The sequence below is a fragment of the Clostridium sulfidigenes genome (genome assembly GCF_052067195.1).
GTDB classification, from domain to species: Bacteria; Bacillota; Clostridia; order Clostridiales; family Clostridiaceae; genus Clostridium_J; species Clostridium_J sulfidigenes.
The window spans coordinates 1-57,671 of sequence record NZ_JBQHQR010000019.1; the positions used below are offsets into that span (position 1 = coordinate 1).

At 30.0% G+C, this 57,671-nt stretch carries 57 protein-coding genes, 4 riboswitches and 2 other annotated features (1 of these 63 running past the window's edge); of the genes, 13 read left to right on the forward strand and 44 right to left on the reverse strand.

The genetic code is table 11. The features are described from left to right. Positions 1–114: 114 nt before the first annotated feature. Both ACTNBA_RS17105 and ACTNBA_RS17110 read left to right on the forward strand, forming a co-directional pair. Positions 115–537 (forward strand): hypothetical protein, encoded by a 423-nt coding sequence (locus ACTNBA_RS17105; RefSeq protein ID WP_441075507.1) that lies wholly within the window; start codon positions 115–117, stop codon positions 535–537. 305 nt (positions 538–842) lie between these two features. Continuing rightward, complete coding sequence (locus ACTNBA_RS17110) at positions 843–2,270, forward strand: alanine/glycine:cation symporter family protein (RefSeq protein ID WP_441075550.1); 1,428 nt, start codon at positions 843–845, stop codon at positions 2,268–2,270. A gap of 150 nt (positions 2,271–2,420) precedes the next feature. Here the strand turns inward: ACTNBA_RS17110 and ACTNBA_RS17115 are convergent, their stop codons facing one another. Next, the gene (locus ACTNBA_RS17115) at positions 2,421–2,987 is read right to left on the reverse strand and encodes a folate family ECF transporter S component (protein WP_150844730.1); all 567 of its coding nucleotides are present in this window, start codon (positions 2,985–2,987) and stop codon (positions 2,421–2,423) included. 57 nt (positions 2,988–3,044) lie between these two features. Beyond that, positions 3,045–3,140, reverse strand: a riboswitch (THF riboswitch). 131 nt (positions 3,141–3,271) lie between these two features. Continuing rightward, positions 3,272–3,415 (reverse strand): hypothetical protein, encoded by a 144-nt coding sequence (locus ACTNBA_RS17120; RefSeq protein WP_156964350.1) that lies wholly within the window; start codon positions 3,413–3,415, stop codon positions 3,272–3,274. A 194-nt stretch (positions 3,416–3,609) separates the two neighbouring features. Between ACTNBA_RS17120 and ACTNBA_RS17125 the strand changes: the two genes are divergently transcribed. Then, the gene (locus tag ACTNBA_RS17125; protein ID WP_441075508.1) at positions 3,610–4,536 is read left to right on the forward strand and encodes a DUF6414 family protein; all 927 of its coding nucleotides are present in this window, start codon (positions 3,610–3,612) and stop codon (positions 4,534–4,536) included. Positions 4,537–4,722: 186 nt separating this feature from the next. Here ACTNBA_RS17125 and ACTNBA_RS17130 read toward each other — a convergent pair whose 3' ends face one another. After that, the gene (locus ACTNBA_RS17130; protein ID WP_441075509.1) at positions 4,723–5,577 is read right to left on the reverse strand and encodes a DegV family protein; all 855 of its coding nucleotides are present in this window, start codon (positions 5,575–5,577) and stop codon (positions 4,723–4,725) included. Between the two features lie 119 nt (positions 5,578–5,696). Continuing rightward, the gene (gene pdxR, locus ACTNBA_RS17135) at positions 5,697–7,085 is read right to left on the reverse strand and encodes a MocR-like pyridoxine biosynthesis transcription factor PdxR (RefSeq protein WP_441075510.1); all 1,389 of its coding nucleotides are present in this window, start codon (positions 7,083–7,085) and stop codon (positions 5,697–5,699) included. A 204-nt stretch (positions 7,086–7,289) separates the two neighbouring features. On the opposite strand from pdxR, the gene ACTNBA_RS17140 reads away from it, so the two are divergent. Further along, positions 7,290–8,063: an ECF transporter S component gene (locus tag ACTNBA_RS17140; RefSeq protein ID WP_441075511.1), complete on the forward strand. Its 774-nt coding sequence runs from the start codon at positions 7,290–7,292 to the stop codon at positions 8,061–8,063. 135 nt (positions 8,064–8,198) lie between these two features. On the opposite strand, the gene ACTNBA_RS17145 is transcribed toward ACTNBA_RS17140, so the two are convergent. The 14 genes from ACTNBA_RS17145 to serS form a co-directional block, all read right to left on the reverse strand. After that, positions 8,199–8,390, reverse strand: a complete 192-nt coding sequence (locus tag ACTNBA_RS17145) for a hypothetical protein (RefSeq protein ID WP_441075512.1) — start codon at positions 8,388–8,390, stop codon at positions 8,199–8,201. Between the two features lie 28 nt (positions 8,391–8,418). Continuing rightward, positions 8,419–9,408, reverse strand: a complete 990-nt coding sequence (locus ACTNBA_RS17150) for an ABC transporter ATP-binding protein (RefSeq protein ID WP_441075513.1) — start codon at positions 9,406–9,408, stop codon at positions 8,419–8,421. Continuing rightward, positions 9,386–10,408 (reverse strand): oligopeptide/dipeptide ABC transporter ATP-binding protein, encoded by a 1,023-nt coding sequence (locus tag ACTNBA_RS17155; protein WP_150844737.1) that lies wholly within the window; start codon positions 10,406–10,408, stop codon positions 9,386–9,388. The genes ACTNBA_RS17150 and ACTNBA_RS17155 overlap by 23 nt, the downstream gene beginning before the upstream one ends. A gap of 9 nt (positions 10,409–10,417) precedes the next feature. Beyond that, the gene (opp4C, locus tag ACTNBA_RS17160) at positions 10,418–11,335 is read right to left on the reverse strand and encodes an oligopeptide ABC transporter permease (protein WP_150844738.1); all 918 of its coding nucleotides are present in this window, start codon (positions 11,333–11,335) and stop codon (positions 10,418–10,420) included. Positions 11,336–11,349: 14 nt separating this feature from the next. Then, on the reverse strand, positions 11,350–12,333 hold the full coding sequence (locus ACTNBA_RS17165) for an ABC transporter permease (RefSeq protein ID WP_346847534.1): 984 nt from the start codon (positions 12,331–12,333) through the stop codon (positions 11,350–11,352). Positions 12,334–12,410: 77 nt separating this feature from the next. Beyond that, positions 12,411–14,138 carry an ABC transporter substrate-binding protein gene (locus ACTNBA_RS17170; RefSeq protein ID WP_441075514.1) on the reverse strand — a complete coding sequence of 576 codons (1,728 nt, stop codon included), beginning with the start codon at positions 14,136–14,138 and terminating at the stop codon, positions 12,411–12,413. Positions 14,139–14,649: 511 nt separating this feature from the next. After that, complete coding sequence (gene thiD / locus ACTNBA_RS17175; protein ID WP_441075515.1) at positions 14,650–15,429, reverse strand: bifunctional hydroxymethylpyrimidine kinase/phosphomethylpyrimidine kinase; 780 nt, start codon at positions 15,427–15,429, stop codon at positions 14,650–14,652. An 82-nt stretch (positions 15,430–15,511) separates the two neighbouring features. Further along, positions 15,512–16,153, reverse strand: coding sequence for a thiamine phosphate synthase (gene thiE / locus ACTNBA_RS17180; RefSeq protein ID WP_035133798.1), 642 nt, complete (start codon positions 16,151–16,153; stop codon positions 15,512–15,514). A 72-nt stretch (positions 16,154–16,225) separates the two neighbouring features. Further along, positions 16,226–16,334: riboswitch (TPP riboswitch) on the reverse strand. 261 nt (positions 16,335–16,595) lie between these two features. After that, positions 16,596–17,057 carry a 6,7-dimethyl-8-ribityllumazine synthase gene (ribH, locus tag ACTNBA_RS17185; RefSeq protein WP_441075516.1) on the reverse strand — a complete coding sequence of 154 codons (462 nt, stop codon included), beginning with the start codon at positions 17,055–17,057 and terminating at the stop codon, positions 16,596–16,598. A gap of 54 nt (positions 17,058–17,111) precedes the next feature. Next, positions 17,112–18,314 carry a bifunctional 3,4-dihydroxy-2-butanone-4-phosphate synthase/GTP cyclohydrolase II gene (locus ACTNBA_RS17190; RefSeq protein WP_441075517.1) on the reverse strand — a complete coding sequence of 401 codons (1,203 nt, stop codon included), beginning with the start codon at positions 18,312–18,314 and terminating at the stop codon, positions 17,112–17,114. A 27-nt stretch (positions 18,315–18,341) separates the two neighbouring features. After that, the gene (locus ACTNBA_RS17195; RefSeq protein WP_441075551.1) at positions 18,342–18,998 is read right to left on the reverse strand and encodes a riboflavin synthase; all 657 of its coding nucleotides are present in this window, start codon (positions 18,996–18,998) and stop codon (positions 18,342–18,344) included. After that, complete coding sequence (gene ribD, locus ACTNBA_RS17200; protein WP_441075518.1) at positions 18,983–20,092, reverse strand: bifunctional diaminohydroxyphosphoribosylaminopyrimidine deaminase/5-amino-6-(5-phosphoribosylamino)uracil reductase RibD; 1,110 nt, start codon at positions 20,090–20,092, stop codon at positions 18,983–18,985. Before ribD ends, ACTNBA_RS17195 begins: the two co-directional genes overlap by 16 nt. A gap of 333 nt (positions 20,093–20,425) precedes the next feature. Then, positions 20,426–20,541, reverse strand: a riboswitch (FMN riboswitch). 191 nt (positions 20,542–20,732) lie between these two features. Then, on the reverse strand, positions 20,733–20,963 hold the full coding sequence (locus ACTNBA_RS17205) for a hypothetical protein (protein WP_035133802.1): 231 nt from the start codon (positions 20,961–20,963) through the stop codon (positions 20,733–20,735). Between the two features lie 193 nt (positions 20,964–21,156). Next, positions 21,157–22,431: a serine--tRNA ligase gene (serS, locus tag ACTNBA_RS17210; RefSeq protein ID WP_441075519.1), complete on the reverse strand. Its 1,275-nt coding sequence runs from the start codon at positions 22,429–22,431 to the stop codon at positions 21,157–21,159. Between the two features lie 78 nt (positions 22,432–22,509). After that, positions 22,510–22,709: a binding site (T-box leader), on the reverse strand. A gap of 238 nt (positions 22,710–22,947) precedes the next feature. Here serS and ACTNBA_RS17215 point away from each other — a divergent pair. From ACTNBA_RS17215 to ACTNBA_RS17225, 3 genes are all read left to right on the forward strand, one after another. Further along, on the forward strand, positions 22,948–24,462 hold the full coding sequence (locus ACTNBA_RS17215; protein WP_441075520.1) for a bifunctional metallophosphatase/5'-nucleotidase: 1,515 nt from the start codon (positions 22,948–22,950) through the stop codon (positions 24,460–24,462). A 206-nt stretch (positions 24,463–24,668) separates the two neighbouring features. After that, the gene (locus tag ACTNBA_RS17220; RefSeq protein ID WP_035133808.1) at positions 24,669–24,878 is read left to right on the forward strand and encodes a cold-shock protein; all 210 of its coding nucleotides are present in this window, start codon (positions 24,669–24,671) and stop codon (positions 24,876–24,878) included. Between the two features lie 211 nt (positions 24,879–25,089). Further along, positions 25,090–25,872 (forward strand): 3'-5' exonuclease, encoded by a 783-nt coding sequence (locus ACTNBA_RS17225; protein ID WP_441075521.1) that lies wholly within the window; start codon positions 25,090–25,092, stop codon positions 25,870–25,872. Positions 25,873–25,875: 3 nt separating this feature from the next. On the opposite strand, the gene ACTNBA_RS17230 is transcribed toward ACTNBA_RS17225, so the two are convergent. From ACTNBA_RS17230 to thiS, 6 genes are all read right to left on the reverse strand, one after another. Further along, the gene (locus ACTNBA_RS17230) at positions 25,876–26,709 is read right to left on the reverse strand and encodes a deoxyribonuclease IV (RefSeq protein ID WP_441075522.1); all 834 of its coding nucleotides are present in this window, start codon (positions 26,707–26,709) and stop codon (positions 25,876–25,878) included. 159 nt (positions 26,710–26,868) lie between these two features. After that, complete coding sequence (locus ACTNBA_RS17235) at positions 26,869–27,459, reverse strand: thiamine phosphate synthase (protein ID WP_441075523.1); 591 nt, start codon at positions 27,457–27,459, stop codon at positions 26,869–26,871. After that, positions 27,444–28,547, reverse strand: a complete 1,104-nt coding sequence (gene thiH / locus ACTNBA_RS17240; protein ID WP_441075524.1) for a 2-iminoacetate synthase ThiH — start codon at positions 28,545–28,547, stop codon at positions 27,444–27,446. The genes ACTNBA_RS17235 and thiH overlap by 16 nt, the downstream gene beginning before the upstream one ends. A 39-nt stretch (positions 28,548–28,586) precedes the next feature. Next, positions 28,587–29,357: a thiazole synthase gene (locus ACTNBA_RS17245; RefSeq protein WP_346847546.1), complete on the reverse strand. Its 771-nt coding sequence runs from the start codon at positions 29,355–29,357 to the stop codon at positions 28,587–28,589. A 1-nt stretch (position 29,358) separates the two neighbouring features. Beyond that, positions 29,359–30,165: a sulfur carrier protein ThiS adenylyltransferase ThiF gene (gene thiF / locus ACTNBA_RS17250; protein WP_441075552.1), complete on the reverse strand. Its 807-nt coding sequence runs from the start codon at positions 30,163–30,165 to the stop codon at positions 29,359–29,361. Positions 30,166–30,238: 73 nt separating this feature from the next. Then, positions 30,239–30,433 (reverse strand): sulfur carrier protein ThiS, encoded by a 195-nt coding sequence (gene thiS / locus ACTNBA_RS17255; RefSeq protein ID WP_035133818.1) that lies wholly within the window; start codon positions 30,431–30,433, stop codon positions 30,239–30,241. A 215-nt stretch (positions 30,434–30,648) separates the two neighbouring features. Beyond that, positions 30,649–30,747: riboswitch (TPP riboswitch) on the reverse strand. A gap of 145 nt (positions 30,748–30,892) precedes the next feature. Between thiS and ACTNBA_RS17260 the strand changes: the two genes are divergently transcribed. Continuing rightward, complete coding sequence (locus tag ACTNBA_RS17260; protein WP_167402733.1) at positions 30,893–31,042, forward strand: hypothetical protein; 150 nt, start codon at positions 30,893–30,895, stop codon at positions 31,040–31,042. 85 nt (positions 31,043–31,127) lie between these two features. On the opposite strand, the gene ACTNBA_RS17265 is transcribed toward ACTNBA_RS17260, so the two are convergent. Next, entirely contained in the window at positions 31,128–32,021 is an 894-nt protein-coding gene (locus ACTNBA_RS17265) for a LysR family transcriptional regulator (protein WP_035133820.1), read from the reverse strand. Positions 32,022–32,141: 120 nt separating this feature from the next. On the opposite strand from ACTNBA_RS17265, the gene ACTNBA_RS17270 reads away from it, so the two are divergent. Further along, positions 32,142–33,332: a coenzyme F420-0:L-glutamate ligase gene (locus ACTNBA_RS17270; protein WP_346878223.1), complete on the forward strand. Its 1,191-nt coding sequence runs from the start codon at positions 32,142–32,144 to the stop codon at positions 33,330–33,332. A gap of 122 nt (positions 33,333–33,454) precedes the next feature. Here the strand turns inward: ACTNBA_RS17270 and ACTNBA_RS17275 are convergent, their stop codons facing one another. From ACTNBA_RS17275 to ACTNBA_RS17305, 7 genes are all read right to left on the reverse strand, one after another. After that, positions 33,455–35,107, reverse strand: coding sequence for a glutamine--tRNA ligase/YqeY domain fusion protein (locus ACTNBA_RS17275; RefSeq protein WP_441075525.1), 1,653 nt, complete (start codon positions 35,105–35,107; stop codon positions 33,455–33,457). 417 nt (positions 35,108–35,524) lie between these two features. Further along, positions 35,525–35,779, reverse strand: a binding site (T-box leader). A gap of 69 nt (positions 35,780–35,848) precedes the next feature. Beyond that, positions 35,849–36,262 carry a hypothetical protein gene (locus ACTNBA_RS17280; protein ID WP_441075526.1) on the reverse strand — a complete coding sequence of 138 codons (414 nt, stop codon included), beginning with the start codon at positions 36,260–36,262 and terminating at the stop codon, positions 35,849–35,851. Positions 36,263–36,405: 143 nt separating this feature from the next. Beyond that, positions 36,406–39,900, reverse strand: coding sequence for an SbcC/MukB-like Walker B domain-containing protein (locus tag ACTNBA_RS17285; RefSeq protein ID WP_441075527.1), 3,495 nt, complete (start codon positions 39,898–39,900; stop codon positions 36,406–36,408). After that, complete coding sequence (locus ACTNBA_RS17290; protein ID WP_441075528.1) at positions 39,887–41,113, reverse strand: exonuclease SbcCD subunit D; 1,227 nt, start codon at positions 41,111–41,113, stop codon at positions 39,887–39,889. The genes ACTNBA_RS17285 and ACTNBA_RS17290 overlap by 14 nt, the downstream gene beginning before the upstream one ends. A gap of 16 nt (positions 41,114–41,129) precedes the next feature. Beyond that, entirely contained in the window at positions 41,130–41,693 is a 564-nt protein-coding gene (locus tag ACTNBA_RS17295) for a histidine phosphatase family protein (RefSeq protein ID WP_441075529.1), read from the reverse strand. A gap of 258 nt (positions 41,694–41,951) precedes the next feature. Beyond that, complete coding sequence (gene panF / locus ACTNBA_RS17300) at positions 41,952–43,445, reverse strand: sodium/pantothenate symporter (RefSeq protein ID WP_441075530.1); 1,494 nt, start codon at positions 43,443–43,445, stop codon at positions 41,952–41,954. Between the two features lie 15 nt (positions 43,446–43,460). Beyond that, entirely contained in the window at positions 43,461–43,751 is a 291-nt protein-coding gene (locus tag ACTNBA_RS17305; RefSeq protein ID WP_441075531.1) for a YhdT family protein, read from the reverse strand. Between the two features lie 288 nt (positions 43,752–44,039). On the opposite strand from ACTNBA_RS17305, the gene ACTNBA_RS17310 reads away from it, so the two are divergent. The 3 genes from ACTNBA_RS17310 to ACTNBA_RS17320 are packed head-to-tail and all read left to right on the forward strand — an operon-like array spanning position 44,040 to position 46,281. Further along, a complete protein-coding gene (locus ACTNBA_RS17310) occupies positions 44,040–44,864 on the forward strand; it encodes a transporter substrate-binding domain-containing protein (RefSeq protein ID WP_346847555.1) in 825 nt (274 codons plus the stop codon). A 27-nt stretch (positions 44,865–44,891) separates the two neighbouring features. Further along, on the forward strand, positions 44,892–45,572 hold the full coding sequence (locus ACTNBA_RS17315) for an amino acid ABC transporter permease (RefSeq protein ID WP_035133830.1): 681 nt from the start codon (positions 44,892–44,894) through the stop codon (positions 45,570–45,572). Further along, a complete protein-coding gene (locus tag ACTNBA_RS17320; RefSeq protein ID WP_441075553.1) occupies positions 45,559–46,281 on the forward strand; it encodes an amino acid ABC transporter ATP-binding protein in 723 nt (240 codons plus the stop codon). Before ACTNBA_RS17315 ends, ACTNBA_RS17320 begins: the two co-directional genes overlap by 14 nt. Positions 46,282–46,536: 255 nt before the next feature. On the opposite strand, the gene ACTNBA_RS17325 is transcribed toward ACTNBA_RS17320, so the two are convergent. The 12 genes from ACTNBA_RS17325 to ACTNBA_RS17380 all read right to left on the reverse strand — a co-directional run bounded on the left by ACTNBA_RS17325 (position 46,537) and on the right by ACTNBA_RS17380 (position 56,992). Next, entirely contained in the window at positions 46,537–47,424 is an 888-nt protein-coding gene (locus ACTNBA_RS17325) for an NUDIX domain-containing protein (RefSeq protein ID WP_441075532.1), read from the reverse strand. Next, positions 47,393–47,524, reverse strand: a complete 132-nt coding sequence (locus ACTNBA_RS17330; protein WP_441075533.1) for a hypothetical protein — start codon at positions 47,522–47,524, stop codon at positions 47,393–47,395. Before ACTNBA_RS17330 ends, ACTNBA_RS17325 begins: the two co-directional genes overlap by 32 nt. Before the next feature lie 305 nt (positions 47,525–47,829). Further along, the gene (locus ACTNBA_RS17335) at positions 47,830–49,125 is read right to left on the reverse strand and encodes an MFS transporter (protein ID WP_441075534.1); all 1,296 of its coding nucleotides are present in this window, start codon (positions 49,123–49,125) and stop codon (positions 47,830–47,832) included. Positions 49,126–49,160: 35 nt separating this feature from the next. After that, entirely contained in the window at positions 49,161–50,468 is a 1,308-nt protein-coding gene (locus ACTNBA_RS17340) for an MFS transporter (protein WP_441075535.1), read from the reverse strand. Positions 50,469–50,836: 368 nt separating this feature from the next. Next, a complete protein-coding gene (locus ACTNBA_RS17345) occupies positions 50,837–52,570 on the reverse strand; it encodes an ABC transporter ATP-binding protein (RefSeq protein WP_441075536.1) in 1,734 nt (577 codons plus the stop codon). Next, positions 52,567–53,847, reverse strand: coding sequence for a radical SAM protein (locus ACTNBA_RS17350; RefSeq protein WP_441075537.1), 1,281 nt, complete (start codon positions 53,845–53,847; stop codon positions 52,567–52,569). Before ACTNBA_RS17350 ends, ACTNBA_RS17345 begins: the two co-directional genes overlap by 4 nt. Positions 53,848–53,931: 84 nt before the next feature. Continuing rightward, positions 53,932–54,108 (reverse strand): hypothetical protein, encoded by a 177-nt coding sequence (locus tag ACTNBA_RS17355; protein WP_441075538.1) that lies wholly within the window; start codon positions 54,106–54,108, stop codon positions 53,932–53,934. 46 nt (positions 54,109–54,154) lie between these two features. Then, positions 54,155–54,325, reverse strand: coding sequence for a hypothetical protein (locus ACTNBA_RS17360; protein WP_441075539.1), 171 nt, complete (start codon positions 54,323–54,325; stop codon positions 54,155–54,157). 49 nt (positions 54,326–54,374) lie between these two features. Continuing rightward, a complete protein-coding gene (locus tag ACTNBA_RS17365; protein WP_441075540.1) occupies positions 54,375–54,542 on the reverse strand; it encodes a hypothetical protein in 168 nt (55 codons plus the stop codon). A 202-nt stretch (positions 54,543–54,744) separates the two neighbouring features. After that, positions 54,745–55,317: a hypothetical protein gene (locus ACTNBA_RS17370; protein WP_441075541.1), complete on the reverse strand. Its 573-nt coding sequence runs from the start codon at positions 55,315–55,317 to the stop codon at positions 54,745–54,747. Positions 55,318–55,334: 17 nt separating this feature from the next. Then, entirely contained in the window at positions 55,335–56,606 is a 1,272-nt protein-coding gene (locus ACTNBA_RS17375; protein WP_441075542.1) for a M16 family metallopeptidase, read from the reverse strand. Between the two features lie 206 nt (positions 56,607–56,812). Further along, entirely contained in the window at positions 56,813–56,992 is a 180-nt protein-coding gene (locus ACTNBA_RS17380; RefSeq protein WP_441075543.1) for a hypothetical protein, read from the reverse strand. A gap of 186 nt (positions 56,993–57,178) precedes the next feature. Between ACTNBA_RS17380 and ACTNBA_RS17385 the strand changes: the two genes are divergently transcribed. Beyond that, positions 57,179–57,671 carry the 5' end (the start) of a helix-turn-helix domain-containing protein gene (locus ACTNBA_RS17385; RefSeq protein WP_441075544.1) on the forward strand. The gene runs 818 nt beyond the window's last position, so 493 of the gene's 1,311 nt are visible here — the first part of the coding sequence; the start codon lies at positions 57,179–57,181; its stop codon lies beyond the right edge, outside the window.

Below are 57,671 nucleotides of genomic sequence, written 5' to 3' on the forward strand. Positions count from 1 at the left end.
AGCTATAGGTGATTGAACTAATCCACAGCGTCTTATGTTAAGTATAGTAAAAATTATTATGAAAGGGAAAGTATAGTGAATTTTTACTATGAGTTCATTATACAAGGTGATCAAATGAATTTTTTCAACGAATCCTATGGAATTGACTTATTTTCATTATTTCTTATTCTAGTATCATCTATATTAAATTTATTTTCTATTACTCGTCTTTTAGCGGGAGTTATTTTATTTTATGCATTATACAGAGTTTTCTCAAGAAATGTTGAAAAGCGTGAGCAAGAACATAGAAAGTTTTGTATGTATGCCAATAGATTTTTAAGTAAATTTAATAAAGCAATTCCTAGCAACCTACCTGTGTTCCACTTTGGTGATTGTGTTCCTATTTTTAGTAATTTCAAAAGATGGTTTAATGAAAAGAAAAATTATAAAATAGTTAAATGTCCAAAGTGTGGACAAAAGCTTAGATTACCTAGAGGTAAAGGGAAAATTACTGTTACTTGTAAGCGATGTTTCTATGAGTTTAAAATGAAAAGCTAAAACCTAATACAATTCCACAGACTATCAGTATGAATTATGTACTGGTAGTTTTTTCTTAACATTTAACTTTTTTACATTTATCTTTAATTAAATTTAATTTTCAACAAATATTATTGATTTTCTTTGTAGTTCCATATAATATATAAATAATACGATAAATTATTCGGGAATTTTATTTCCTATAATTCTTGTATTTTAAGAATTATTGTAATTTTTCATAAACTTTTATAATTAAATAAAAAAATTAGATAAGGAGATGAGTTATGGATTTTTTAATTTCTACAAAAGATGTATTAATTAATTTTATGAATTTTTTAACTGACAAGGTTAACACTGTTAACACCTTTATGTGGTCTTACGTACTTATTGTTTTACTTATTGGAGTAGGAATCTACTTCTCATTTAGAACAAAGTTTGTTCAATTTAGATTTTTTAAAGAAATGTTTAGACTTTTAATGCCTAATGATCAAGATAATAAAGATGGAGTTTCATCCTTCCAAGCCTTTTGTATAAGTACAGCTTCTAGGGTTGGTACTGGTAATATTGCAGGTGTTGCCATGGCTGTGGCAGCTGGTGGTCCTGGTGCAGTATTTTGGATGTGGCTTATTGCTTTAATTGGAGGTGCTTCAAGCTTTGTAGAAAGTACCCTTGCTCAAATTTATAAAACTAAAGACAAGGATGGAAACTTTTTAGGGGGACCTGCCTACTACATTGAAAGAGGGCTAGGTAAGCGCTGGCTTGGTACAATTTTTGCCATCTTAACTACTTTATGCTTTGGACTAGTATTTAATGCAGCTCAATCTAATACAACAACTTTAGCATTTACAAATGCCTTTGGTATTAATCCTGTAATAATGGGTATACTTTTATCAGTTTTAACAGCCCTAGTAATCTTTGGTGGGGTTAAGAGAATTGCCAAGGTTTCAGAGGTTATAGTTCCAATCTTTGCAACTGCTTATATTTTAGTTGCAATTATAGTTATAGTCCTTAACTTCAAAACTATTCCTAGTATATTTGTATTAATATTTGAAAACGCTTTTGGTATAGAACAATTTGCAGCTGGTGGCCTTGGATTCACAATAATGCAAGGTATTAAAAGAGGACTGTTCTCTAATGAAGCCGGTATGGGTAGCGCACCTAATGCAGCAGCTACAGCAACAGTTTCTCACCCTGTAAAGCAAGGCCTTACTCAAACCCTAGGTGTTTTTACTGATACAATAGTAATCTGTTCATGTACAGCCTTCATTGTGTTAATTTCCGGTAATTATTCAGGCACTACTTTAACGGGTATTGAACTTACTCAAAGTGCACTTAGTTCACAAATTGGAGTCGTTATTGGAACTTATTTCTTGGCTATATGTACTTTCTTGTTTGCTTTTAGCTCTATAGTAGGTAACTATTACTACGGACAAACTAACATTGAGTTCATAAGTAATAATAAAGGGATACTTAATATATTTAGATCCTTTGTCGTTCTTACTGTATTTATTGGTTCCCAAGCTTCTATAGACTTGGTATGGAATCTAGCAGATTTATTCATGGCTTTCATGGCAGTTATAAATCTAATAGCTATATTATTCCTTGGAAAATATGCATTTGCTGCTCTTGATGACTATTCTCGTCAGAAAAAAGCTGGCAAAGACCCTATTTTTAAGTCATCAACAATTCCAGGGCTTAAAAATACTGAGGCTTGGAATGATAACAATGATATAGCTGACGAAGAAATAGGTTAATATAAATTTAAGACTCAATTAACTGTTTAATAGTTAATTGGGTCTTTTGGTTTAAATCTAACAATTAATATGTACTCTAATTATAAAAAATTAAAACCTTGATATTCTTTTAAGGGAATTTAAAAGAATATCAAGGTACATTTCTATATGTTATTTAAAACTTGGAACTCTTCTTGTCTTTTCAGCTGTTTTTAATACACTATATAAAACTATAGTTTCTATAGGTAACAGAATAAGACTTTTAACTATACGTACTGAGTAAGCTACAAATATTCCTTTTCCATACATAATGGATAACCATATTGGTGTAAGTACTAGGTTTATTACAATCATTATTACTAATCTAGTAATAAAAATTCGCTTTATACTTACAGGCTTTTTATATAATATTAAACCTGTTATAAAACCACCTAGGAATTCATTGAAAGTAAATCCAATGAAAAACGGACCATTAGGACGTATCATATACTTAATTACATCTGTAATTACTCCTACAAATCCAGTGGCAACAGGTCCATAAAACAAAGCACTTATTCCTACTGCAATAAAGGAAAATCCAATCTTAAGAATAGGGCTTAATTGAATAGATAATGATCCAAGAATAATGTTAATGGCTGCAATTAATGCTAGTCCAGTTAATGATGAAGTCTTTTTTAAATGTGCTGAGGACTCCTTTAATAAACTCAGCATGTCATCTTTTTTTTCTGAAAAAATCATAAAAAAACCTCCTTTTTATAATAGCTACATAAAAAAGGAGAATTCCTATTAATATGTAGCAGTGGGAATCGAAGTAAGTACCGCAAGTTTCCTTTTCGTCTGGTGACAATTCCCTGTTCACCCAGCACTTAACGCACGAACTTCTAATCTGCCTCATAATCATAGTATATCATACTTAAATTCTTTTTCACATATTTTTTTAAATTATATATACAAATATACAAATATTATCCACACAAATATATAAATATAGATTTAATTACTGAACCTAAATAAAGCCGAGATTAACTCTCGGCACTTTTGTTCTCATAGGCTATTAAAACTATTTTACTATTTTCATCCTTTGACATACTTTGTTCAAGATCAGTTAACCTTCTTCTTTCTTCATCTGTTACATTTGCAAATTTATATTCATTGAATGATTGCATAATATCACCTCCTGTGCAGATAGTATTAGCATTTGTATAAGAAATATGTGTACTTTGATTAACATTTTCTATAATTAATCTAAGTTCTATGGATAATTTTAACACTACTTATAAGCATATATTTTTCTCTCATATTCACATTAATATGAATTTATAATATATTAACTATATATCAATAATAGGATAGATATAAAATGCCAGCTGAATTATTTACACCAATATATCTAAATCAAGATGAAATTCAAAATCTATCCTCAATACTAATTGATGGATATTTCGAAAGTATAACCATCAAGCAAATTAGCGATAACACTGTTACAGGAAGATATCAACATAATAATAAAAGCCAATTCTCCAATGACTATAAAAATACCAAAGGTGATAAAGATGATAATACCGTCATAGGCAATAGCTGCTACAATTATGGTGATATTTTTAGATATTTAGAGGGTAGAAATTTTGATAGAAATGATGTAACTCTAAAAAGAGTATATGCTTCTTTTAGCTATTACAATAATTTAAGAAATAAAATGAATACCTTGGGGATTATAAAATATATTAATAATTCAAGCCCTTCAATTAATAATATTTATTCTGGAGATTACGTAGATTTAACAGGATGTTTACAAGTTAATACCATTTCTAACTGCATAGATAACTGCATATTTATATTAAGCAATTATGGAACTTCACATTTGGATAATCTATTTGATACTAAACATATCGGCCCATTAACCTATACAATGATATGTGAATTACTAAAAACCATACAGAAAGAATTAAATAAAGGAGCTACCTTTGATATAATAATTAACTGCTTAGGAGTTAACTGTGTTTTACCTATAAATTCCACATATACATCGAAACATTCTTATATATATGATGATGCCTCTTGCGATTGTTGTATACTTGGTAAAGTATCCAAGGTGGCTTACACTCCTTCTGAAAGTATTGGAATGCTTAGAAAAACAGGCTTAGATCCCTACTATACAAAACTTCTTAATTCTTTCATTCCATATTTTCACTTCTTAAACAATAATGGTTTTTTAATTCCCGGGGAATTTATAACTAGTATAAATGGTCCTGCCCTCGAAATCATTCCATTAAGTATTTGCATGTAAAAGCGTCATATTACTATAAGTAGAGTTCTTAATGTTTTGATGACATTATTAAATTTCTTATACTTTTAGTCCTTACAAATTATTATCATTTATAATAAATATGGTAGTATTTCACGCTATAGGCACTAATTGTATAAACGTTACTTAAATAAAATCTCATGAGTTTATACCCATGAGATTTTTTTGTTACTTTTTCTTTATATAAAATATAGCTATGGCACCTGCCCCTGAATGTGTACCAACTGCTGTACCAATTTCATTGATAAGTATTTTATTTATACCTAGTTCAGCTTCTATTAACTTAACTGTTTGATTGGCAGCTTCTAAATCATTTGCATGAGAAACAACTATATCATATTGAGGATCTAACTCTCTAGTATTCATTATATCTATTACATGCTTTAAAGCCTTATTCCTACCTCTCGCCTTTCCACAAGGTTCAAGAGCCCCATCTTTCACTGTTATAATTGGCTTAATTCCAAGAACATGACTTACAATAGCTTTTCCTGTAGATATTCTTCCTCCCCGTTTTAACATGTCTACAGTTTCCATTACAATTAAAGTTTCTAATCTTCCTACTAAGTCATTTATTTCATCTAAAATTTTATCTACCGTATATCCTTTATCTCTCATGTCTGCTGCTACAGTAACTAAATATCCAAAGCCCCCAGATGCTACAAGTGTATCTACAACAAAAATATTTTCACTACCCTCTTCTAAATGCATCTTTGCTATATTAGCTGAGCTATTTGTACCAGATAATTTGCTAGAACAAGTAAGACAAATAACCTTATTCCCACATTCTAATTCTTTCTTAAAAAATTCTTGAAACTCATAAGGAGTAACTTGTGAAGTTTTAACTGTAGTTTCTTTATGCTTTATAGCTTCATAAAATTCCTTATTTGATAAATCTATCTTGTCCTTATATACATGTCCATTTAAATCAACTAACAGTGATAGAAATTCTATACTTCTCTCTCTCATAAATTCTGCAGTTAAATCTACAGAACTATCACATACTATTGTTATATTATTTTTCATGATATACCCTCCTGAATACACTTTAATAATAAAAGTGTATTCGGATTATATCATCTATTACTTCTCAATACAACAAAAACTCAAAAAAATTATGAGCATAATTATCATGTAATTTATGGCTATTTTTTCTTGAAGAATTCTTTTTTTAATAATCTTAAAGCGTCTTGAAAATTTTCTTCAGCAACTCCCGAGCAAGATAGCAATAATCTAGGATAATCATTCTCTTCTTCTGCTTCAAAGGTACGTAGTAAGACACCTACATCTGCACCTCGTTTTGCTAGTTCTTCTGAAGATAAACTACTTTTTACTTCTAGTTGTACTAAAAATCCCCCTGAACCTGGTATAGCTGTTGCTTTCTCTTCAAATACATTATTTATTGCTGTACAGAGTTGTTGACTTTTAGCCATATACAACTTTCTAGCTTTCCTAATTTGTCTTCCAAGATGACCATCACTAATAAATTTACCTAAAGCAATTTGTTCAGTTTTTGATGCTGTTTGATTGTATACTCGCCCTCTTCTTTCATATACTTCTGTTAATTCTTTAGATAGTACCATAAAACTAATTCTTAAGGACGGCATTAATAATCGTGAAAATGTTCCCATATATACTACCTTATCTCCTCCATCTAACCCTTGTAGAGACGGTACTGGACGAGTATAATATCTGAACTCACTATCATAATCATCTTCAATTATTAAACAATCTTCTCTTTGTGCAAAGGCTAATAATGCTAATCTAATTTGTATTGGCATTACATCACCCCAGGGCGTTATATGAGAAGGTGATGTATAAATCATTTTAATTTTATCCTCCTTAAATTTAGATAAATCTCTATTAATATTCTTATAGGTTAAAGTTTTAAACCCTCTATCTTCAAATACAGCCTGTCCCTGTTCAAAACTAGCTCCTGTAAAAGATATAGGCGATCTAACTCCTGTTAATGAACACAATATTTGTAATAAACTTTGCACACCTGCTCCAACTACTATCTGCTCCGGAGTACAAATCACTCTCCTTCTATCAGCTACGTACTTGGATAACGCTACTCTTAAATCATATTCTCCTTGTGGATCACCATAAGATAAAAGCCTTTCTTCATTACGAAGTGCACTCTTTATGTATCTACTCCACAAATCGAAATCAAAACTCTTATAATCCACTGCATAGGTAGCAAAGTCATATAATGGTTGGCTTTGTATTATGTATTTATTATGTTGTAATTTTTCTACCTTTTGGATATCTTTATAATCTAATTCACTTACAAAAAAGCCACTTCCAGGCCGAGATGTAATATAACCTTCAGCTACTAACTGCAAATAAGCAGCTTCAACCGTTGTCCGACTTATCATTCGCTCTTTTGCACATCTACGTATAGACGGAAGCTTACTTTCAGCCTTTAGAGTTCCTGTGGAAATCAGGTTTTTATAATGATTATATAGCTGAATATATAATGGTGTATTTGGTGAATCCTTTGGGTTAATTATATCTCTTTTAGCTTCATTCATAAAATTCTCCTTCAACTGTCCCTATTAAAATTATGCATTTTGTGTATTTCAACAATGACAAACCCAATGTATATTATATATAAAGACACCAAAATATTCAATTAATTCTATAAGAAGATAATAATTTCACATTACTTATTTTCTAAGTTTGTTATTATACAAATTATTTATAATAATTTAAATCAATAGTATGGAGGTATATTAATGGAAACTAAAACACACTCTAAAATTTCTACTCGTACCATGGTTCTAATTGGACTTTTTGCTGCTTTATGCTACGTGGCATTATTTTTTAAGATTCCTATTCCCTCTCCTGTAGGAAATCCATTCTTGCATATGGGAAATATGTTTGTTATATTAGCAGCATTATTGTTCACCGGTACCATTGGTGGTCTTTCTGGCTCTATAGGAATGGGCTTATTTGACTTAATGAACGGTTATGCATCAAGCGTTCCTAAAACTGTGATTTTGAAATTTGGTATTGGAGCAATTGTAGGATGTGTTGCTACAAGAGGGAAAAATAAAAATGCAAAGTCACCTATAAAGTGGATAAGCATTGCTTCTGGAATTTTAATCCTAATTAGTATAGTGCTTTTCTTTACTGCTACTTCTTTAGGCAATGAAATTGTAGTAACAGGTATCGAGAAAAAACTAGTAATTAATCCGGTATTATATATTTTTTCTCTTATTCTTGGGTTAGGCTTAGCTTTGGTATGTACTTTTGCAAAAAAATTATCTATTGAAATTCAATATGCAGTATTAGGTGCTGTAGCTGGTATAGCCTTTAATTTAGTTGGTGAGTTTTTATTTGGAGTATTTAAATTACTTCTTGTTGGAAGTGGATTCCTACCGGCAATATTAAGTTCTGCTGTGAGTTTACCTGCAACACTTATAAATGGCTCCTTCTCAATCTTTGTAGCTGTTGCCCTATATGTTCCATTATCTAAATCACTTTCAAATAAAAAAGTTAATTTGTAATTTGCTAACCAATAATTTCACATATGGACTCTGGTATTTGATTATCAGGGTTCTTTTTTGTTATATAAATAACAAAATAGTCAAGGCCTATACTAAGCCTTGACTATATTATAGAGTAGATGGGGATTATTCATACTACCTATAAAACATGATAAATATTATAAGTGCAATTACTGCAAATACAATCAATAAAACTGGGACAATCACCGATGCTGTTGCTAAAACTAGGGCTAGTAAATCATTTTTCTCTAACTCTACTTTACCAATCATCTCTGGATTTACTTCTCTTTTCTTAAATACTACTTTATATGCATCTTTCATCTTCATAGCATATCATCTCCTTTTATGTCCTTTACTATATCTCTCCTGCAAAATGACAAGCACAGAAGTGTCCCTTTTCTATTTCTCTAGTTTCTGGTACCTGTTCCTTACATATCTCCTTAGCAAAAGGGCATCTAGTATTAAACTTACAACCCTTAGGCAGGCTAACATTACTTGGAATTTCACCTTTTATTATACTCATATCACTTTTATAATCTGGATTTGCTACAGGTATAGCTGCTAGCAATGCCCTTGTATATGGATGTATTGGATTATTATATAAATCTTCCTTATCTGCTAGCTCTACTATAGAACCTAGATACATTACTCCAACTCTATCGCTAATATGCTTTACTACACTTAGGTCATGGGATATAAATAAATATGCCAATCCCATTTTTTCTTGTAAATCCATCATAAGATTAAGTATCTGTGATTGAATAGAAACGTCAAGAGCTGATACTGGTTCATCACATACTACAAATTTGGGTTGTAATGCTAAGGCTCTTGCTATTCCTATACGTTGTCTTTGTCCACCAGAAAACTGGTGAGGATATCTATATATATGGTATGGAGAAAGTCCACACTGTTCAACTATTTCTAATACTCTTTTATTAAGTTCTTCACCTTTCTTATATAGCTTATGCTCTACTAAAGCTTCACTAACAATTGAATGTACATTCAGTCTTGGATTTAAAGAACTATATGGATCTTGAAATATAATTTGCATATCCTGTCTTAAAGGTTTCATCTTTTTTTCATTATATTTTACAATATTTTGATCTCTATATAGAATTTCTCCTCCAGTTGGTTCATAGAGCTTTATTAATGTTCTACCTAATGTAGATTTTCCACATCCTGATTCTCCAACTAACCCTAAAGTCTCCCCTTCATATATTTCAAAGGAAACATTGTCCACAGCTTTTACACAGAGTTTCTCTCCAGTGGCAGATTTGCCCTTAACCGGGAAATATTTTTTAAGATTTCTTATTTCAATAATCTTATTTCTTTCCTTTTCCATCATGGATTCCCTCCTCTTTATGATGTTTCTCATCTATTGCTTCATTATATAGGAAGCATCTTACCTGATGTTCATCTGAAATATTAGTTATAGCAGGCATCTTGCATTTACATTCAGCCTTTGCAAATTCACATCTTGGTTCAAAATAACATCCCTCAGGAAGGTGAAATGGATTTGGTACTACTCCATCTATAGAGTATAATCTTTCCTTATCTTGATCTAGACTTGGTATTGATGCTAAAAGTCCCTTAGTATAAGGATGCTTTGGATTATCAAAAAGTTCTTTAATTGGAGCTGATTCAACTACTTTTCCAGAATACATAACAATTACATGATCTGCCATTTGAGCTATTACTCCTAAATCATGGGTAATTAGCATTATAGCTGTATTGGTTTTTTCCTTTAAATCATTCATTAGTGTTAGTATCTGAGCTTGTATTGTTACATCAAGAGCAGTAGTAGGCTCATCAGCAATTAGTAATTTTGGCCTACATGCAAGAGCCATAGCTATCATAACTCTTTGACGCATTCCACCACTTAATTGATGTGGATAATCTCTTGCCACTTGCTCTGGCCTTGGTATTCCAACAAAGGCGAGCATATCAATAGCAATTTTCCTTGCTTCCTTTTTATCTAACCCTTGGTGAAGCATTACTGCTTCCATTATCTGATCTTCTATTCTAAATACAGGATTTAAAGAAGTCATAGGCTCCTGGAATATCATAGATATATCATTTCCTCTAACTTTTCTTATATCCTTATCCTCCATGGGTACTATATCCTTACTATCAAATTTAATAGTCCCATCTACAATCTTACCTGGTTTATCTATAAGCTTTAAAATAGACATTGATGTTATACTTTTACCACAACCAGATTCTCCAACTATACCAAGAGTTTTTCCTGGTTCTACATCAAAGGAAACTCCATCTACAGCTTTTACAATACCATTATCTGTATAAAAATATGTTTTTAAATCTCTTACTTCTAATAAATTTTCCATATATCACACCTACCTTATCTCTTTTGGATCAAAGGCATCTCTTAAGCCCTCACCAAGAAGATTTATACTAACAACGGTTAATATGATTAAAATTCCAGGCGGTATCCAAAGCCATGGATTATTCGTAAATATAAATGAGTCTCTAGCTCTTTCAATCATATTTCCCCAGGTTGGTGTTGGTGGAATTACTCCTAATCCTAGGAAAGAAAGTCCTGCCTCTGTTAAAATTGCACCTGCCATTCCAAGAGTAGCATTAACTATGATATATGCAAGGGTATTAGGTAAAAGATGTCTTACTATCTTAGATCTATTAGATATACCTAATGCCTTTGTAGCTACTATAAAATCTTGTTCTCTAAGAGATAAAATTTGTCCCCTAACCATTCTAGCAAGACCTGGCCAAGATATTATGGCAAGAATAAACATAACCACATACATCTTCTGGGTACTACTTACCCTCCACATCAATGCAAAGGACAAGGATATCATTAATGGCATAAATGGAAGTGAGCTAACTACTTCTGTAAAACGCATAAGAATGTTATCTACCCATCCACCATAGTATCCTGCAATTCCACCTATAGTAGCACCAATGAGTACGGTTATACCTGCAGTGACAACTCCAATAAACATAGATATCCTTCCACCATAAAATACTCTCATAAGTACATCTCTACCCTGTTCATCAGTTCCAAGCCAATGCTTTGCTGATGGCGGTTTAACTTTATTAACAAGTTCAAACTCATTTAAATTATAAGGTGATATTATAGGAACTAATATTACTAGTAAAACTATAATCCCAAATACTATACCACCTGCAAGAGCTATTTTATTCTTTCTAAATCGCTCCCATGCAACCCTCCATGGTCCCATAGCTTGAAGGTCTTGTTTCTTTTTTTCAGCCTTAGCCTTTTTTACTTCTAACATAATAAACTAACCTCCTATTCTACTTTTACTCTAGGATCTACCAATGCATAGGACATATCTGATACCAGATTTCCTAAAACCATTAGGACTGCATAGAATGTATTAGCTGCCATTACAACCCAAATATCTCTGCCCATAACTGATGTATATAGTATATTTCCAATTCCTGGCCAAAGAAGTACTGTTTCTAATAATATTGCTCCTCCAAAGAGAGATGGAATATACATTCCTACAAGAGTTACTATTGGTATTAATGCATTTCTAAAGGCATGACGATAAATAACTACCTTCTCTTTTAATCCTTTAGAACGTGCTGTTCTAATATAATCTTGATTAATTACTTCAATAACACTATTTCTAACGTATCTTATAAGTCCAGCCAGACTTAAAATAGTTAAAATTATTACTGGTAAAATCATATGTTTAGCTACGTCTATTACTTCAGCCATGAAGCTATCATAACCAACAGCTGCCATTACTGGAGTTCTCATACCATTAAGTGGTATTGCTCCATTACTCGGTACTGCTATAAAGAAAATCATAAGTAGTGCAAAGAAAAATGAAGGCATTCCTACTCCAACTAAAGAAAACACAGTCCAAAAATTATCAAATACTCCATATTTCTTTACTGCAGATTTTATTCCTACTGGAATTGCAATTGCAAAGGCCAATACCATAGATACTATATTTAATATAAATGTATTCCAAATGTAATCTCCTATAACATCACTTACAGGTTTTCTAAATTTTAATGAAGAACCAAAATCTCCTTTTAAAGTTCTTCCCAACCAATTAAAATATTGTGTAACAGGTCCTTTATCTAATCCTAATTGCTCTCTAATCATTTGTTGCTGCTCTGGAGTAGTCTTAGAACCTTGTCCTAAATATGCACTAACTGGATCTCCAGGCATTAGTTGTAATAATATAAATAATATTATTGTTATTATTAGCATAACTGGGATTAAATTGAGTAATCTTTTGCCTAAAAACTTTAACATTTCATCACCCCTAAACTTATTTTAATAACGCCCTGCAATTTTATACAGGGCGCCAATAGCCTATATGAAATTTAAAATTATTCTTCTATATAAGCATGTCTTAATGCTTTTACCCAATCACAGAATGGGCTTGTTTCTAGGCCTTTTATTTTCTTGTTATACATGTCAAAATAAGTATTTGCATATACAGGAACTATAGGTGCATCCTCATTAAGGATTTTAGCTATTTTATTATAATAAGGTTTTGCTTCTTCCTTATCTACAATACTCTTAGCTTCATCTAACAACTTGTCAACTTCTGGATTACTATATCTAGCTGTATTATCTTTACCAGTACCAATATAATCTGAGTGAATTTCAGAATATAAGCTATCTGGATCTGGGGTAGTTATAGATGTTGCCATGAAGTATATACTCCATTTATCTACGTTTTCATCAGAGTTATAGATAACGTAATCTAATAATGTATTAAACTCAAGATATGCTATATTAAGTTTAATTTTTAAACCTTCGCCCCAGTCTCTTTGCCACATTGGAATAAGAGTGTTTAAAATATCGTGTTCTGGCATAGCAGCTACATTAAGCTCCATAACCTTTCCATCCTTTTCACGGTATCCACTTGAACCAACCTTCCAGCCTGCTTCGTCTAATAAAGACTTAGCTTTTTCTAAATCAAAGTCATACTCTGTCATTTCACTAACTAATTTATCATCAATACCCCAAGAAACTTGAGAGAATGGGTGATATTGAACTGATGCAAGTACATCTCCAGTTGCCTCATCTTTATAATAGCTATTTACAAATTCTTTAATATTAAAGCCATAATATAATGCTTGACGTACTTTTTTATCAGCTGTTGGACCTGATTCACAGTTAAATTTAGTGTAACCATATCCACTTCTATCATAACTATTGAAAGTCATAAAATCCTTAGACTTAGCTTCATTTATTTTCTCTGGTTCAATAACTCCTGGAAGTAAATCTACCTCTTGAGATGTCAATTCAACTATATCAGTAGTTTGATCAACAAATTTACATACTATATTTTCAATATAATATCCTTCACCATAATAGTTTGGATTTCTTTTTAGAGATACAAATTCTTTTTCCTGGAATTTCTCTAAAGTATATGGACCTGAGCCAATTGGTTTTGTTGTTATAGCTTCTATAGATGATGTATCTCCAACCTTCCAATTTGCACCATAATAATGTTCTGGCATGATTGCCATATTACAGTTAGCAAGATTTGTTCTTAGTGGCTCAGCAAAACTAAATTTAACTGTATACTCATCTACAGCAACTACCCCTTTGAACTCTTCAGTCTTACCCTTTGAATATTCCTTATATCCAGCTAAATCTTTAACAACAGATCCATATCTACCAGTATAAGATTTGTCTGATAAAAATTGATAAGTGAAAACAACGTCATCTGCTGTTACCTTTTCACCATCAGAGAAAGTCATATCCTTCTTCAATTTGAAGGTTATTTCCTTGGCATCGTCTGAAAATTCCCAACTTTCAGCTGCTGATGGTTGATATTCTCCATTAACATCCATTGTAATAAGTGAATCAAATATCATGTCAATTATAGTAGCATCATAGGCAGATGAATAATATCCTGGGTTAAAGTTACCAGACGCCTCTGTTATTCCAGCAACTAAAGTACCCCCAATTTTCTTCTCTGCTTCTTCAGTTTTTGGTGTATCCTTTGATGTGTCTTCTTTTTTCTCTTTATCACCACATCCAACTAATGAAAAAGCTAAAATACTTGACAACATCAAGGCCATTAATTTTCTTTTCTTCAAAATCTATTCCCCCTTAAAATAATTAAGTTATAAATAAATACAAAAATATATTTTAAAAATATATACTTGTATAAATTCCTATCCCCCATAGTTAATACAATTTTAAATTTGATTTAGCTTTTAATTAAGCTGATTATTGCATTTTTATGTCATGTATTTAATTTCATATATTGTATGTTTATTACTATTAAATATATATATTACAGTTTTGTAAATTCATTATCCTAATAATACATATATTTTTTACTTTTGTAAATACCTTTTTGGAAATTTTCAGAATTTTCTTTATATTGTTTAGGATTTAAAAATATTCGGTATTCTAATATTTCGTTAAATACAATACTTTCATAATATTATATATATGGAATTTACATACAGTATTTTCATCTTCGTAAAAAAATAAGAGACTGTTTTTTTAAACAGTCTCTACCTTTACATATTATTCATATATTAAAACTTTATATTTATTGTAAATTAGCTGAAACAACTTAATAAGTATACATTACTACTATTACAAATTCCAACAGTGATTTAGAGGTCCATTACCTTTTCCAATATTTAAATTATCCCTTAAAGCACCGGTTATATATTTTTTTGCCCTTAAAATGCTTTCATCTATGCCGTAACCTGCTGCTAAATTACAAGCTATGGAAGATGATAAGGTGCAACCTGTTCCATGGGTATTTGAATTATCTATTTTCTCTTCATAATACCAAGTTATTTTCCCATTTTTATATAATAAATCGTCAGCACAATTTTCCAAGTGACCTCCTTTAATAAGAATTTTTCCTTTATACTCCTTTGAAATTTTTTCTGCTGCTTTTATCATATTTTCTTTACTTAAAATTTTAAATCCACAAATACATTCTGCTTCAGGAATATTAGGAGTAATCACATCAGCTATAGGTAAAAGTTTTGTAATCAACGCTTCCATGGCATCCTCTGAAAGAAGTCTACTTCCACTGGTAGATATCATAACTGGATCAACTACAATATTTTTAGCCTTATATTCTAATAATCTTTCAACAATCTCTTGAATAATCTCCTTAGAGGATACCATTCCTATCTTAATGGCATCTGGGAAAATATCTTTCATAATGCAATGGATTTCTTTATTTAAGAACTCTCTTGATATATTTAAAACCTCATAAACTCCAGTGGTATTTTGTGCTGTTAAAGCTGTTATAGCACTCATTGCATACATTTTATGGGCTACGATAGTTTTTATATCTGCTTGTATTCCAGCTCCTCCACTGCAATCCGATCCTGCTATTGTAAGTATCTTTTTCATTATAAATCAATCCCCTCTATCAATGTATATATTATATAAAGTATTTTCCATCTAAAATACACACCTATTTCCCATGTCTAATCTATTGAGTTAGCATACATTCAGTTAACTCTAACATTTGTTTTGTTGCTAATAGCACATCTTCTTTAGAAAATATTGAAGACACTAAAGCAACTCCATGTATTCCTAAGCCTTTTAGGTTCATAATATTATTCTCATCTATACCTCCAATAGCCACCACTGGTATAGTTACAGATTTGCATATATTTTTAATGGTTTCAAAGGTTATTACTCTAGTATCTAATTTAGTTGAAGTTGAAAAAGCTGCTCCAACTCCAATATAACTTGCCCCATCTTTTTCTGCTTTAATAGCTTGTTCCACAGTTTTTGCTGTAACTCCTAAAATTTTATCTTTACCTATCAGCTTTTTCACTTCTGCTGCATCCATATCACTTTGACCTATATGAACCCCAGATGCATCAATACTTATAGCTATTTCCACATTATCATTAATAATTAAAGGAATATTATATTTATCTGTAATCTTCTTTATCTCTTTTCCTTCCTTTAGAAATTCATCATAGGATAAATTTTTTTCTCTTAGTTGAATTAATGTAGCTCCTCCTTGTAAAGTTTTTTCGATTTCTTCAGTAAATAATTTTCCATCTAACCAACTTCTATCCGTTACTACATATAACTTCATTTGACTTTTACTTATACTCATTTCATACACTTCCTTAACAGAATTTTGTAGAATCTAAAAAAATATGGGACATACCAAATAGTATGTCCCATTAATATTTTTAATGTAATTCCCTACGTTGGCATTATCCAAATCAGGTTATAGGTCGAAGCTACTTTTTGCTTCCTCTCAGCCTGTTATACAAGCTCCCTAAATATTTAATTTCTTAAAGCATAGCATTGATTACATCTTTTGTCAATTTTCTCTGCTTTCTGTGTAATTTAATTACACCCTTTAGACGAGAAATCATCTGAACCCCGCATGAATAAAACAACTATTTAAATAGTTAAATATTTAAATAGTTATATATATAACTATTTCCCTATAAAAATATATAGCTATTTATATATTTTTATAGGGAATTTTATCATATACTGACTATTAAATTAAAAATTTTATTATATTTTCATAATCAAACTTTTAATTAGAAACTTTTTAATAAATTTGCCATTTCTATAGCTGTTACTGCTGCATCGTAGCCCTTATTACCTGCTTTAGTTCCGGCTCTTTCTATAGCCTGTTCTATAGTGTCCGTTGTTAAAACTCCAAAAATAACTGGTTTCTCTGTACTAAGAGATACTGATGCTATTCCTTTTGAAGCTTCAGCACAAACGTAATCGAAATGTGGTGTAGAGCCCTTAATAACTGCTCCAAGACATATAATTGCATCATAATTTTCATTTTTAGCCATTTTTTTTGCTACAAGTGGTAATTCAAAAGCTCCTGGCACCCATGCCACTTCAATATTATCTTCTTCTACTCCATGTCTTTTAAGTCCATCAATGGCTCCACCTAAAAGTTTAGATACAATAAACTCATTAAATCTTCCTACTACTATCCCAACTCTTAATCCTTGCGCAACTAAATTTCCTTCAAATATTTTCATCATTATTCCTCCTAGATTATATTATAATTTATACTAAATCATTGATTTAGAGTATTACTGGTAACTAAGTATGTGGTCCATTTTATTTTGTTTAGTTTTTAAATAAAATTCATTATCTTTATTGTAATTGATTTGGATTGGGACTCTCTCTACCACCTCAATATCATATCCATCTAATCCTTTAATTTTCTTGGGATTATTAGTCATAAGTCTAAGTTTTTTAGCTCCTAACTCTCTAAGAATTTGAGCTCCTATTCCATAATCTCTAAGGTCTGCTGGAAATCCAAGTTTAATATTTGCCTCTACTGTATCATATCCATGGTCTTGTAAATCGTAGGCCTTTAATTTATTTATAAGTCCTATGCCTCTTCCCTCTTGTCGCATATATAAAAGTATCCCGCAACCTTCTTCTTCAATTCTCCTTAAAGCTTCTGCCAATTGCTCTCCACAATCACATCTATTAGATCCAAGGACGTCTCCTGTTAAGCATTCAGAATGAAGTCTTGTTAGAATTGGTTTATTCTCATCAATTTCTCCTTTAACTAATGCCACATGATGTTCTCCATTCAATTTATTAATAAAACCATACATTTTAAAATTACCGTATTTTGTAGGCATATCTACTACTGCTGCCATTTCCACTAATACTTCTGTCTTTCTTCTATATCTTACTAAATCTGCTATAGTTATTACTTTAATATTATGTAGTTTACCGAATTCTAAAAGTTCCTCAGTTCTAGCCATAGTTCCATCTTCACTCATAATTTCACAAATTACTCCTGCTGGCTTTAAGCCTGCCATTTTGGCTAAATCCACTGCTGCCTCAGTATGTCCTACTCTTTTTAATACACCTCCATCTCTAGCTTGTAGAGGAAATATATGCCCTGGTCTTCTAAAGTCTTTTCCTATGCTATCTTCATCTAAAATCTTCTGAATAGTTAAAGCTCTCTCGTAGGCAGATATTCCTGTAGTTGTACTAATATGATCTACGGATACTGTAAATGCAGTTTCATGATTATCTGTATTTTTTTCAACCATGGGCTCAATTTTTAAATCTCTAAGTCTTTCTCCCTCCAATGGCATACATATAAGACCTCTCCCAAACTTAGCCATAAAATTTATAGCTTCTGGAGTAACCTTTTCAGCAGCCATTAATAAATCTCCCTCATTTTCTCTATCGGGATCATCAATAACTATAACCATCTTCCCTTCTTTAATATCCTTAATTGCTTCTTCAATCGTGTAAAATTCTGACATGTTTAACCCTCCCTATTTTATTTAATCTTATAAGAATCCATTTTCTTTAAGAAAGTCTTCATTAATGGAATCTTTTTTTTCTATTTTTTTATCACTTTGAAATGTTAAAAGTTTTTCTACATATTTACCTATAACATCACATTCAAGATTTACAGTATCTTCAATGGTTTTAGATAATAATATAGTTTCTTTTCCAGTATGTGGAATTATAGATACTTTAAATACCTTATTATCTACATAGGCCACAGTAAGACTTATTCCATCAATGGCAATAGAACCTTTTTCAACTATATACTGTAAAATGTTTTCCTTAGCCCCTATGGTAACCCATATTGCATTATCTTCCTTTTCCAGGGAAACAATTTTCCCAACGCCATCTATATGTCCACTTACTATATGTCCTCCAAATCTTCCTTTAGCACTTAAGGCTCTTTCTAAATTTACTTTGCTTCCAACCTTTAGTTCCCCTAAATTACTTCTTCTTAAAGTTTCAGCCATAACATCAGCATCAAATATATTTCCATATATATTTGTTACTGTTAAGCATACTCCATTGGTACAAATACTATGTCCTAACTTTACATCCTCAATAACTTTATTAGCTTTAATTGAAAGTATGGAAGATTTTTCTCCCTTTTTTATTCCTCTAATTTCTCCTACCTCTTCAACTATTCCTGTAAACAAGGCTTCCATCTCTCCTTCATGTATCCTTCTATTAAAATATCTTCTCCTATAGTACCTACCCTTATACTCTCTACTCCATAGGCTTCTTCTAGAACTTTTATTCCTATTCCCTCTACTGGAGTTTTAGACCTTTCTCCTCCAATAAATTTTGGTGCAATGTAAATTTGAGTTTTATCTACTATTCCAGCTTTTAGGGCTTCGAAGTTTAAGGTTCCCCCTCCTTCAAGAAGAATACTATCAATGTTCATTTCTCCTAAAGTCTCCATTAATATCTCCAAATTAACTTTTCCCTCTTTAGAAGGAATGACCACCACCTCTACACCCCTCTCAGTGTAAATAGATATTTTTTCCTTTGAAGCTTTTTCCGTAGTTACTATAATAGTTCTTGCCTTCTTATCCTCTATAACTTTAGAATTTAAAGGAATTCTAAGAGAGCTATCTAAAATTATTCTTATAGGGCTTTTCCCTCCTAGTACCCTACAAGTCAACTCTGGATTATCCTTAATAACCGTATTAGCTCCAACCATTATTCCCATAAGGTCATTTCTCAAATTATGCACATTTTTTCTTGAAGCTTCTCCAGTTATCCACTTTGATTCCCCATATTGAGTAGCTATCTTACCATCTAGTGACATGGCAGTTTTCATGATTACGAAGGGTTTCTTTGTAGAAATGTACTTCATAAATATTTCATTTAAAGCAATACATTCCTTTTCTAAAACACCTATATCTACAATTATTCCAGAGTCTCTAAGTTTTTCAACTCCTCTCCCCGCCACTAATGGGTTTGGATCTAAAGCTCCAATTACTACTCTCTTTATTTTTTTCTCTATGATTTTATCTACACAAGGTGGTGTTTTTCCATGATGAGAACAGGGCTCTAAGGTCACATAAAGAGTTGCTCCCAAAGTATCTTCTTTAGCATCTTTAAAAGCATTAACCTCCGCATGGTTATGTCCATAGACCTGATGATATCCTTCACCAATAATAGTTCCATTTTTAACAATTACAGCACCTACCATTGGATTAGGATTAACACTTCCCCGTCCCTTCTCTGCTAATGTCAAAGCCAATCTCATATAATTTTCATCCATTAAAATCACATCCTTATTTAAATAAAATAAAAGCCCCAAGTATAATACCCTGGGGCTAAATTTTTATTCATATTTCTAGTAAATTTTAGTTTATTTTATAATTAATATTAAAAATTTAATATTAATCGTAAAAAAAATCTCTGAAATATATATATATTTCAGAGCACATAAACTAACAATTATAGTTATATTAACAGAGTTCTTAGCTTCTCTGAAGCTTTAGAAATCGTTATCCAGGGACGTAATAGCTCTTAATTCCCACTTTAGAGAAAATAGGAATATTAGAGCTGGTAGTCATCGGATAAAATAACTATAGTAATTACTATACTTACAAATAATTTTCTCACATCCAGACTTTACTGTCGGCCTTGGAATCTCACCAAGTCATGCCAAATTGGCTCGCGGGCTATACCGCCGGTAGGGAATTTCACCCTGCCCCGAAAATTGTTATTAACTTGTCAAACTTATAATATCATCTTACATAAATAATTTCAATATATTCTTACAAATCTTTTTAATTAACATTTTATAAACGATATTTAGTGTTATTTATCCAATAATATTTCTCAGAAAATAAACCAGAGATATTGTAATATCCCTGGTTTAATTCATTAAATATTTTCTTATTTAATTTAAACTACTACATATTCAATAAACTTAATATTTCTTGAACAGCTTGCTTAGCTTCTCTAGGTAATTTTTCTATTGCTGCATCTTGAGCCTTTGGATCATTGATCTGGGCTATCCTAATTATCTCTTGTTGTAGTCCTGGTATATTATTTACTACATTGGCTGCATTATTAAATCTAGCTGCAAAATTAGGGTCCTTCATTTTTCCCTTAATCTTAGTTATTAGCTCATAAGGATTCATTAAACTTTCCTCCACCCTCGAAATAATTCATTATAATTACATAATATTCAATAGTTGCTTAAAAGTTCTTATCTTATATTTCTTTAATTATAGTTTTAGCACTTTTAATAATTACAACCTTAGCTTTATAAGGCTCTATATACTTAAAAATTTAATAATCATATTTTACTTATTATATATATTATAAATATTTTTATATTTTTTCTTTACCTATCCACTTTCTTAATACCTCTGGTACTATAACACTTCCGTCCTCCTGTTGATATTGTTCTAGTATTGCAGGTAATAATCTGCTTGTAGCTAACCCTGATGCATTTAAGGTATTTAGATATTCTACCTTATTACCATCTTCTCTTCTAAATCTTATCATCCCCCTTCTTGCCTGATAATCTCTTGCATTAGAAGCTGAACTTATCTCTTTATATTCATTCATACTCGGTATCCATACTTCTATATCATAGGTCTTCGCCATAGATGCACTACAATCTTTAGCTGCCAGCTTTACTAGTCTATAATGTAGTCCTAAGCCTTTTACCAGAGCTTCAGCTTTTTTAATTAATTCTTCTAAAGCTTCATCTGAATCCTCAGGTTTTGTATATTGGAACATTTCTATTTTATTAAACTGATGTCCTCTTATCATACCTCTTTCAGATTTTCTATAGCTTCCAGCTTCAACACGATAACAAGGAGTATAAGCAAACAATTTCTTAGGTAATTCTTCTTCTTTTAAAATTTCTCCTCTATAAAGATTTATTAAGGCAGTCTCTGCTGTAGGAAGCATAAATTGCATACTTTCTTTATCTTTTTTGTCCCCTACTGTAAATACTTCATCAACAAATTTAGGAAACTGACCTGCTGAAAGACCACATTGATAGTTTAATATATGTGGAGGCAGGATAAATTCATATCCGTCTTTTATATGCTCTTCTATAAAATAATTAAGTAAAGCCCATTCTAACATAGCTCCTACACCTTTATATATCCAAAATCCATTACCTCCAAGCTTAACTCCTCTTTCATAATCAATAAGCTCATGAACTTTAGCAAGTTCTACATGATCTTTAATTTGGAAATCAAAATTAGGCTTTTCTCCAAATTCTCTAACTACCTTGTTATTTTCTTTTCCACCTGCTACTACATCCTCATCGGGTATATTCGGAAGACTTTCCATAAATGTATTTATCTTTTCTTCCATCTCTTGAAGTTTCTCATCATATTCTTTTATTTCTTTACTAACTACTTTCATTTTTTCATATAATTCTTCTACATTTTCTCCACCTTTCTTAAGAATAGGAATCTCTTTAGAAACCTTATTTTTGTTGCTTTTAAGCTCTTCTACCTGTATTAATATTTTTCTTCTTTCTTCATCCCACTGTAAAAGCTCTGAAAAATCTACACTATCCATTCTCTTTAGAAGTGCAGCTTTAACCTTCTCAGGATTTTTTCTAATTAAATAAATATCTATCATTTTTATTCCTCCTAAATGAATTTTTTAATATTAAATCTTTTTATTTTGCTGTAAATTAAAAACTCCCGCCTCTATAAATATAGAGACGAGAGCTATTATATCCCGTGGTACCACTCCAGTTGTCACATTAGTGACCTCTTTACTGTGCTTTAAGGAGCACTCCCCTCTGATTCTTCATCAGTAGCTCCGAAGTGGAAAGACTATATAATATACTGATTTTCACCTATCATCAGCTCTCTAAAATATTTAAATAGTCGTAGCTTCATCATTGCTAATATAATATTTGATATATGTTAAGCATTATATTAACACTTTATTCTTGCAATGTAAATATTTTTACGCAATATAACTTAACAAAATTATCTTTAAGCTTTATTTTTATTAGATATTCTACGTGCTAAAGGATGATTATACATGCAATGAAAAATTGAAATATAACATATGTAAATTGTGCTTATGTTATAATACTATTAGTAATAAATTCGTATGTATTTTTTAACATAATGAGGTGACAAAATGAAAAAATTAAAGATATACTTTACGTCTGATATACACGGATACATATATCCTACAAATTATAGAGATGATACTGAAAAGAATATGGGTATATTAAATATAATTAATCAGTTTGAAAAAGATGGAAATACCCTAATCATAGATGGTGGAGATACAATTCAGGGTTCCCCATTTACTAATTATTTAAGTACTAATAAATTTGATATACATCCACTTGCCACTGTAATGAATGAAGGTCAATACGATTATGTAACTCTTGGAAATCATGATTTCAATTATGGCTATGACTATTTGAAAAAATATCTTAACAATTTAAATGCAAAATGTCTATGCACTAATGTAGATAATAAAACAAAAGAAATATGTATTTTGCCTTATGATATTAAAACCATGGAAAATGGGTTAAAAGTAGGCTTAATGGGATTTACCACTGATTTTATAAACAGATGGGAAAGGCCTTTAAATATAAAAAGTTTCACTATCACAGATACCTTTAAGTCAGTAAAAAAGTATTATGCAGAACTTAAAAAACAATGTGATCTAGTAATAGGAGTTTATCATGGTGGATTTGAGAATGATTTAGAATCCCATGAAAAATTAAGCGACACTAATGAAAACATAGCATATAAACTGTGTCAAGAGTTTGATTTTCATATTCTTTTAACTGGACATCAGCACATGGAAATTCCAGGACAATATCTACATAATACCTATATAGCTCAAACCCCTCCTAACGGAACAAAATTTTTAGAACTAAACTTAGAGCTTCATGATGATTTAAGTATAGATATAAGTTCTTCATTAAAAAAAGTAGAGCTTAATCCTAATAATGCTATGTATTATAAATTCTTAAATTTAGAAAAACAAGTTCAAAAGTGGCTGGATACACCTGTAGGATTTTTAGATGTGGAGCTTCAACCTAGGACTCACATAGACATGGCTGCAAATGGCTCTTATTTAGCTAATTTTATAAATCAAGTACAGTTGGATGCAAGTGGTGCTGATATTTCAGTTACATCCTTTGCTAATTCAATAAAGGGTTTTAACAAAAATGTAACAGTGAGAGATATAACTTCTACATATATGTTTCCCAATACCCTAACTATCATTGAAATAGATGGCAAAACCTTAAAGCTTGCCCTTGAAAGATGCGCTAGTTACTTTGATAATATTGAAGGTGAATTACAAGTATCAACACGCTTCTTAAAACCTAAGGTAGAGCATTATAACTATGACTATTTCTCAAATTTGAATTATATTTTCGATATAAATAAAGAAGTAGGAAATCGTGTTGTTTCAATGAAATTTAAGGGTAAAGAGATTGTTAGTAATGATACCCTTACCCTTGCCATGAATAACTATAGAGCAACAGGTGCAGGCGGTTATGATTTCTATAGAAATTGTAAAGTTGTAGGTGAAGTCTTAAATGAAATGCCCGACATTATCATCGATTATTTCAGAGCTCACAAGGAAGTTGTAGTGGATAAAAATCAATACCTAACAGTTATTAAATAGTTTTTCCTATGACTATCAGCTCTAATACTCCCACCTTCTTCAAAGTGGTAATAAAGAGCTACTACATCCCTGGATAACGATTTCTAACCTTAACAATTAATTTATTCATCTCTTTTTATTAAAATTTATTATTATTATGTTTAAAAATCATAGATTTTTCAAATACTACACTATAAGTTAATTTACTGTTTAAGGAGGAATAAATATTGTCTAGTATAACTGGTATTGTTAAATGGTATGATGAAGGAAAGGGTTATGGATTTATTTCTTGTAATGAGGGCAATGATGTATTTGTACATCATTCTCAAATAAAAGAAAAAGGAACTAATAAAGATTTACATGAAGGTGAAAGTGTAACTTTTGATATTACTGATGGAGCTAAAGGGCCCATGGCTGTGAATGTTCAAAAGCTATAACTTGAATTTAAAAGGTTATCTTAGGGTTAATTTATTTAATCTTAAGGTAACCTATTTTTATGCTTTTTAGATAATAAAAGCTATATAATTGCTACAAATTCTGTTATTATAGATAGTTGTACGGTATTGGTTACTCTATGTTTTTTAATAATTAATCAATACATAACCAATACTAAGATAATTGATTTTATATGTTAAAAGTGGTGATGTAATGAACTATATAATATTTGACTTAGAATTTAATCAAAAATATGAAGATAAAAAAGAACATTGTTTAGAAAAAAATCAATGTGTAGAAAAGAGCAATAATTTAAGTCTCCCCTTTGAAATTATTCAGATAGGAGCTTTAAAATTGAATGAAAATTTCGAAAAGATATCCACATTTAATTTTTTAATTAAGCCAACTATTCACACAACTCTACATCCTTATGTGGAAAACCTTACTAAAATAAGTAATAATGATATAAATTCTTCAGAAACCTTTCCTAATATTTACGATAAATTTACTAAATTTATTGGTGAAGAAGAAGCAGTTCTCTGTGTATGGGGGATAGTAGATATAAAAGAACTTTTACGAAATATAAAATTTCATAATATATCTACTACTTCTCTTCCACTTATATATATCGACGTGCAAAGCCATGCATCAAAATATTTTAATAGTAAAAAAGGTATAAAAATTGGGCTTAAAAATGCAATTGAGCTTTTGGATATACCCCTTCATGGTGATTTTCATGACGCGAGTAATGATGCTTATTATACAGCAGAAGTATTAAAGAAGATTTTCAATAAAAATATAAAGCCTTTATTATATACTAACCCTTCTAGGAGTACCTCTTCTGTTAAAGAAAAAGTTGATATGAATGGCGTATTTGATCAATTTAAAAAAATGTACAAGAGAAGTCTAACTAAAGAAGAAAAGTCTATGATAAGCCTTGCTTATAACATGGGTAGAACAAAACAATTTGTAATTATAAGGAAAGAAGACTCTTAGCTGCTAGCTAAGAGCCTTTCTTCTTAATATTTCTATTTCTTTGCCATATCCCTCAAGGTCATTTGGTGTTTCAAGGAAAAATGGTAAGTTGCATAATTTAGGATGATTAATAATATTAGTAATGGCTTCAATTCCTAAAGAACCTTCACCAATTTTTTCATGTCTGTCCTTATGGCTTTCAAAAGGATTTTTGCTATCATTTAAATGAATTGCCTTTAATTTTTCTAAGCCTATTAATCTATCAAACTCTTCTAAAACTCCATCTAAATTATTAACTATATCATATCCTGCATCATATACGTGACAGGTATCAAGACACACTCCCATATGATCCTTTAGCTCTACTCTATTAATAATTTCAGCTATTTCTTCAAAATTTCTCCCTACTTCTGTCCCCTTACCTGCCATGGTTTCTAATAACACAGTAGTAGTCTGCTGCGGCTTAATAACTGCATTAAGCATATCTACAATATAATTAATTCCAACTTCTACGCCTTGTTTAACATGACTACCTGGGTGAAAATTATATAAATTATTAGGTAAGTACTCCATTCTTAATAAATCATCTGTCATCATTTCTAATGCAAATTTTCTAGTGTTTTCATCTGCTGAACAAGCATTCAATGTGTAAGGTGCATGAGCCAATATAGTACTAAATTTATTTTCTTCCATTATTCTTAAAAGGGCAGCAACATCTTTTTCATCTATAGCCTTTGCCTTTCCACCCCTAGGATTTCTAGTAAAAAATTGAAAGGTATTAGCTCCTATTGAAAGTGCTTCCTTTCCCATATTTTCAAAACCCTTGGTTGTAGATAAGTGACATCCTATATTTAACATTTTCATTACCTCCATCTTCTATTATTGCAAAACTTCTAATTTTGTATTCTATTTCTATATCCCTTGTAATTTAAATTTCAATAATCTAACTTTAATACAATGATACTATAATAGAAGATATATTTGCAATGGATAATTTTTATTATTTAGAAATAACTATTAGTATTTTAAGATTCTAACTAGATCATATACGTCTTCACAATAAAAAAATGTAGACATTAATGCTACTCCATCAGCTCCTGCTTCTATAACCTTGGAAGCATTTTCTGTTGAAATTCCACCTAAAGCTATGATAGGACAAGTAACTACTTTCTTTAATTCTTGAATAAATTCAACGCCCTTAGGCTTTAATCCTTCTTTACACTTGGTAGAAAATATATGAGATGCTAGTATATAGCTACACCCCTTTTTATCTGCCCTTATACCTTCTTCTAAAGAATGTACAGAAACTCCTACATTAAATTTCTTTTTATTATCTAAATTCATAAAATCTTTAAAAGATAGATGAACAGTTCTTTCCTTTACTTTTTTATAAATTTTCATATTAGAATTTATTATTATCTCAGTACTTCCAATTACTAGCTCCTTTATTTTATAATAAAGTCTTTCTAATTCTTCATCATCTAAATCTTTTTCTCTTAATATTATTCTATCCACACCAGCCAGTGAAGCTTCTTGCAGGGTTTTAAAATATTTTTCTTCACTAACTAAATGCCTATTTGTTATTAGGTAAATCAAATTCTTTCCCAATCCTTAAATATTGGTTGAAACCCTGCTTCTATTATCATTTCTTTTATTTCTTCTACTGAACCTTCATCATTTATGGAAAATTGTGATGTACCTTTAGTTTTTAATGCATGACCTCCAACCTCTGTAGACACACCTGCACTCATCTTGGTGATTCCTAAAGGTATAAGGTTTTTTCTCATTTTATGATCTTCTCGTGTAGAAACATTTATTCCACTTTGCTGTGCAAAGATTTTATAAGCTAACATAACTTGTACCATTTTTTTATCTTCCACTGGATTTAACTCCTTTAATCCTCCCTCACAAGGTCTGATTCTTGGAGGTGAATAAGTCACTTCTACATGGGGATATTTCTTTCTAATATACTCTCCATGAAGAGCTGTGAAAAAGGCATCTCTTCTAAAATCACCTAGTCCAAGAAGAGCTCCTATACTTATACTTCTCATTCCAGCTCTTGCTCCTCTTTCTGGAGTATCTAATCTAAATTTATAATTCTTTTTAGGTCCTGATAAATGAACTCTATCATAAATTTCTTCATCATAGGTTTCTTGGTATACAGTAAGACCTTCTGCTCCCACTTCTACAGTTTTTTTATAATCCTCTTCACTTAAAGGCTGTACCTCTAAGGTTATAGATGGAAAGTATTCTTTCATTACTTTTATAGCATCTACTATATACCTAGTTGGGGAATGAATTTGACTTTCTCCTGTTAATAGAATAATGTGCTTAAATCCTTGTTTAGCAACTGCTTCTGATTCTGATTTTATTTCCTCCAAAGTTAGCTTTTTTCTACTTATAGAATTTTCAAGATTATATCCACAATAAGAGCATTTATTAACACAATAATTTGAAATATAAATTGGAGTATATAATAAAATAGTTCTTCCAAAGTGTCTTAACGATAATTCCCTTGCCTTTACTGCCATATCTTCTAATACTTTTTCTGCTACTGGTGATAATAAATTAAGCAAGTCCTCATAATTTGGATTTTTTTCATTAATACTTCTCTCTACATCTTCTACTTTTACCCTACTCCAATATCTATTAAAGTCAAAATCCTTAAATTTTTCTATGGTACTATAAAAACTCATTTTTTCATCTCCTCAAATTTTCCGTTAGTGTAAAGTTTTTTACTCTCCTAAAAATCCTGTGAGTGGTGAAGATGCATTTCCACTTTTAGAAACAGTCCCAAATTTTGATAAATAAGCAAGTCGTCCACCTTCTACCGCCATACTAAAGGCTTTTGCCATATTAGCTGGATTTTTTGAAGAAGCTATAGCTGTATTAACAAGACATGCCGCTGCTCCCATTTCCATAGCTTCCATTGCTTGTGATGGCTTTCCTATTCCAGCATCAACTATAATTGGAATATCTAGTTCATCTATCATTATTTCAATAAGTTCCTTAGTTCTTATACCTCTATTACTTCCTATAGGTGCTCCTAAAGGCATAACCGCCGATGCTCCCGCTTCTATTAATCTTCTCCCTGCATATAAATCTGGACACATATATGGGAGTACTGTAAATCCTTCTTTAGCTAATATTTCTGTAGCTTTTATAGTTTCTTCATTATCCGGAAGCAGATACTTTGAATCCGATATAACCTCAATTTTTATCCAGTTACCACATCCCATAGCTTTGGCAATTCTTGCAATCCTAACTGCCTCTTCTGCATTAGTTGCCCCTGATGTATTGGGCAATAAAATAACATCCTTAGGTATATTAGATAAAATATCTTCTTCCTTATTATCTAAATCTATCCTTCTTAAGGCCAAGGTAATAACCTGTGAATTACTTTCACTCAAGACTTCCTTTATAAGTTTATTAGACGGATACTTACCTGTACCTACAAATAATCTATTTTTTAATTCTACTCCACCTATTTTTAACATATCTTCCATTTTAACTTTCCCCTTCTTTCAACATAATTCTAAGTGCCATATTTGCCATATGATTTGCACATATTGCTACTCTTGGTGCCATGAGTCCAGATCCTTCTTTAGCTTCATTTACTCCATCTCCACAAATATAAAACCTATCGTTTATCTTTTTAGTTTGTATATCATTAGAAGAATAAAAACCTGCCATACCTGATGATGCTATAAGGACTGATTCCTTAACTTTAGTTAATATCTCATTACACAACATTGCTTTATAATTTGCACTATCAAAAGCTTCTAACACAATATCTACATCTTCAAATAATTCTTTTATATTCCCCTTCTCTATTTTCTCAATTTTTTCATTTATCTCTATAAATGGATTTATGTCTAAGAGTTGTTTTTTTAAAGCAATAACCTTATATTCTCCTATATCTCTTATTAAGTATTGCTGTCTATTTAAATTTGATGGTTCTACCACATCAAAATCTATTATTCTTATAAATCCCACTCCTAACCGTGCTAAGGATATAGCAATATTGGACCCAAGGCCTCCTACACCTGCAATGGCTACTCTTGCCTTTGATACTTTTTCATGTACCCCTGGTGTATGCCTTGCCATCATAACACCTCTAAGTTCACTTTTACTTGGAACTTGTCCTCTCTTTATAAAAACAATGTTGTCACCCTCCTTTAATATCTTATCTTTAACTAAAGGAAATCCATTTAGTATCACCACATCACAACTAGGATTAAGCCTATCCTTTAAACGAAGACATGTTTCACCCTTATTAACTTCTTCTATGTTTTCATTAACTTTAATTTTAATTTTCTCATTCAAACAAATCCACCACTCTACATCTTTCTGTAAAAGTCTTTTCAAATATATTTATAATTTCTCTTTAGCCTCCCCCTACAAAAGATATAACTTCTATAATATCCTCCTCTTTTAAATATATTTCCCAATAATTTTCTCTTGGTACTATTTCTTTATTTAATTCCACTACTACCTTTTCTTCATTAACATCTAACTTACTTAGCAAACTGCTTATAGTAGTTATTCCATTCATATCTACACTTTTTCCATTAACCTTCATATTTTCACCTTCTTTCAATACCTATGTACATTAACTAACTTATTTTTACAAATAAAAAACACCTAACAAATGCTAGGTGTTGAAAATCTCAATAACTCATATAACAATATCTTCTTATTTAAGTTTAGATATTAATAATTAAAATTATATCTTTACTTAAGCTTTTATAAAAATACTAATTTTGCATAAGCAAGACTTTTATTTTATATAAAAATAAGATTTATTATTTGCTTCCCTCCGATGGTACTAACCATATCAGGTTCTTAGAGTTAGGACTTTCCTTCTCAGCCAAATTGGCACCCCTAGCTATCTATTAAATTATATTTATTATAACATTGCGGATTTACAAATTCAACTATACCATTCAATAAATACCTAATTGCGCTCCTATATATATGAATAGTTTTTTATAATAATCACAAAATAAGGTTGAACGAAATGTTGAAGGAGGTTAAATTTATGAAATTAGAAGATAACCCTGAGCTACGTGAAAAAGCTAAACAAATGCTTATAGATGGAGAATCCTATGATAAAATTATGGACGTAACTCATTTAAGATTAAAAGATGTAAAAAGAATTGAAAGAGAAGAAGTAAGTAGTCATTTTTAGTTAATACAAAATACCCTGTAAAGTAATCCTCTATTTTGTGTGTTAAGCTTTCAGGGTATATTCTATTTTTGTATATGTTTTTGTCCTATATGTCTGTTTTATGCTCTAGTATTTCAATAAATTTTGTAGTTGCGGGAGAAAGGGACACACTCTTTAAAAAACATAGCCCTATACTTCTTTTAGGTATTTCTTCTTTTAATTTCACTTTATATACTGTTCCCTTTTCTAAATATTCTTTTGAAAATTCTTTAATAACACAGGCTATTCCTAAGTTTGCCCTTGCGAATTCTAATAATAAATCATAAGATCCTAATTCGATTTCAGCAGTAATTTTAATTCCTTTAGATAACATATATTTTTCTATGTATTGCCTTGATATAGATTTAGATTCTAATAATATTAATGGTAATTTTGTTATTTCTTCGAGGCTAATGGGTCTAGAGCAACGGTTCTTGTACTTATTTCCACAGACAAATATATCATGAATATCCATACATTCTCTAAGTTCCAGTGCGGAATCTTCAATAGGAAAATTACAAATTGCAATATCTATTTCCCCTGACTTTACACTAGCACAAAGCTCTAAGGTTGTGGCATTTATTATTTTAAACTTAATATTGGGATATTCCTTGTGAAATTGTTCTAAATAGGGTAATAAAAAATATCTTGATATGGTATCTCCTACACCTATTTTTAAATCTCCTATCATCATATTTTTAATTTTTAAAAGTTTATCTTCTCCAACATGTATCAAATTCATGGCAGAGCTAGCATATTCAAATAAAATTCGCCCCTCATTTGTAAGTATAACCCCTTTAGAAGTTCTTGTGAAAAGCCTTATATCTAGTTCTCTTTCTAATTGCATAATAGATTGACTTACTGCGGGTTGAGTCATGTATAACTCTTTAGCAGCTCTTGAAAAACTTTCATGCTTTCCAACCATACAAAACACCTTATATAAATCTAATTTACTTATCATATAAGCACTCCTTATATCTACTATTTAATCTATTTATTTTACTTATACCACTAAAATGGTGTATATTACAAGTGTAGGTTTTAAAAATTAATGTAATTTTACATAAAGGAGATGTTATAATTGGAAAGAGTCGTTGGAACTGTTGTTAGAGGACTTCGTTGCCCAATCATAAACAAAGGAGATAACATTGAAGAAATCGTTGTAGATAGCGTGCTAACTGCTGCTAAAGTTGAAGGTTTCTCAATTAATGATAAAGATGTAGTTACTGTAACTGAATCTGTAGTTGCTCGTGCACAAGGAAACTATGCTTCTATAGACAATATTGCTAAAGATGTAAGCTCAAAGTTTGGTGAAGATACTGTAGGAGTAATATTCCCAATATTAAGCCGTAACCGTTTTGCTATATGCCTTCGTGGTATTGCAAAGGGTGCTAAGAAAATTGTTTTAATGCTTAGCTATCCTTCTGATGAAGTTGGTAACCATTTAGTAGACTTAGATATCCTAGATGAAAAAGGAGTTAATCCTTGGACAGATGTTCTAACTGAAAAGCAATTCCGTGAACACTTTGGATTTAATAAACATCCATTTACCGGTGTTGATTATATTGAATATTACAAATCTCTAGTTGAAAGCTATGGGATAGAGTGTGAAGTTATATTCTCAAATAATCCAAAAACTATATTAGATTATACAAAGAGTGTACTTACTTGTGACATTCACACTAGATTCAGAACTAAGAAAATACTTAAGGCAAATGGTGGAGAAAAGATTTATAGTCTTGATGATATTTTATCTTCATCAATTGATGGTAGTGGATTCAATGAAGCTTATGGACTTTTAGGCTCAAACAAATCTACAGAGGAAACAGTTAAACTTTTCCCTCGTAACTGCCAACCAGTAGTTGATAACATACAAGCTATGATTAAAGAGAAAACTGGAAAAACTGTTGAAGTTATGATTTATGGAGATGGAGCATTCAAAGACCCAGTAGGTAAGATTTGGGAACTTGCAGACCCAGTTGTATCACCTGCATATACTCCAGGACTTGAAGGAACACCAAATGAAGTTAAGTTAAAATATCTTGCCGATAATAACTTTGCTGATTTAAAAGGTGAAGAACTTAAGTCTGCTATCTCTGAATATATTAAAAATAAAGAATCTGATTTAGTAGGTGCTATGGAATCACAAGGTACTACTCCAAGAAGACTTACTGATCTTATAGGTTCATTATCTGACTTAACTTCTGGAAGTGGAGATAAGGGAACTCCTATAATCTTCATCCAAGGTTATTTCGATAATTACACAAAATAATACAGGAAAAACTAATGTAATTTCTTATCCTACTTATATAAAAATAGCCCAAAGGATTTTCTTTATCCCTTGGGCTATTTTCTATACTTTATTTCTAATGGATTTTTCTTATATACACTGACTTACTTTTTATAAGAGCTCTTCAAAGATACAGTTCTATTAAATACTAGCTTTTCTTTAGATAATCTAGTATCTCTTATAAAGTATCCATGTCTTATAAATTGAAATCTACCTTCTTCGTTTAGTCTAAGCGCTGCTGGTTCAATAATTGCATTTTTCTTTACTTCTAAGGAATTTTTATTTATATATTCAAATAAATTATCTCCAGATGGAGCATCATTAAATAAATTCTCAAACAATCTAACTTCACAAGGTACTCCATACTTTGTACTTACCCAGTGAATTGTTCCCTTAACTTTTCTTCCAGTAAAACCGCTACCACTCTTAGTCTCTGGATCATAGCTACATCTAAGCTCTACTATTTCACCAGATTCATTCTTTATTACCTCATTACACTTTATAAAATATGCTCCCTTAAGTCTAACTTCTCCATCTAATACTAATCTATTATATTTCTTAGGTGGATTTTCACTAAAATCCTCTCTTTCAATATACAATTCTTTAGTAAAAGGCATCTCTCTCCTACCTAAGTCTTCATTTTCACCGTTATTTTCAATGGTTAAATACTCTAAATGTTCTTCTTGCAAATTTGTTATTACAACTTTTATTGGATCAAGAACTGCCATAACAGAAGGTACCCTCAATTTCAAATCTTGTCTTAAAGAGTTCTCTAGCATAGCAACATCTACTAAAGTATCAGCCTTAGCAACTCCAATTTCTCTTAAAAAGTTTAAAATTGCCTCTCGTGTATACCCTCTTCTTCTCATTCCCTTTAAAGTTGAAAGTCTTGGATCATCCCATCCATCAACTTCTCCACTAGCTACTAACATCTTTAAATACCTCTTACTTGTAACTACTCCACTTAAATTCATTCTTCCAAATTCAATTTGTCTTGGTTTTGGATTATCTAAATCTAACTCATTTAAAACCCATTCATAAAGAGGTCTATGATCTTTGAATTCATTAGAACATAAGGAATGAGAAACCCCTTCAATATAATCTTGAATTGGATGAGCATAGTCATACATAGGATATATACACCATTGAGTACCAGTTTTATAGTGTTGTGTATAGGATATTCTATAAATAACTGGATCTCTCATATTCATATTGGGACTTGCCATATCTATTTTTGCTCTTAACACAGCTTCGCCCTCTTTATATTTACCAGCCTTCATTTTATCAAATAACTCTAAGTTTTCTTCAATAGCTCTATCTCTATAAGGACTATTTTTACCTGGTGTTGTTAAAGTTCCCCTATACTCTCTTACTTCATCGGGAGTTAAATTACATACGTAAGCCTTTCCCTTTCTTATTAAATATAAAGCATAGTTATATATTTTTTCACTGTAGTCTGAACCATAAAAAAGTCTATCCTCATAGTCAAACCCCATCCACTTCATATCTTCCATAATAGCATCTACATACTCATGGTCTTCTTTACCTGGGTTAGTATCATCAAATCTTAAGTTAAATTTTCCATTATACTTTTTAGCAATTCCATAGCTTATATTTATTGCATAAGCACTTCCTATATGGAGATATCCATTAGGTTCAGGAGGAAACCGAGTATGAATTTCATCACATTTCCCCTCATTAATATCTTCCTTCACTAGTCTATCTACAAAGTTTAAAGAATCATTTTCATTACACATATCCTCTTAGTAAAGCTTTTTTCAAGCTTTACTAAATTCACCTCCAATTTATATATAAATTTTAATTTTAAGATTTTATAGTTTTTCACTTAACCAAATATAAAATTTGGAGTGACGTTGCTAAAGCAACTTTTCGCTTTGATCTTGAGGAAACTCCTTCTCACATCTTTAGCAATATGAAACTCCTTTTCACTTCGTTCAAATGAGTAAGTTCACATGACTAAATCATAGATTTAGATGTTCACTTAAGTTTTACTTAGCTAAATCAAAGATTTAGAGTAATGTTGCTAAAGCAACTTTCTCGCTTTGCTCGTAAAGAAACTCCTTCTCACATGCGTTCCAAGGAGTAAGTTTTACTTAGCTAAATCAAAGATTTAGAGTAAAACTTAAAAACTCCCACCCTAGGACTGTTATAGTCCTTAGGGCGAGAGTTATATCTTCGCGTTGCCACCTAAATTCATAGATATGTCACCATATCAATCTTATCAAGTACGGTATTAAAAATACTTATACTCTAGTCCTGTAACGTAGACCTACGTCATAGCATCATCTTTTAAGAATCCGTATGAAGCTCAGAGCCTTGTTTCGATAAATACTTCTTCACTCCTTTTCAGCACCTGGAGCTCTCTGTAAAAGAAATTAAATATCTACTTTTCTCATCATAGCTATTATTGATATTATTATCTATAATAAACAAATATATTTATTTCGTCAATATAAAATTAAGAATATATTTTTAGTTTATTCGTGTAATCCAAATCCACTTATTATTAATGTAGCCCAATCTTCATTTTCTTTTTCAATCCACTTATATTCTATATCCAGTTCTTTAAGCCAAGCATTAAGTCCATAACTTTTTTTGCTTACATTTGGAGACTTTCTTCCAAAGATTTCTTTTATAGTCTCAAGTAATTCAGCTTGTGATTCTTGGCCAAGAGGTCTATCAATTACATTACTTATCTCTATACAGCACTGTGCATAAGATGAATGATCTTCAAAATACAGCTCATTAGCAAGGCCTATTCTTTTCTCATTTAATTCTTTAATTACCTCATTAATTTCATCAATATTTGATAAATACTTCTTAGCTATTCCCATAGAATCAATATCATTGTCTAGTCTATTTATTTGCTTTTCTAATCTTTCATATCTCATATCTTTTTCTCACTTTACATATTTATTTTGCCATACATAGAGTTTGTATTTAACCAATAAAACTTCTTGTCTTAAGTCGCATTCTCATTTACATTTCTCTTAATGCCAATAATCTATTATAACATTAAAAATCATTGTTGCAATTAACTTCTTTCAATCTTAACTTTACTTCCACCTCTACCTGATTCCGCTGGAGTAATTACTAATTTTACTGGCACCCTATTTTTTATAGATTCTACGTGACTTATTATTCCTACCTTAAGTTTATCATTATGAATTCTCTCTAAGGAGCTCATAACTACTTCTAGTAAGTCATCATCTAGTGTTCCAAAGCCTTCATCTAAGAAGAATAGCTCTAAGGGTGCTGTTCCCTTAAGTTGAATTTCTGAGGATAGTGCTAAGGCTAAAGCTAAGGATGTTAGGAATGTCTCTCCTCCTGAAAGTGTAGATGCATCTCTTGAGGCTCCTCCATTTTTATAGTCTCTTATTATGAATTTGCCCTGTTCATCTACTTCTAAACCATAAGTTCCACTAGTAATTTCCTTAAGTCTCTTAGAGGCTTCCATGGATACATATTTTAGTCTAGTAGCAGCTACAAACTCAACAAACTTTTTACCCTTAAATAGCTTTTCTAAATCATCAAGAAGAGCTAATTTATGATCTAATTTTTCTTTTTTATCTAACAATTCCTTTAACTCCAATAGTTTTTTCTTTATATAATTAACCTCTTCTGAACATCTTATATTTACTTCCGTAAAAGCCTTTATTTCCTCTTCTTTTATAGCTTTTTCTTCTTGAACCTGCTGCCAAGCTTCTTCACTTACTTCTCTTCCATTTATCTTTATAAGTAAACTTTCAATAGCCCCATTAACCTTGGATATGCTGTTATTATACTCTTCAATAAATGTCTTTATTCTCTCTATTTCCACCTTAGAAATTACATTATCTTTAACCTGCTCTATATCTTCAAAATTTTCCTTCCTTAAGCAAGCCTTCAAGTAAGTTCTTTCTTCTTCCTCTCGTTTATCTAACTGTCTAACCTTACTTATGATTTCTATTAAAGCTTCATTACAGCTTTTAAAGTCTTTTTCCATGGATTCCTTTTTCTTATCATAACCATTAAAGGAATCTTCTATAGTCTTTATTTCTTCCTGCAGCTGCATTAATAAGTCCTTGAGATTATCGAGATCCCCTACCTTAGATTTTATTTGAAGCTCCTTCTCCTCTGCACTTTTTTCTTTTTCTATAAGGGCAGATTTTTCTTTAGCTAAGTTTTCTCTAAGAGAATTTATGCTTATTTGTAGGGATTCCTTGCTATCTATTAGATCATCTAATCCCTTTCTATACTTTCTTATGTTCTTTTCTAACTCTTCTCTTTCTTTTTCTATCCTTAATATTTCTTCATTTTTTTCTTGAAAACTTTCTACATTGATAGAATTTTTTATGCTATTTATATCATTTTCTAAAGCACTACTAGATAGAGTATTTTTATTAAATTCTAGCTCTACATCCTTATATTGCTTTTCCTTTTCTTCTACTACTGATTTAATAGTATTTCTTTTCCCTTCTAAGGATAGTTTTTCTTCTTTTAAAGTTTTTATAACAGTCTCTAAAACTTCTTTATCTTTATTATACTGTGACAGTTCTTTATCTAGTGCTTTAAATTTATCTTCTAATATTGCTAGATTCCCAACTTTAAAATCATCCCCTAAAGCTTTTATTTCTAGTTCTTTAGCCTTAATGTTTTCTTCTAAATTTAAGATTTTAGTGTTGTCCCTAGTAATATTCATTTCTATTTCCTTAAGTTGATTTTCAAAGTCATGCAGTTTTTCATTTTTTCCAGTTAAGTCTAGGTTTTCTATATGCCTTATATTTTCAACATGATGCTCTAAAGAACCACAAACAGGACAAGGTTCTCCCTTATTTAAATTTTCTCTAAGCTCACTTGCTAAAGTCTCAACCTGCAGCTCTAGTACTTCTGCTTTTAAACCTTTAATGGCCTCATCTATACTAGACTTATTTTTCTCATATTTATTTACTGCTTCCCTTAAACTTTTAATACTTTCTTCTGAGCTTATAATAACTTCAGTTGCAAGGCTATATTTTTTAGTCTTTTCTGCTTCCTCAGATATCCATCTTTGAAGATTCAAAAGGTCAGTAGATTCTCCTGGACAAGTATTAATTAGTTTCTCTAACTGCTCTTCCTTTTCTATAAGCAATGCTTCCTTTTTACTGAGTTCTTCTCTACATAAATCCTCTTTTATGTGTTCTTCTTCCATAATCTTTTTAAGTTTTGTTAAGATTAATCTATCTTTATCTACTAAAGCTTTTAAGTCTAAAAATCTTTCATTAAGTCTAATACCCCTTTGAACTTTTTCCTTTAATTCACTATCTATCTTAAGGGCTTCAAACTTCATCTCAGTTTCTTTTATAACATTTCCACCTTTAAGAATTCTTTTATCTAAAATATCTATTTCTCCCTGAGCCTTCTGTCCCTGCTCATTTAAACTTTTAACATTTTCCCTTAACTCACTAATATTAACTTTTAAAGCATCTAAATTTTTCTTTTCTATTAAAGCATCCTTAACCTTTTCTTCTTTTACTTTTAAGTCAGGTAATTCCTTATCCTTTTTCTTTCTCCAAAAATTCCACTTACTTTCTAGTTCATCTTTTTCTACTTTTAATTTTTCATATTGGAGATTTAGGGCATTTTCCTTTTCCTTCGAGGCTTTTAAATCTCTTAGAGTATTTTCATAACTTTCTATATAAGGTAAAACCCTAGCTGCACCTTCACCAATTTTTAGTTTTTCCTTATACGCTTCTATTTCTTCAGCTTTTCCCATTAGAGCTTTTTTCTTTTCCTCATAGTCTTTAATATCTAAGCTTAACTTCCAAACTTCTTCTTTTTCCTTAAAATCTTCTGCTAACTTCTTAAGTTCCTCATTACCTTTTTTTAGTATATCTGTTGAAGCTTTTAGTTCATCCTCTTTTTCTTTTAATGTATCCTCATTTATATTTTCATAACCCTTAAGCTCACCAGATAGCTCCTTGTATTTACTTTCTTCCTTGATTACTTCAGCCTTTAACTTACTTGAAAGATTATCTCCATACTTTTGTAAATTAAATAATCTCTCAAGCATATCTCTTCTCGTTCTACCCTCTAACCTTAAAAACTCACTAAATTTCCCTTGAGGTAATACTACAGTTCTAGTAAAATCCTCTAAACTTAATCCTATAATCTCTCTACAAGCTGCAGTAACTTCCTTTACCTTATCTGCTAAAATTATGTGCTCCTCAAAAGTCATATCTATTATCTTACATTTTCCTGATATAGGATTACCCGTTTTCTTATCCCTTTTAAATTCTCTATCTACAACATATCTCTTAGGCTTTGCTCCTGAAATTTGAAAGGTATAACTTAAAGCTAGGCTATCACAATTAGTATTTATAAAGTTTGAACTTTTTCTTGAAACCTCTCCATATAAAGCTAAAGTTATTCCATCTAATACTGTAGATTTTCCACTGCCAGTAGGTCCAAATATACCAAAAAAGCCTTGCTCCGTAAGTTTTTCAAAATCTATAAATTGCTCTTCATTAAAGCTATTTAATCCCTTAATTTTAAGACTAATTGGTTTCATTATCTTGGCCTCCTTCTTCTGAGATTATAGACATAAGTAGCTGAACCACTTCATCCTCTGCATCTACTCCTCTTTCTCTTTTATAAAAATCCTTAAATATCTCTTCAAAGGATTTTTCAGAAAGACTCCTAGCATTTTCATCCTCTTCCTCCACACCTATAATCTTAGGCATAATTTCTAGGATATCTCTTTTTAATGTCTTCATTTTCTTAATTTCATCTTCATTTATATATCTATCTGTAGAAATTTCAAGATAAACCCAACAATTTCTATCCTTATTTTCCTCACACTTTAAGATAGCTTCCTCTACTCCATTACATTTCCAAACCTCAATGGGCTTATAAACCTTTATTTCCACCTCTTCTATAACGCTATCTTCTCCAGCCTTCACATCTACTATAAAACATTTATTTTTAAAGCTAATTTCCTTTTTATTATAATGAAGAGGTGAACCTGAGTATCGTGCTCTTTTATTAGTTCCAGGCACTATTTGAGGCTTATGCACATGACCAAGAGCTATATATTGAGCTGACTCTGGAAAACAACTGCCATTTACTATGTAGCTTCCTCCTAGTTGTATGCTTCTCTCTGAACCACTTTCTTCACTTCCCATGGCAAATAGATGTGATACTACTAAATTTATAGTGTCTTCTCTATAATGACCTTCTAAAGTGTGAAATAATTCATGTATTCTATCACTATAAGACATTAATTTTTCTTCTTCACTTTCCATGCCACTATACAATATTTCATTTAATCTTTTTTCACTGGGATAGGGTACTGTTAATATAACTGCTCTTTGTCCATTAACTTCAATTTCGATAAACCCTTCTCCAGATTCAATAAGTCTGTGTTTTCCATAGCTCCCTGGTTGAACTACAGTTTTTGGAGTTCCCACCATAATTATTCCATGGTCCATAGCTAAAGGACCTGCTGCCACTAATCTCTCTGGATTATCATGATTTCCCGATATTACAAGGGTTAGCCTTTCACCATTTCTAGAAACTCTCTTTAAAGTATCATAAAACATTTTTTCAGCTCTAGCTGGTGGATTACTTGTATCATAGACATCTCCTGCAATAATAACCAAATCTATATTATTTTCTTCTACAATATTTACAAAGTCCTTTAAAAACTCTTCTTGCTCATCCATCCTACTCTGACCCTCTAGATTTTTTCCTAGATGCCAATCTCCAGTATGAAGTATTCTCAATTTTGTTCCTCCTCCATTAATCTATATCTATTTCTTTAAATCCTATAAATTCCTCACCCTTAAATTCCATAACAATAATCCAAGGCATAATACTTTTTATTCTATTAAACTCCTCATAACCAAAGGTTTTATTATAATAATTCAATATTGTACTTAAAGCTGTGCCATGAGTTCCTATTACTACATTTTTGCCTTTATTCTCATTTAATATTTCTTTTAATGCTGTTATATTTCTCTCTTGCACCTGTCTAAGACATTCACCCTTAGAAAGCTTGTACTCAAAATCCTCCCATTGACATTTTACAAATTCATTAAAATCATCTATCCATTGATCTGTAATAGTCCGCTCCCTTAAATCCTCTTTAGTTACTACCTTTAAATTTAACGCATCAGCTAACTCTTTAACCGTATCTATTGCACGTTTATATGGACTTGAATAAATTCCATGTATTTTTTTGCTTTTTAATACTTCTGCTACCCTTTTACTATCTTCTAATCCTTTATCCGTTAACGGTCTAATCAAATCTTCATGAATTGAAAAGTCAGGCTCACAATGTCTAACAAAATATATATTGGTCATTTTCCCCTACCCCCTATAAATAAACTATAATTCTATATTATTCTATTATACCTTAAGTTATTTTGTAGTATCATCTTTAATTAAAAACTTACTAGTATTTTTTGAATACTATTGAAGATAGGAAACTAAAAAAGAGTTATATCAAAACAATTTTCTAATCTTAATTAAATATTGTACATTCATTTAAAATAAATATAAGTTCAATACTAATTTAACATTAATTTTGTTTTGATATAACTCTAAACTCATTTAAACACTTTATTCTTCTATACCATAGAATAATTCTATTACATCTCTATCTGGTTTTTTCCCAATATAACTTCCCATTAAGAATGTAATTATAGCTACCACAAGAGCCGGCACTATAGGTTGAACTCCCATTGGTGCAAACTTTGTGATGTAAAATATTATAAAGGAACTAACACCGCAAATCATAGATATTATAGCTCCCATAGCATTAGCTCTCTTCCAATATAACCCAAAGACCACTGGACAAAAGAAAGCAGCCTCTAATCCACCAAATGCAAACAGATTAATAAAAGTAAGTAATGATGGAGGTTGTATTGCAAGAATAAACACTATAAGCCCTATAATTGCTGTGGACCATAGACTCATTTTTGATATTTTCTTTTCAAAATCTTTACCTTCTTTTACATCATAATTTTTCATAATGTAGTTCATATATATATCTTTTATAATTGCTGCAGAAGATAAGATTAACATAGAGGATACCGTTGACATAACTGCTGCTAGTGGTGCTGCAAGAAATATTCCAGCAGCTACAGGATGCATAATATTAATTACTAAAGTTGGAATAACAGTATCTGAATTTGCAATTCCTTTTGGAAGAATTGCTGCAGAAAGTACTCCCGCTAAAAGCATTCCAAACATTAAAATAAAAAATACTACTGTTCCATAAATCATGGCATCATGCATGGATTTACTATTCTTAAACCCCATAGCTCTAACTGTATTTTGAGGAAGTCCAAGGGTTCCTACTCCTACTAATACCCAAAAGGACATGATGTATCCTTTACTAAAATGTTCTCCAGATAAAGGGGTATTCCATACTGGATTAACTTCATTTAAAGTAGCTGAAATAGTATCCATTCCCCCGCCAACCTTTATAATAGAGTAAATAATCAGTCCTGTACCTATTATCATTATAATTCCTTGAATTGTGTCAGTAACAACTACTGCTTTAAAGCCTCCTATGGTAGTATATATAATTACTATTGTACCAAATAAAATTAGTCCTACCAAATAGGAATACCCCGTAATAGACTGAAAAAGTACAGCTCCTCCAATAAACTGCGCCACCATAGTTACAATAAAAAATATTACTAAAGCAATAGATGCCATTATAACTACTGTGGGTGATTTATATCTTTTGTATAAATAATCTGTAACTGTTACAGCATTAATTTTTCTTGATATTATAGCTAGCTTTTTTCCTAAGATTCCTAGTGTTAAAAATGCTGTTGGAACTTGAGTTACTGCTACAAATACCCAACTTAATCCTACAGAATAAGCAATTCCAGGTCCACCAATAAAACTGCTGGCACTGGTATAAGTTGCTATTAATGTCATGGCAAGAACAAACCCTCCCATAGATCTTCCACCTATGAAATAATTATTTATAAATCCATTTTTAGCATTTTCTTTTGCTGAATTTTTGCTAATCCAAACTCCTACAAATAAGTTTAATGCTAAATAAAGAATAATTGGTATTACAATTAACATTTTTTCCATACTACATTCCCCACTTTATTTTTCCTTATGATTATTCTTTTGTTCTTCATCATTTTCCAAATCCATATCCACAAATAAATACTTTACAGTAAATGTTACTGCTACAATAAGTATTATTGGTCCTACAAAACTACTTAATACAAACCACAATGGTAGTCCCATTACATATTTATAAGTAGATGGATCTCCACTTCCTAGCCCAAAGCCAGTAACATACCACCACATAAAATAAAGTATATACAAAATAATAGAAATGATAGCTTCTTTATTCATTTGTCGATTCTTAGCTTTTTCTGATAATTTCATAATCTTACTCCTCTTGATTTCAACATAAATAAGTTTTCTAGAGCTGTACTATTTAGTAATAAGCTCTCATTTTAACAACATAGTAATATTATCACGTCACCATTGAGTTCACAATGGTTTTCATAATTTATTTTCCCCTAATATAGTATTTTAACTTAAATAAATATAAATTTTTTTAATTAATATAAATCTTTTTTAAAAAAATATTAAAAAACTATTGCATATTTATAAGTTATAGTTGTATAATTATGCAACGGTAATAAATTATTATACAAGGGGGATACAATAATGAAAAAAGGTATACTAAAGAAAATTTTTGCACTAGCTATGGTAGGTACCATGTCACTATCTTTAATGGCATGCGGTAATAAAGAAGAGGTGGACTTGCTATCTAAAATAAAAAAAGAAGGAAAATTAAAAGTAGGTATGAGTGTTGATTACGCACCTTATGAATTCTTTATAATGGAAAATGGTGAAAAGAAAACCGTTGGTCTAGACATATCTCTAGTAAGTGAAATTGCTAAAGATTTGGGTGTAGAATACGAAATTCAAGAGATGGAATTTAGCACTATTTGTGATGCTACAAGAAATGGAATCATTGATTTAGGAGTGTCTGGACTATCAGTTAATGAAGAAAGAAAAGAAGTTATAGATTTCTCAAATATATATTTTCAAGCAGAACAAGGAATATTGATAAATAAAAACAATTCTGAAACTATTAAAAGTATTGATGATTTAAAAGGTAAAAAAGTAGGAGCTCAAAATGGTTCTACACAAGCTACTTTAGCTCAGGGAATTGAAAATGCTGATGTTAAGCTATTAGCACAAGTTCCAACTTTAATTCAAGATTTAATAGCTGGAAACTTAGATGCAGTAATTGTTGAACTTCCAGTAGCTGATATACAAGCTATAGTTCATGAAGAATTAGCTGTTGCAAAAGAAAAAATTAATGATACTTCCGGTGGTGGTTCTGCTATAGCTCTTCCAAAGGGACAAGCTACTTTACTAGAAGCAGTTAATAAAACATTAGAAAGATTAGAATCTGAAGGTAAAATACAAGAGTTTTATAAAGAAGCTATAAAATTAAGTAAAGATGAGGTTACAGCTCAATAATTTTTACTAGCTACAAAGGAGGAAGCTATGTCTAATTTAAGTTTTAAGTTTTTAGAAAAATATTATCCAGTGTTTATAGAAGGTATTCAATGGACTTTATTAGTAGCAATGCTATCAGTTCTATTTGGAGCAATCCTAGGAACCCTTCTTTGCTTCATGAAAAGGTCCAAGTTATCTGTATTAAAAGTACCTATTCCTAAGGTTATAGCTTCTATTTATATAGAATTCATAAGAGGAACACCTTTATTACTACAAATTTTTATAGTATATTTTGGTACAACCTCCTTTGGAGTTAAGCTTACTCCTTTAGTAGCTTGTGTAATAGCACTTTCACTTAACTCAGGAGCTTATGTGGCAGAAATAATAAGAAGTGGAATTGATGCAGTAGATAAAGGACAATTAGAGGCTGCAAGAAGTCTAGGTATGAATCAAAGAATGGCCATGCAACATATTATATTACCACAAGCCATAAGAAATATTTTACCTGCTATTGGTAATGAGTTTGTGGCTATAATAAAGGAATCATCTATGGCATCAGCTATAGGTGTAGCAGAAATTACTTATGGTGCTAAGCTAGTTACAGGTGCCACCTATAGAAACTTTGAGCCTTTAATTGTAGCAGCAATCTGCTACTTTATCCTGACATTTACTCTAGGAAGATTAATGGCTTATGCAGAAAGGAGACTTAAAGGAAATGATTCACGTTAAAAATTTAAAGAAAAACTTTGGAGAACTAGAAGTTTTAAAGGGAATTGATGAACATATAACTAAAGGAGAAGTTGTTGTAATTATTGGCCCTTCTGGTTCTGGTAAGTCTACCTTCTTACGTTGTCTTAATCTACTAGAAGAACCGACTTCAGGGGAAATTATATTTGAAGGAAATAATATCACTGATAAAAAGGCTAATATAAATAAACTAAGAGAAAAAATGGGGATGGTATTTCAGCAATTTAATCTCTTTCCTCATAAATCAGTATTAGAAAATATAACTATATCCCCTATTAAGGTAAAAGGTGAAAAGGTTCAATCAGCTAATGAAAAAGCTCTATCTCTTTTAAAAATGGTAGGTCTAACAGATAAAGCTAGTGCTTATCCAAGCTCCTTATCTGGTGGACAAAAGCAAAGGATAGCAATAGCCAGAGCTTTAGCCATGAACCCAGATGTAATGCTATTTGACGAACCTACTTCTGCTTTAGACCCTGAAATGGTTGGTGAAGTTTTAAATGTTATGAAAGAACTAGCCAAAGAAGGTATGACCATGGTGGTAGTAACCCATGAAATGGGCTTTGCAAGAGAAGTTGGGGATAGAATTTTATTTATGGATGAAGGAAAAATTCTAGAAGAAGGCACTCCAGATGAACTTTTCGGAAATCCTAAAAACCCCAGAACTATAGATTTCTTATCTAAGGTTTTATAAGGATAGTAAAAATTCTTAATAAATTTTTATAGAATAATCTAATATATTATCTAATCATTTTTCACATATAAATCCTATTAAAATAGGGCTTTAGCAAAATATATTACTAATCTTATATATAAGCGGTGGAACATCTACCGTAGCTAAAAAATTAGCTTCACATTGATGTATGTGAAGCTGATTTTTTTAATAGAATCCTTCTTTGGCAATTTGCTTTATGTAGTTATATTGTTTTTGTATAAGCTTTTCATATTCTTATACAACCGTTTCCTTTATCTTGTTAAATACTGTTAATTCCCTCTCAACCCAAGGGTTCACATTATCCTTTCCCTCACGGTTAATTAATTCAGTGTTATTAGTAATTGCATCTTCCAGAGAGATGAGCTCCGGTTTAATCTCAAGTTCTGCCTCATATTCATCAAGCTTTTGCTCATTTAAGCTACTAAGGTCTACTTGGCATAAATAATAATGATTTGTCATTGCAAAATATGCATCCGGATCAAATTTATCCGGTCCGACCTCCTTTGTGATACCTATCATATTATTAACCTTAATTAACTTGCAGCCCACTTCTTCCTCAAATTCTCTTCTTAAAGTGGCTTCATAATCTTCGCCTTTTTTTTGTCCGCCTCCGGGAATCTTGTAATCGCCTTTATTAGTCTTTAAAATCAATAATTTATCATCCACAATTACAATTCCTTTTATTGCAATTCTTTCCATGAAACTTTTCCCCTCTGGGATTACTGTTTCTCCTTTGATGATTTCAAACATTTCATTAACCTCCCATATTCTTATATTGTTAGTATCCTTTGTATATACAGATAAATAAAATTCTCTACCTTCTATCCTGAGGCAGTAGGTTATAATTCCAAGTGACAATGTGTCAATATTCTTCATCGTCTTCTCATAACCAGGTTCGCCTGCCTTAACATAGGGTTTACCACTTGCGTTATATCTAATCGTGATGCAAGCATTATCAACGCCGCTTCGTTTGGAAAGAATTTTCTTTGCAACCTTTATGTAGCACTCGGTTTCTTTTGCCGTTTTACTAGTTTTGACATGATTTAACTCATAATCATCCAACCCTATAGCCGCAAGATTATCCTGTAGTTTATTTGATTTGAACAGATATATCTCTGTCATATTTCCAGAAGCTAAACAACATTACACTTCTAAAGAAAAATTGTAGTGAACTACCCGTAGCTACATCTACTACATATTGAAGCATCCATGCCACAGCCACGTTAAAAGCGGCATATATAGTTATAAGTAACGCTGTACTAAAAAACTAAATTTATATTTAAGTATATATTTTTTCATAACTCTAACTCCCTTAACCTCCAAAATTATACATTCACATCCCTAATCACCTTATTTTCTCTCACCATACATAAATCTTTTATTAGGTTAGCCTTTATATATTCATGGTATATAATTACAAATTTCAATGCACTTACTACAAAAGCTGAGACTACGCCTCAGCTTTAACACCTAAAATAAATATATTATTTTTACTTATAAGTAAAAATACTTCATTAATACATATATTTATTGTTCACTAGCATAAGAAAATTTATCTCCTTTTTCATTACTATTAGATATATATAATATTTTTTTAAAGCTAATAACAACTAAAAATAACAAAATGGATGATAATACTACAGATATCCATACAGGATATTTATCAAATAGAAAACCATAAATCATATAAGAAATTGGGTTCATTGCTAATGCACAACTATTTATAGTAGATTTTACTCTTCCCATCATATTTATAGGAATAATTTGTTGTTGCATTACTGCAAAGGCCATATTACCTACAGAAATTATAAGCATCATCATAGATACTGTAAACACAAAAACTGAAAAAGGAATTAATATACTTCTAAATCCACTCATAAATAACGGAGAACAACTCACCGCTAATACTACACCTAAAATTGAAGTTAAAAGTAAATACATGTAAAATATTTTACTAAACTCAAATTTTTTGCATAGTATATTGCTAACTATAGGAGAAATAAGCGTTGCTAATACTATTATAGATTCTACAAAACTATACTGATAGTCACTCACCAAAAATACTTCTTTTGAAATATATGTTATGCCCATAAATAAAATAGGCGTAAAAATAAAATTAGCTATCAATCCTAATATAATTAATTTAGGTAATAGTTTATCAAATCTAATAAAGTTAAATCCTGTAACAAAGTCACTTAAAAAAGCTTTAAAAGTTATTTTATGAGGTTTCTTATTTGTTTTAGGAATACTTATAAACATTTCTTGTATAGCTGATAAGATAAAGCTTAAAGAATTTATAATTAAAATAATAAATATATCAAAAATACCTAGTAATGCTGCTGCTATCATTGGAGACACAAAATTAGTTGTATTGGCAATAAAAGAATCTATTGAATTTGCATCTACTAACTCTTCCTTTTTCACAATACTTGGTATTACAGCATTTATTGCTGGATTAAAAAATACAGATATAATAGTTGAAATTATTACTAATACATATATACTCTCTATAGAAAGACCACTGTTAAGTTTATATATTACCGCATATACTCCTATGAGTAATCCACTAAATAAATCTGAACAAACAATAATTTGTTTTCTATCAAACCAATCAGCTATAACCCCAGCTATTGGTGATAAAACTAATCTAGGTATTATTGCTATACCTAATACTGATGCAAATTTAGTAGCAGATCCTGTTATTTTTAGTACATATAATGATAAAGCAAAACTTTGGATATTACTTCCTAATAAAGAAACTAGTTTCCCCATCATTAAAAATAAAAAATCCTTTTTACGTAAAACGCTTAACGTTGCATTCATATCATATTCACATCCCTGATCATTTTATTTTATGTCTAAATTTCTCCATTATTTAAACCAATAGTTTCGCTTAACTCATTTTTAATTTCATTTTCATTATCACAATTAAATAAAGACTTTCTAAATAGTAATATAGTGATAATTAAAATTATTGAAGATATTAATATACATATTGAAGCGCTAACTTTATCATACATATAGCCGAAAACCATTTGCCCAAAAGGTATAGCTGCCATACAAACTGCACCCATCACTGATGAAACTCTACCCATGAGATTTAATGGAACTTGTTCTTGGAACATTGTATTCATAGTTATATTTGCAAGTGATGTGATGAGTCCTATAAAAAAAGTTATTACTATTATACTTACATATGGTATAAAATTATTATCAAATAAATTTAAGTAGAAATTTGAAGGCACTAAGCTTAGTATTCCAAGTAAAATTCCACTAAACAATATAATATAGAAATACATTTTTCCACCTTTAAATTTATTATACATAGAACTACAGATGAATGGAGCTATCAACATTGATACTACTAGCATAGATTCCATAAGTCCATATTGAAAATCTGATACCATTAATACTTGTTTAGAAATATAGGTTAATCCAATACTAAATACAGGATTATATGCAAAATTAATCACTAGACACAGTAATATAATATTTAAAATCAATTTTTTGTTTTTTATAAAAGTAATACCATCTTTAAAATCATTTCTGAAGCTTTTTATAGTGATGTTTTCTGGTTTAGAATTTATTTTAGGAATTCTTATAAAGGCTTCACTTATACCCGATAGTATAAAACTGATGCTATTTATAATAAGTATTACATAAAGACCGTAGGATCCCATTAAAATTCCTGCTAGTGCTGGAGATAATAAATTTCCTAAATCCATAACAAAAGAACTTAATCCATTTCCATCAACTAATTCTTCTTTTTTTATAATTGACGGCAAAATACTACTAGTTACTGGTTGAAATATTACACCTATTAAAGATAACGTGATTGAAAGAATATAGATATGTGTCATATCTAATCCTCCGGTAATTCTATATATAAGTACAAATATACCTATAATTATTCCGCTTAGTATATCTAATGCAACCATCATCTTCTTTTTATCAAACCAGTCTGCAAAAACCCCTGCTATAGGTCCTAAAATTAGTCTAGGAATTATTGTTATAGCTAAAACAGAAGCAAACTTAGTAGCTGATCCAGTAATACTTAATACATATAAAGATAGTGCAAATCCTTGCATTTGACTACCTATAGATGAAACTAGTTTACCAAAAATTAATAATGAAAAATCTCTTTGTTTTACTAAATACATCTTCATATTATATTCCCCTTTAATCTTTTAATAAATGCCCCATTATCATCACCTACTACCATAGGCTATATGAGATTACATAACTTTATTTACAAATATAGTTTATCATTACAATTATTTTACGTAAATAGTTTTATTTACATAAAGTAATTATTTTTAATATATTTTATATAAATACTAACTCAAACTTCGCACATACAAACATAGCTTAAACCAATGTAAATGCTAATAATAGAAAAGAAAATATATACTTCTTATGTAATAAATTTATTTATATAATAGAAGCTTAACTAAAAAACCCCCTTGGGTTTCCAAGGGATTTTTTAGTTAAATATATGTTTTATAATACTCTTAAAATAAACTCATAACCTATATTAAATGGCTTTATCTATACAATCTATTTCCTTATCTTCAAGGTTATTATTTAATGTATACATACTATAAAAATAACCTTTATTGCTCATCAAAGTATTAAAGTTTCCAGATTCTAATAATCTTCCGCCTTTTAAAACATAAATCTTATCATAGTTACTTAGAACTTCTTCATTTAACTTATGAGTAATTACAATAGCAGTAAGATCTTTGATTGATAAAATAGACTGTTCTATCTCAAAAGAAGTTATATTATCTAAAGCAGAAGTTGATTCATCCAAAAGTAATATAGAAGAATTCTTAATAAGTGCTCTAGATATGGAAATTCTTTGTTTTTCTCCGCCTGATAATTTATTTCCATTCTCTCCTACATCTTCATAAATTCCATTAGGAAGACTACTTACTAATTTATATAGTCCTGCTATTTTTATAACTTTCATTACTTCTTCATCTGTATAATCATTATAAAGTGTTATATTATCCTTTATAGTTCCTGAAAACATAAATACATTTTGATGAATTATTGAAGTTAATTCATATAAATTTTCTGTTCCTATATTTCTTAATTCTACATCGTCTAACTTAATTTCTCCTTGGAAATCACTATAGTATTTTTGAAGAAGTCTAATAATTGTAGATTTACCACTTCCACTCTCGCCTACAATTGCATATTTCTTACCTTTTTCAAATTCTATATTTATATTATCTAATGCTAGTTTACTTTCATCATATTTAAAATTAACATTTTTAAACTTTATAGAATCATTAAAGCTTTTTAGTACAGTTAATTGTTTATTTTCATTTTCATCATGGCTATATACTAAATCATTAACTTTCTTTATTACTTCCTTAGATGATTTTACTTTGTTAATATGTTGAATACCTGCAATTAGTGGACCTGATAAATTATTCATTAACTGTATCAATGCAATTAAAATACCAACTGTAACTTTACCTTTAATAACTAAATATCCTCCAATTAAAATAGGAGCCATAAACATAATTGTTCCTAATAACTCTGCAAAAGAGTCTACAAAACCACTGTATATTGAAAATCTTTCTTTATTTGATTCTAAATCATTGTTAACATTTTTGAATTCACTTTCTGCTTTACTCTCAATATTAAAATTCTTTATTACTTCAAATCCAAGTAATAAATCCTTAATTTTTATAGTGAAGGTTTCTAAACCAGTTGAGTAGTTAAGTTTTTTCCTTGATAATTTTTTAGAGAATAATTGTGGTAAAGTAAATGTACAAATACTTATAACTATAATTATTAAAGTAATATATACATTTATATACATAAGCGATAAAAATGCTAAAGAAAATGTAACAATATTATTTATAATATTGAATATACTTAATACATAATCTTGTTCGATTAATGAAATATCATTATTTAAAACAGATATATATTTAGCGCTATTATTTTTTGTAAATGTAGATATGTCTTGTTTTAACACATTATTCATTAAATCTTTTCTCATAAAGGTTATAGTTTTTCTAATATATCTAGCTTTAGAATACTTTAAAAGTATTTCTACTAGAAAAGCTAACACAATATATAAGCCAAACAACATTACACTTCTAAAGAAAAATTGTAATGAACTACCCGTAGCTGCATCTACTACATATTGAAGCATCCATGCCACCGCCACATTAAAAGCGGCATATATAGTTATAAGTAACGCTGTACTAAAAAAACTAAATTTATATTTAAGTATATATTTTTTCATAGTGCAAATTCCTCCATCCTATTATTTAATAAATCTTTTTCAAATTTAAGTTTTATTTTTTCTTCTAAAGTAAGTCCATCTAAAAATTTGCTATCGCACACATCGCCTTTAATTATATTTTTATACATACAAGGACCCCCACACAAAGGTTCTGTAATACATTCTCTACATCTACTTTGGTTAGTAACAACATAATTTTTAAATTTATAATACATACTATTATTTTCAATTTTCAAGTTACCATTTTCATTGATTTTACCAAAAGATATACCTTTTTCAGCTAATATAGAACATGGAACTATATTACCATTAGGTTGTATTGTAAGTGAATTCTTTGAATATCCATCACATCTATAATTTTTATTGGGAAATGGCTCTATAGTATAACCCTTCCTAAGAGCATCTAAGTATAAATTGTATAAATTCATACTTTTATTATTCTGAAATAAATTACACATATTAATTACTATATTTTTTCTATATTGAGGATCAATTAAATCAAATACTTCAGATATATTACTTATATTATTTTTATCAATATTAATCCTTAATATCAGTTTAACATTATTTTTTAACAGTAAAATTATATTATCAAGTATTTTATCAAAAGTTTTATCTCCATTTAAAAGAGGTCTTTTTTCATTATGATAACTTCTGGTTCCATCTAAAGTAATTTGAGCGGTCGTAATTCTATTTCTTTCCAAAAGACTTATATTATCTTCAGAAATCAAGTATCCGTTAGTTACTATCATCGATTCATATTTACAACGATTATCATAACAAATTTTAATTGCCTCTTGTGATATTCTATTTATTGTATCTGTAGCTAGTAAAGGTTCCCCACCAAACCAAACAATAAATACTTTTTTAACTTTTTGAGATATATCATTAATATATGATATTATTCCATTTTCTGTAAATTCACTCATGTATTCACTTTTATGATCTTCATAACAATAAACACATCTAAAATTACAATCTAGAGTAGGTTGAATTGTAAGAAAAAAAACTTCATTTTGGTATTTCATAACATTTTCGTTATAAATTGCTTTCTCTTTTTCATCAGTAGAATTATCAATAATTCCCCCAATTTTCCATAACTTCTTAATGATATTCAATTCTTCAATAGAATAATTTGATTTGTTTAAATTATTAGTAATACTACCTATAAGTTCATGTTTCTCTTTATCATAAAAAACATATTTCTTTGATATTGTATTAAATATAATAAAATTACCATTATGTTTAACCTTTAAATTATAATTGGAAAATTTCATAGATTACTCTCCTTAATGGAAAAGAGTGATAAATCACTCTTTTTCATGTCTTTTCAAAATATTAATTTAAACTGTTAATATATATTAATTGCTAGTACATTTGTATACATTAATTGTTACTGCTTGTTCTTCTTCTGAATCTAAATCTAAGTATTCATTTGAAAGAGCTTTTGCTAATTCATCACTTTCTATAAACACTTTGCCATCTTGAACTTTATAGTCTTCTTTGTTAATTGTTATACTTTTTTTTATTTCTTCCATATTTTCCACCCTTATTTCTTTCTTATTAATTTTATTCTATTAAATATTAACTACATTTATATATATTAATTGTTACTGCTTGTTCTTCTTCTGAATCTAAATCCAAGTATTCGTTTGAAAGAGCTTTTGCTAATTCATCACTTTCTATAAACACTTTGCCATCTTGAACTTTATAGTCTTCTTTGTTAATTGTTATACTTTTTTTTATTTCTTCCATAATTTTTACCCCTATTTCTTTCTTATTTTCAATATCATTGTAAACACATCTAATCATCAATATGAGAAATTTTAAATATTTCATACCCTATTCCTGGCCGTTCTTCTGATTCATCTAAATTTAAACTCTCATCCGGAATCTTTATTTCATTATTTTTTATAGTACTCTTGCCTATTTCCTTATTACAATGTTTATCTTCTTTTTCTTTATTAATCATAATTAATCCCCCCCCTTCATTTGAAATATATATTAGTAAACTCTCAAGTAGCCATTTTAATTATAGAAGACTAATATCTTCTATTAAATTTGACTGAAAATCTTATAGAGTCTATTAAGTATTTTAGAAAAATATAATTTGCTAATGAAATAAGTTAATTATTATTTAAAAGATTTGCTTTTATTAATTTAAAGTTATAGCACTAATTTCCTAATTTATATGGTGCTAAAATACTTATAAACCCATAAGTATCAGAAGATTCCAAATTCTCTAGAGACTCATATTTACTAAATAACTCATCAAGTTCTTTCTTAAATTCAACCATCTTTTCTTCATCAGCTTTTATAAAAAAAGCTTTAATTTTATGTGGTTTATCGCCATATTTATCTATATTTCTTATAATATCTCTAGTTAAGGATGCAAAGTGTTGTGATGATAACTCTGAATTAGCTTTGCCTTGGTTATCTTTACAATTATCCTTTAAATAATTTAATATCTCTATATCTGTAGATACTAAGTTATAGTTTTTTTCTAATCTACCCTCAACAATTTTCTTGTCCGTTATCTTAATAAGATTCGCTTCTATAAGTCTTTGAACATATAATTGAACCGAAAAACTTGGTACATGTAATTCTTTAGATATTTCACCTATTGTTTTTGAACCAGATAGTAGTATTAGAAGAATATCTAACGCTTTACCATTTAATATATCTTCCTTAAGCTTATTTTCTTCATTTATTAGGGATATATCATATATACAAGGAATATCATTCATACCATAACCTCCCTCCATTAATTTAATTTAAGTAATGAAATTACTTGATCTAAATCACAATTTCCAATAGCTGCTAAACCCATTTTTTCTTCGACAAATATATCTTGAATTGTACTATGCAAGCTCTGGGCATTTACTTTTTTTATATTTCTTATTTCTTGTTCTAATGAAAATAGTTGGCCATTTGAGGATGTTTTGCCTAAGAACTTAAGTTGTGATTTTAAGTCATCTAAATCAAGTAAGGTTCTTGTTTCAAGCATTTTTTTTACTCTATTAATTTCCTTGTCTGTAAAACCTTCATTTTTAACCTTATGAAACTCATCTACCATAATTTTTAGAACTTCATTTACTGATTTATTTTCACAAACCGCTGTAAATCCAAGAGTCCCTCTGTTTTCATAAAAGTTTGCAAAAGATCCTATACTGTATGCTAGCCCTCTTTTCATCCTTATTTCCTGAACTAATCTCGATTCTAGACTAGAATCACCTAATATTTTAGCAATGATATCTATATTAGGTCTTTCTACATCCATATATGAAGGCACCCTAAATCCTATAGATATAGCAGTACTTTTCCCACTTTTATTGGAGCTGAAATAGATACCAGGTTCGCTATCTACTATTTCCTTATACTTTCTAGTTTGTGTATCTTCCCATCTAGTGAAATTTTCTTCAATCATGTTCAATGTATCTTGATAGTCTATGCCTCCTACGACTACAATAGTTGCATTTTCAGGAGTATAAGAATCATTTATAATACTTTCCAAGTCGTCAGATTTAGCATTATTTACATTTTCAATATTACCTACAATTATTCTTCCAACACCAACATTTCCCCAAAGAGATTGGCTTGTTCTTTCTTTTATTTGATTAAATGAAGAGTAGAAAGATATAGTTTCTTGAGTTACAACCTTTTTTTCATTTTCTATAAGTTCCTTAGCAAATGTTTTATTATCTATTACTATTGTAGATAATGTTTCTATACATTTTTCTAACATATTAGATAATCCAGTAAAGTAATATGAAGTTGTTTCCTTAGTAGTTCCTGCATTATATACAATTCCTTCAGACGATACTTCATTTATTAACCTTTTAAATCTTGGATTATTGTCATTCTCTATATTTATCATTAAATGCTCTATTAGATGAGATAATCCATTTTGCTCATCACTTTCATACTTGCTTCCTTGTTTTATCCAGATACCACAAGCCATAGTTCTAGCATGAGGTATTTTATGCATTATAACCCGTAATCCATTCTCTAGATAAACACTCAATATATCATACAATTATTATCACCTACTATCTTAGATTATATTAAAAGTAAATAATTTTATTTACAATTTTAGTTTATCACGGCCTTTTATATTTGTAAATATGTTTTTTTACAATTTCGAAAATATTTTTAATATATACTCGATTACATATACAATCTGATATAAACACCATTACTTAATATGATAATTTCTATAAAAGTTTTAAGTAGTCTAAATTTCTACTTAGGAAGACCTTCTCCAGGTTCTTCAACCATGGGGAACGCATTAATACTTGTATCTAATGTAGTATATTTCATATTATTCACACTATTGATTAACATACTTTTATCCCCTTGATATAAGCCTATGGACGTAAATAACCCCATAATTATTAATAAAGATACTATAGTTTTTTTCATTTTAATTCTCTCCTTTTAATATAAATTACGTAATGTAAATCCTAAAATTCAATGTAAATTTCAAATTTTACTTTTTAAATATACCATATTATGTATTGTTTGTAAACCTTTTGTTTTACAAATTTTATTTTTTATGATATAATTCTTATAATATATAATTTATATACTAATAAGGAGCGTAATTAAATGGAAATTTTATCACCAGGTCAAAAAATTAGAAAAATTAGAAAAGAACTTAAAATTAATCAAAAAGAAATTACTGGGGGTGAAATAACCCGTGAACTTATTAGCATAATCGAAAATGATAAGTCTACTCTCACACCAACAGTAGCGCATATAATTACAGATAATATAAACCGAATATGCAAAGAAAGGAATATAGATTTTAATTTAGATACTGAGTATTTACTAGAGGATATTAATGCTCAAACAAATAAAATTGCTAGTAAATATATAATTTTTTTATGTAATAATGAAGATAATATTTCAAAGGATTTTACTAAGGATATTGAAGAGATTGAATTATTTTTAATGAAGTATGATGTCCCTGAGAAAAAAATGATTATATATGAAAAAATTGGAGACATATTAAAGAAGCAAAAGGAATTTAACCGAAGTTATATATACTATATAAAGGCTTTTGAAAATCATAACAGATTATTTAATGATATTAGATTAT

Coding starts and splice junctions, on each gene's coding strand:
- ACTNBA_RS17105 (WP_441075507.1), top strand. CDS start 115: ATGAATTTTTTCAACGAATCCTATGGAATTGACTTATTTTCATTATTT.
- ACTNBA_RS17110 (WP_441075550.1), top strand. CDS start 843: ATGAATTTTTTAACTGACAAGGTTAACACTGTTAACACCTTTATGTGG.
- ACTNBA_RS17115 (WP_150844730.1), bottom strand. CDS start 2,987: ATGATTTTTTCAGAAAAAAAAGATGACATGCTGAGTTTATTAAAGGAG.
- ACTNBA_RS17120 (WP_156964350.1), bottom strand. CDS start 3,415: ATGCAATCATTCAATGAATATAAATTTGCAAATGTAACAGATGAAGAA.
- ACTNBA_RS17125 (WP_441075508.1), top strand. CDS start 3,610: ATGCCAGCTGAATTATTTACACCAATATATCTAAATCAAGATGAAATT.
- ACTNBA_RS17130 (WP_441075509.1), bottom strand. CDS start 5,577: ATGAAAAATAATATAACAATAGTATGTGATAGTTCTGTAGATTTAACT.
- pdxR (WP_441075510.1), bottom strand. CDS start 7,085: ATGAATGAAGCTAAAAGAGATATAATTAACCCAAAGGATTCACCAAAT.
- ACTNBA_RS17140 (WP_441075511.1), top strand. CDS start 7,290: ATGGAAACTAAAACACACTCTAAAATTTCTACTCGTACCATGGTTCTA.
- ACTNBA_RS17145 (WP_441075512.1), bottom strand. CDS start 8,390: ATGAAGATGAAAGATGCATATAAAGTAGTATTTAAGAAAAGAGAAGTA.
- ACTNBA_RS17150 (WP_441075513.1), bottom strand. CDS start 9,408: ATGATGGAAAAGGAAAGAAATAAGATTATTGAAATAAGAAATCTTAAA.
- ACTNBA_RS17155 (WP_150844737.1), bottom strand. CDS start 10,408: ATGGAAAATTTATTAGAAGTAAGAGATTTAAAAACATATTTTTATACA.
- opp4C (WP_150844738.1), bottom strand. CDS start 11,335: ATGTTAGAAGTAAAAAAGGCTAAGGCTGAAAAAAAGAAACAAGACCTT.
- ACTNBA_RS17165 (WP_346847534.1), bottom strand. CDS start 12,333: ATGTTAAAGTTTTTAGGCAAAAGATTACTCAATTTAATCCCAGTTATG.
- thiD (WP_441075515.1), bottom strand. CDS start 15,429: ATGAAAAAGATACTTACAATAGCAGGATCGGATTGCAGTGGAGGAGCT.
- thiE (WP_035133798.1), bottom strand. CDS start 16,153: ATGAGTATAAGTAAAAGTCAAATGAAGTTATATGTAGTAACGGATAGA.
- ribH (WP_441075516.1), bottom strand. CDS start 17,057: ATGAAAATATTTGAAGGAAATTTAGTTGCGCAAGGATTAAGAGTTGGG.
- ACTNBA_RS17190 (WP_441075517.1), bottom strand. CDS start 18,314: ATGTCAGAATTTTACACGATTGAAGAAGCAATTAAGGATATTAAAGAA.
- ribD (WP_441075518.1), bottom strand. CDS start 20,092: ATGGATGAAAATTATATGAGATTGGCTTTGACATTAGCAGAGAAGGGA.
- ACTNBA_RS17205 (WP_035133802.1), bottom strand. CDS start 20,963: ATGAATCCTTATGAGCTAATAACTAAGATTAAGGGAAAAATGAAGGAC.
- serS (WP_441075519.1), bottom strand. CDS start 22,431: ATGATAGATATTTATTTAATTAGAAAAAATCCTGAGAAGGTTAAAGCT.
- ACTNBA_RS17215 (WP_441075520.1), top strand. CDS start 22,948: ATGAAAAAATTAAAGATATACTTTACGTCTGATATACACGGATACATA.
- ACTNBA_RS17225 (WP_441075521.1), top strand. CDS start 25,090: ATGAACTATATAATATTTGACTTAGAATTTAATCAAAAATATGAAGAT.
- ACTNBA_RS17230 (WP_441075522.1), bottom strand. CDS start 26,709: ATGTTAAATATAGGATGTCACTTATCTACAACCAAGGGTTTTGAAAAT.
- thiH (WP_441075524.1), bottom strand. CDS start 28,547: ATGAGTTTTTATAGTACCATAGAAAAATTTAAGGATTTTGACTTTAAT.
- ACTNBA_RS17245 (WP_346847546.1), bottom strand. CDS start 29,357: ATGGAAGATATGTTAAAAATAGGTGGAGTAGAATTAAAAAATAGATTA.
- thiS (WP_035133818.1), bottom strand. CDS start 30,433: ATGAAGGTTAATGGAAAAAGTGTAGATATGAATGGAATAACTACTATA.
- ACTNBA_RS17260 (WP_167402733.1), top strand. CDS start 30,893: ATGAAATTAGAAGATAACCCTGAGCTACGTGAAAAAGCTAAACAAATG.
- ACTNBA_RS17265 (WP_035133820.1), bottom strand. CDS start 32,021: ATGATAAGTAAATTAGATTTATATAAGGTGTTTTGTATGGTTGGAAAG.
- ACTNBA_RS17275 (WP_441075525.1), bottom strand. CDS start 35,107: ATGTGTAATGAAAATGATTCTTTAAACTTTGTAGATAGACTAGTGAAG.
- ACTNBA_RS17280 (WP_441075526.1), bottom strand. CDS start 36,262: ATGAGATATGAAAGATTAGAAAAGCAAATAAATAGACTAGACAATGAT.
- ACTNBA_RS17285 (WP_441075527.1), bottom strand. CDS start 39,900: ATGAAACCAATTAGTCTTAAAATTAAGGGATTAAATAGCTTTAATGAA.
- ACTNBA_RS17295 (WP_441075529.1), bottom strand. CDS start 41,693: ATGACCAATATATATTTTGTTAGACATTGTGAGCCTGACTTTTCAATT.
- panF (WP_441075530.1), bottom strand. CDS start 43,445: ATGGAAAAAATGTTAATTGTAATACCAATTATTCTTTATTTAGCATTA.
- ACTNBA_RS17305 (WP_441075531.1), bottom strand. CDS start 43,751: ATGAAATTATCAGAAAAAGCTAAGAATCGACAAATGAATAAAGAAGCT.
- ACTNBA_RS17310 (WP_346847555.1), top strand. CDS start 44,040: ATGAAAAAAGGTATACTAAAGAAAATTTTTGCACTAGCTATGGTAGGT.
- ACTNBA_RS17315 (WP_035133830.1), top strand. CDS start 44,892: ATGTCTAATTTAAGTTTTAAGTTTTTAGAAAAATATTATCCAGTGTTT.
- ACTNBA_RS17320 (WP_441075553.1), top strand. CDS start 45,559: ATGATTCACGTTAAAAATTTAAAGAAAAACTTTGGAGAACTAGAAGTT.
- ACTNBA_RS17325 (WP_441075532.1), bottom strand. CDS start 47,424: ATGACAGAGATATATCTGTTCAAATCAAATAAACTACAGGATAATCTT.
- ACTNBA_RS17335 (WP_441075534.1), bottom strand. CDS start 49,125: ATGAATGCAACGTTAAGCGTTTTACGTAAAAAGGATTTTTTATTTTTA.
- ACTNBA_RS17340 (WP_441075535.1), bottom strand. CDS start 50,468: ATGAAGATGTATTTAGTAAAACAAAGAGATTTTTCATTATTAATTTTT.
- ACTNBA_RS17345 (WP_441075536.1), bottom strand. CDS start 52,570: ATGAAAAAATATATACTTAAATATAAATTTAGTTTTTTTAGTACAGCG.
- ACTNBA_RS17350 (WP_441075537.1), bottom strand. CDS start 53,847: ATGAAATTTTCCAATTATAATTTAAAGGTTAAACATAATGGTAATTTT.
- ACTNBA_RS17355 (WP_441075538.1), bottom strand. CDS start 54,108: ATGGAAGAAATAAAAAAAAGTATAACAATTAACAAAGAAGACTATAAA.
- ACTNBA_RS17360 (WP_441075539.1), bottom strand. CDS start 54,325: ATGGAAGAAATAAAAAAAAGTATAACAATTAACAAAGAAGACTATAAA.
- ACTNBA_RS17365 (WP_441075540.1), bottom strand. CDS start 54,542: ATGATTAATAAAGAAAAAGAAGATAAACATTGTAATAAGGAAATAGGC.
- ACTNBA_RS17370 (WP_441075541.1), bottom strand. CDS start 55,317: ATGAATGATATTCCTTGTATATATGATATATCCCTAATAAATGAAGAA.
- ACTNBA_RS17380 (WP_441075543.1), bottom strand. CDS start 56,992: ATGAAAAAAACTATAGTATCTTTATTAATAATTATGGGGTTATTTACG.